The organism is Pseudomonas sp. BF-B-26 (assembly GCF_019956495.1).
In the GTDB taxonomy this organism is placed as follows: Bacteria; Pseudomonadota; Gammaproteobacteria; order Pseudomonadales; family Pseudomonadaceae; genus Aquipseudomonas.
The window spans coordinates 1-54,699 of record NZ_JAHBDP010000085.1; the positions used below are offsets into that span (position 1 = coordinate 1).

General features: G+C 59.2%; 47 protein-coding genes. 30 read left to right on the plus strand and 17 right to left on the minus strand.

The window, feature by feature from the left end:
- The first annotated feature begins 433 nt into the window (after positions 1-433).
- From KGB03_RS31115 to KGB03_RS18905, 7 genes are all read left to right on the plus strand, one after another.
- Positions 434-634, plus strand: coding sequence for a hypothetical protein (locus tag KGB03_RS31115; protein WP_263293638.1), 201 nt, complete (start codon positions 434-436; stop codon positions 632-634).
- A gap of 435 nt (positions 635-1,069) precedes the next feature.
- Entirely contained in the window at positions 1,070-3,700 is a 2,631-nt protein-coding gene (gene ppc / locus KGB03_RS18880; protein ID WP_192406342.1) for a phosphoenolpyruvate carboxylase, read from the plus strand.
- A 289-nt stretch (positions 3,701-3,989) separates the two neighbouring features.
- Positions 3,990-4,637 carry an adenylate kinase gene (gene adk, locus KGB03_RS18885; RefSeq protein WP_218536273.1) on the plus strand — a complete coding sequence of 216 codons (648 nt, stop codon included), beginning with the start codon at positions 3,990-3,992 and terminating at the stop codon, positions 4,635-4,637.
- 87 nt (positions 4,638-4,724) lie between these two features.
- On the plus strand, positions 4,725-5,399 hold the full coding sequence (gene tsaB, locus KGB03_RS18890; RefSeq protein ID WP_223528203.1) for a tRNA (adenosine(37)-N6)-threonylcarbamoyltransferase complex dimerization subunit type 1 TsaB: 675 nt from the start codon (positions 4,725-4,727) through the stop codon (positions 5,397-5,399).
- 233 nt (positions 5,400-5,632) lie between these two features.
- Positions 5,633-5,938, plus strand: coding sequence for a hypothetical protein (locus KGB03_RS18895; RefSeq protein WP_008156859.1), 306 nt, complete (start codon positions 5,633-5,635; stop codon positions 5,936-5,938).
- Positions 5,938-6,798: a DUF72 domain-containing protein gene (locus KGB03_RS18900; protein WP_223528206.1), complete on the plus strand. Its 861-nt coding sequence runs from the start codon at positions 5,938-5,940 to the stop codon at positions 6,796-6,798. Before KGB03_RS18895 ends, KGB03_RS18900 begins: the two co-directional genes overlap by 1 nt.
- Before the next feature lie 34 nt (positions 6,799-6,832).
- Positions 6,833-7,654, plus strand: a complete 822-nt coding sequence (locus KGB03_RS18905; RefSeq protein WP_134101798.1) for an isocitrate lyase/phosphoenolpyruvate mutase family protein — start codon at positions 6,833-6,835, stop codon at positions 7,652-7,654.
- A gap of 35 nt (positions 7,655-7,689) precedes the next feature.
- Here the strand turns inward: KGB03_RS18905 and KGB03_RS18910 are convergent, their stop codons facing one another.
- Positions 7,690-8,310: an energy transducer TonB gene (locus KGB03_RS18910; RefSeq protein ID WP_223528208.1), complete on the minus strand. Its 621-nt coding sequence runs from the start codon at positions 8,308-8,310 to the stop codon at positions 7,690-7,692.
- Between the two features lie 93 nt (positions 8,311-8,403).
- Between KGB03_RS18910 and KGB03_RS18915 the strand changes: the two genes are divergently transcribed.
- On the plus strand, positions 8,404-9,186 hold the full coding sequence (locus KGB03_RS18915) for a class I SAM-dependent methyltransferase (protein ID WP_256365049.1): 783 nt from the start codon (positions 8,404-8,406) through the stop codon (positions 9,184-9,186).
- Between the two features lie 124 nt (positions 9,187-9,310).
- Here the strand turns inward: KGB03_RS18915 and KGB03_RS18920 are convergent, their stop codons facing one another.
- A complete protein-coding gene (locus tag KGB03_RS18920) occupies positions 9,311-9,955 on the minus strand; it encodes a TetR/AcrR family transcriptional regulator (protein ID WP_111451029.1) in 645 nt (214 codons plus the stop codon).
- A gap of 93 nt (positions 9,956-10,048) precedes the next feature.
- On the opposite strand from KGB03_RS18920, the gene KGB03_RS18925 reads away from it, so the two are divergent.
- Positions 10,049-11,149 carry an efflux RND transporter periplasmic adaptor subunit gene (locus KGB03_RS18925; protein WP_192406348.1) on the plus strand — a complete coding sequence of 367 codons (1,101 nt, stop codon included), beginning with the start codon at positions 10,049-10,051 and terminating at the stop codon, positions 11,147-11,149.
- A gap of 6 nt (positions 11,150-11,155) precedes the next feature.
- Positions 11,156-14,227: an efflux RND transporter permease subunit gene (locus KGB03_RS18930; RefSeq protein ID WP_223528211.1), complete on the plus strand. Its 3,072-nt coding sequence runs from the start codon at positions 11,156-11,158 to the stop codon at positions 14,225-14,227.
- A gap of 132 nt (positions 14,228-14,359) precedes the next feature.
- On the opposite strand, the gene KGB03_RS18935 is transcribed toward KGB03_RS18930, so the two are convergent.
- The 4 genes from KGB03_RS18935 to plsB all read right to left on the minus strand — a co-directional run bounded on the left by KGB03_RS18935 (position 14,360) and on the right by plsB (position 18,781).
- The gene (locus KGB03_RS18935; protein WP_218536278.1) at positions 14,360-15,049 is read right to left on the minus strand and encodes a DUF4197 domain-containing protein; all 690 of its coding nucleotides are present in this window, start codon (positions 15,047-15,049) and stop codon (positions 14,360-14,362) included.
- Between the two features lie 27 nt (positions 15,050-15,076).
- A complete protein-coding gene (locus KGB03_RS18940; RefSeq protein WP_223528214.1) occupies positions 15,077-15,475 on the minus strand; it encodes a YbaY family lipoprotein in 399 nt (132 codons plus the stop codon).
- A 105-nt stretch (positions 15,476-15,580) separates the two neighbouring features.
- Positions 15,581-16,183 (minus strand): hypothetical protein, encoded by a 603-nt coding sequence (locus KGB03_RS18945; protein ID WP_223528216.1) that lies wholly within the window; start codon positions 16,181-16,183, stop codon positions 15,581-15,583.
- A gap of 114 nt (positions 16,184-16,297) precedes the next feature.
- Complete coding sequence (plsB, locus tag KGB03_RS18950) at positions 16,298-18,781, minus strand: glycerol-3-phosphate 1-O-acyltransferase PlsB (RefSeq protein WP_218536280.1); 2,484 nt, start codon at positions 18,779-18,781, stop codon at positions 16,298-16,300.
- 430 nt (positions 18,782-19,211) lie between these two features.
- Here plsB and KGB03_RS18955 point away from each other — a divergent pair, with 430 nt between their 5' ends.
- Positions 19,212-19,421 (plus strand): cold-shock protein, encoded by a 210-nt coding sequence (locus tag KGB03_RS18955; RefSeq protein ID WP_008146705.1) that lies wholly within the window; start codon positions 19,212-19,214, stop codon positions 19,419-19,421.
- Between the two features lie 135 nt (positions 19,422-19,556).
- On the opposite strand, the gene KGB03_RS18960 is transcribed toward KGB03_RS18955, so the two are convergent.
- From KGB03_RS18960 to KGB03_RS18975, 4 genes are all read right to left on the minus strand, one after another.
- Positions 19,557-19,934: a hypothetical protein gene (locus tag KGB03_RS18960; RefSeq protein WP_008146702.1), complete on the minus strand. Its 378-nt coding sequence runs from the start codon at positions 19,932-19,934 to the stop codon at positions 19,557-19,559.
- Between the two features lie 83 nt (positions 19,935-20,017).
- Positions 20,018-20,827: a putative RNA methyltransferase gene (locus KGB03_RS18965; protein WP_223528219.1), complete on the minus strand. Its 810-nt coding sequence runs from the start codon at positions 20,825-20,827 to the stop codon at positions 20,018-20,020.
- A complete protein-coding gene (dapE, locus tag KGB03_RS18970) occupies positions 20,827-21,978 on the minus strand; it encodes a succinyl-diaminopimelate desuccinylase (RefSeq protein WP_218536282.1) in 1,152 nt (383 codons plus the stop codon). Before dapE ends, KGB03_RS18965 begins: the two co-directional genes overlap by 1 nt.
- A gap of 240 nt (positions 21,979-22,218) precedes the next feature.
- Positions 22,219-24,810 carry a glycosyltransferase gene (locus tag KGB03_RS18975; RefSeq protein ID WP_192406369.1) on the minus strand — a complete coding sequence of 864 codons (2,592 nt, stop codon included), beginning with the start codon at positions 24,808-24,810 and terminating at the stop codon, positions 22,219-22,221.
- A 288-nt stretch (positions 24,811-25,098) separates the two neighbouring features.
- Here KGB03_RS18975 and tcdA point away from each other — a divergent pair, with 288 nt between their 5' ends.
- Complete coding sequence (tcdA, locus tag KGB03_RS18980) at positions 25,099-25,911, plus strand: tRNA cyclic N6-threonylcarbamoyladenosine(37) synthase TcdA (protein WP_371918014.1); 813 nt, start codon at positions 25,099-25,101, stop codon at positions 25,909-25,911.
- 105 nt (positions 25,912-26,016) lie between these two features.
- Here tcdA and KGB03_RS18985 read toward each other — a convergent pair whose 3' ends face one another.
- From KGB03_RS18985 to map, 7 genes are all read right to left on the minus strand, one after another.
- Complete coding sequence (locus KGB03_RS18985; RefSeq protein ID WP_218536283.1) at positions 26,017-26,421, minus strand: SufE family protein; 405 nt, start codon at positions 26,419-26,421, stop codon at positions 26,017-26,019.
- Positions 26,418-27,623: an aminotransferase class V-fold PLP-dependent enzyme gene (locus KGB03_RS18990; RefSeq protein WP_218536284.1), complete on the minus strand. Its 1,206-nt coding sequence runs from the start codon at positions 27,621-27,623 to the stop codon at positions 26,418-26,420. The genes KGB03_RS18985 and KGB03_RS18990 overlap by 4 nt, the downstream gene beginning before the upstream one ends.
- 141 nt (positions 27,624-27,764) lie before the next feature.
- Positions 27,765-28,799, minus strand: a complete 1,035-nt coding sequence (dapD, locus tag KGB03_RS18995) for a 2,3,4,5-tetrahydropyridine-2,6-dicarboxylate N-succinyltransferase (protein ID WP_218536285.1) — start codon at positions 28,797-28,799, stop codon at positions 27,765-27,767.
- Between the two features lie 33 nt (positions 28,800-28,832).
- Positions 28,833-29,195, minus strand: a complete 363-nt coding sequence (locus KGB03_RS19000; protein ID WP_223528221.1) for an ArsC family reductase — start codon at positions 29,193-29,195, stop codon at positions 28,833-28,835.
- A 344-nt stretch (positions 29,196-29,539) separates the two neighbouring features.
- A complete protein-coding gene (gene dapC, locus KGB03_RS19005; RefSeq protein ID WP_192406372.1) occupies positions 29,540-30,739 on the minus strand; it encodes a succinyldiaminopimelate transaminase in 1,200 nt (399 codons plus the stop codon).
- A 175-nt stretch (positions 30,740-30,914) separates the two neighbouring features.
- A complete protein-coding gene (locus tag KGB03_RS19010; RefSeq protein WP_111451015.1) occupies positions 30,915-33,617 on the minus strand; it encodes a [protein-PII] uridylyltransferase in 2,703 nt (900 codons plus the stop codon).
- A gap of 45 nt (positions 33,618-33,662) precedes the next feature.
- Positions 33,663-34,445, minus strand: a complete 783-nt coding sequence (gene map / locus KGB03_RS19015) for a type I methionyl aminopeptidase (RefSeq protein WP_008146676.1) — start codon at positions 34,443-34,445, stop codon at positions 33,663-33,665.
- A 373-nt stretch (positions 34,446-34,818) separates the two neighbouring features.
- On the opposite strand from map, the gene rpsB reads away from it, so the two are divergent.
- The 18 genes from rpsB to tilS form a co-directional block, all read left to right on the plus strand.
- Complete coding sequence (gene rpsB, locus KGB03_RS19020) at positions 34,819-35,556, plus strand: 30S ribosomal protein S2 (protein WP_003219330.1); 738 nt, start codon at positions 34,819-34,821, stop codon at positions 35,554-35,556.
- Between the two features lie 192 nt (positions 35,557-35,748).
- On the plus strand, positions 35,749-36,612 hold the full coding sequence (gene tsf, locus KGB03_RS19025; protein ID WP_111451014.1) for a translation elongation factor Ts: 864 nt from the start codon (positions 35,749-35,751) through the stop codon (positions 36,610-36,612).
- 210 nt (positions 36,613-36,822) lie between these two features.
- The gene (gene pyrH / locus KGB03_RS19030) at positions 36,823-37,566 is read left to right on the plus strand and encodes a UMP kinase (RefSeq protein WP_003440426.1); all 744 of its coding nucleotides are present in this window, start codon (positions 36,823-36,825) and stop codon (positions 37,564-37,566) included.
- Positions 37,563-38,120: a ribosome recycling factor gene (gene frr, locus KGB03_RS19035; protein ID WP_008028968.1), complete on the plus strand. Its 558-nt coding sequence runs from the start codon at positions 37,563-37,565 to the stop codon at positions 38,118-38,120. The genes pyrH and frr overlap by 4 nt, the downstream gene beginning before the upstream one ends.
- A gap of 13 nt (positions 38,121-38,133) precedes the next feature.
- Positions 38,134-38,889, plus strand: coding sequence for a polyprenyl diphosphate synthase (gene uppS / locus KGB03_RS19040; RefSeq protein WP_111451013.1), 756 nt, complete (start codon positions 38,134-38,136; stop codon positions 38,887-38,889).
- Positions 38,889-39,695 (plus strand): phosphatidate cytidylyltransferase, encoded by an 807-nt coding sequence (locus tag KGB03_RS19045; protein ID WP_218536288.1) that lies wholly within the window; start codon positions 38,889-38,891, stop codon positions 39,693-39,695. The genes uppS and KGB03_RS19045 overlap by 1 nt, the downstream gene beginning before the upstream one ends.
- Entirely contained in the window at positions 39,692-40,882 is a 1,191-nt protein-coding gene (gene ispC / locus KGB03_RS19050) for a 1-deoxy-D-xylulose-5-phosphate reductoisomerase (protein WP_192406378.1), read from the plus strand. The genes KGB03_RS19045 and ispC overlap by 4 nt, the downstream gene beginning before the upstream one ends.
- 53 nt (positions 40,883-40,935) lie before the next feature.
- Positions 40,936-42,288: an RIP metalloprotease RseP gene (gene rseP / locus KGB03_RS19055; RefSeq protein ID WP_223528224.1), complete on the plus strand. Its 1,353-nt coding sequence runs from the start codon at positions 40,936-40,938 to the stop codon at positions 42,286-42,288.
- Positions 42,289-42,362: 74 nt separating this feature from the next.
- Positions 42,363-44,741 carry an outer membrane protein assembly factor BamA gene (bamA, locus tag KGB03_RS19060; protein ID WP_192406382.1) on the plus strand — a complete coding sequence of 793 codons (2,379 nt, stop codon included), beginning with the start codon at positions 42,363-42,365 and terminating at the stop codon, positions 44,739-44,741.
- Between the two features lie 45 nt (positions 44,742-44,786).
- A complete protein-coding gene (locus KGB03_RS19065; RefSeq protein WP_008028980.1) occupies positions 44,787-45,290 on the plus strand; it encodes an OmpH family outer membrane protein in 504 nt (167 codons plus the stop codon).
- Positions 45,291-45,292: 2 nt separating this feature from the next.
- Positions 45,293-46,348, plus strand: a complete 1,056-nt coding sequence (lpxD, locus tag KGB03_RS19070) for a UDP-3-O-(3-hydroxymyristoyl)glucosamine N-acyltransferase (RefSeq protein ID WP_192406384.1) — start codon at positions 45,293-45,295, stop codon at positions 46,346-46,348.
- A gap of 107 nt (positions 46,349-46,455) precedes the next feature.
- On the plus strand, positions 46,456-46,896 hold the full coding sequence (gene fabZ / locus KGB03_RS19075; protein ID WP_008154051.1) for a 3-hydroxyacyl-ACP dehydratase FabZ: 441 nt from the start codon (positions 46,456-46,458) through the stop codon (positions 46,894-46,896).
- The gene (gene lpxA, locus KGB03_RS19080; RefSeq protein WP_111451008.1) at positions 46,893-47,669 is read left to right on the plus strand and encodes an acyl-ACP--UDP-N-acetylglucosamine O-acyltransferase; all 777 of its coding nucleotides are present in this window, start codon (positions 46,893-46,895) and stop codon (positions 47,667-47,669) included. Before fabZ ends, lpxA begins: the two co-directional genes overlap by 4 nt.
- 2 nt (positions 47,670-47,671) lie before the next feature.
- Positions 47,672-48,802 (plus strand): lipid-A-disaccharide synthase, encoded by a 1,131-nt coding sequence (gene lpxB / locus KGB03_RS19085; RefSeq protein WP_111451007.1) that lies wholly within the window; start codon positions 47,672-47,674, stop codon positions 48,800-48,802.
- Positions 48,803-48,813: 11 nt separating this feature from the next.
- On the plus strand, positions 48,814-49,440 hold the full coding sequence (gene rnhB, locus KGB03_RS19090; protein WP_008154045.1) for a ribonuclease HII: 627 nt from the start codon (positions 48,814-48,816) through the stop codon (positions 49,438-49,440).
- A 76-nt stretch (positions 49,441-49,516) separates the two neighbouring features.
- Complete coding sequence (gene dnaE / locus KGB03_RS19095) at positions 49,517-53,038, plus strand: DNA polymerase III subunit alpha (protein ID WP_218536291.1); 3,522 nt, start codon at positions 49,517-49,519, stop codon at positions 53,036-53,038.
- Between the two features lie 139 nt (positions 53,039-53,177).
- Positions 53,178-54,125, plus strand: a complete 948-nt coding sequence (locus KGB03_RS19100; RefSeq protein ID WP_218536292.1) for an acetyl-CoA carboxylase carboxyltransferase subunit alpha — start codon at positions 53,178-53,180, stop codon at positions 54,123-54,125.
- Positions 54,126-54,258: 133 nt separating this feature from the next.
- The coding region (tilS, locus tag KGB03_RS19105; RefSeq protein ID WP_223528227.1) for a tRNA lysidine(34) synthetase TilS at positions 54,259-54,699 on the plus strand (441 nt) is incomplete at its 3' end.

Below are 54,699 nucleotides of genomic sequence, written 5' to 3' on the forward strand. Positions count from 1 at the left end.
AAAAGCATACGAGGTCCCAAAATCGCCAAGTCCAAGGAATGGCTGGAGGGCAGGGCTGCAAATGCTCATGTGTCGACGGCTCGCGTGCTTAAGGCCCATAAAAAGAAAACACCTTGAAAGGGCTGGCTTTTACAGCGAGTCACTTTGGAAAAGCCCCAAAGTAACCAAAGGGCTCTTGCCCCTTTCGTTCGGTGCCTCGCCTAGGCTCGGCATGCCCTCGCTCCGGTCCTGCTCCGTGGGCCCGCCGCCATCGGCCATCCATGGCCGGGGGCGGCTAACCCGGCATCCATGCCGGGTTGCCCACTGCGCAGAACCTCCACTCGGCCTCCCGAGGGGGCGAGTACCGCAAAAGCAACGCGAGGCGGCCTACCGGCCGGCCTGTCTCTTCAAGCGTACGCATTCCCCTTTGGGAGCGAGCCTGCTCGCGAAAGACGTGAACGATAACGCGTGCTGTCTGAATGAACGAGGTGTCCGGACGTTTTTCGCGAGCAGGCTCGCTCCCACAGATACCGCGCTAGGCTTTGGCTTTGGCTTTGGCTTTGGCTTTGGCTTTGGCTTTGGCTTTGGCTTTGGCTTTGGCTTTGGCTTTGGCTTTGGCTTTGGCTTTGGCTTTGGCTTTGGCTTTGGCTTTTGATCTAGATCTGCCTGCCCCTTTCCCAGAGGCCGAACGCAGGCGTTGCGTAGGGGGCACCGCGGCAAGGATGCCGCGGTAGCCGCCCCCGGCCATGGATGGCCGATGGCGGCGGGCCCCCGGAGCAATGCCGGAGTGAGGGCATGCCGAGCCTAGGCGAGGCACCGAATGGCGGGGCAAAAGCGCTTTGGTTACTTTCGCGCTTTTCGAAAGTGACTCGCTGTAAAAGCGAAACCGTAATCAGCCATCACCGCAGAAACGGATATGTACCCACCAACCCAATCCCAACCTCAACCCCAATCCCAATCCCAATCCCAAACTTTCTCAGGCGAACAGCATTCCCATCCTCGTCCGCTTGTAAGAACCGCTTCACAGCGGCACTCTCTAACCCAAGAGCATGGACCTCAAGTCACCCGGATTTTCGCTGGAGAACTGCTGATGACCGATATTGATGCACGCTTGCGCGAGGATGTTCACCTGTTGGGTGAACTGTTGGGCAACACCATTCGTGAACAGTACGGGGACGGTTTTCTCGACAAGATCGAGCAGATCCGCAAAGGCGCCAAGGCCGACCGTCGCGGTTCGATGGACGCTGAACTGAGCGCCAGCCTCAACCAATTGAGCGAAGCAGAGTTGCTGCCGGTGGCGCGGGCGTTCAACCAGTTTCTCAACCTGGCCAATATCGCCGAGCAATATCAGCTGATACACCGTCGCGAAGAGTCACAGCCTGCGCCGTTCGAAGCGAGGGTGCTGCCGGAATTGCTCGCCCGCCTGAGTGCTGAAGGCCATGGTGCCGAATCCCTGGCCCGGCAACTGGGACGGCTGGAGATTGAGTTGGTCCTCACCGCGCACCCGACCGAAGTCGCGCGCCGCACGCTGATCCAGAAATACGACGCCATTGCCGCGCAACTGGCCGCCCAGGACCATCGCGACCTGACCACCGCCGAGCGCGAGCAGATCCAGACGAAGTTGCAGCGCCTGATCGCCGAAGCCTGGCACACCGAAGAAATCCGCCGCACCCGCCCAACCCCCGTGGATGAAGCCAAGTGGGGCTTTGCGGTGATCGAGCATTCGCTGTGGCAGGCGATCCCCAACTATTTGCGCAAGGCCGATAAAGCCCTGCATGACGCCACGGGCCTGCACCTCCCACTGGAGGCAGCGCCGATTCGCTTTGCCTCGTGGATGGGCGGCGACCGGGACGGCAACCCCAACGTGACCGCCGCCGTGACCCGTGAAGTCTTGCTGCTGGCGCGGTGGATGGCCGCGGACTTGTACTTGCGCGATGTCGATCACCTGGCGGCCGAGTTGTCGATGCAACAGGCCAGCGATGACTTGAAGGCCAAGGCCGGGGACAGCGCCGAACCTTACCGTGCGGTGCTTAAACAGCTGCGTGAACGCCTGCGCGCGACGCGTAACTGGGCTCACGCCTCCTTGACGCAGACCACCCCGGCACCCGCCGATGTGTTGCAAAACAACCGCGAGCTGCTTGATCCGTTGGAGCTGTGCTTCCACTCGCTGCATGAGTGCGGCATGGGCGTGATCGCTGATGGGCCGCTGCTCGATTGCCTGCGCCGGGCGGTGACGTTCGGGCTGTTCCTGGTACGGCTCGATGTGCGTCAGGACTCGACGCGACATACCGCGGCCATGACCGAGATCACCGATTACCTGGGCCTTGGGCGCTACGAGGACTGGAGCGAGGAAGAGCGCATCGCTTTCCTGATGCGCGAACTGAACAACCGCCGGCCGTTGTTGCCGGCGTACTTCAAGCCATCGGCCGACACCGCTGAGGTGCTGGCGACCTGCCGGGAAATCGCTGCAGCACCGAGCGCATCGCTCGGTTCGTATGTGATCTCCATGGCCGGCGCCGCTTCCGACGTGTTGGCCGTGCAGCTGCTGCTCAAAGAGTCCGGCGTGTTGCGGCCGATGCGCGTGGTGCCGCTGTTCGAGACGCTTGCCGACCTCGACAACGCCGGCCCGGTGATCGAAAAACTGCTGCTGTTGCCCGGTTATCGCTCGCGCCTGCAAGGGCCGCAGGAAGTGATGATCGGCTACTCGGATTCGGCCAAGGACGCCGGCACGACGGCGGCTGCCTGGGCGCAGTATCGGGCGCAGGAGCGCTTGGTCGACATCTGCCGCGAGCAACAAGTGGAACTGCTGTTGTTCCACGGTCGCGGTGGCACCGTGGGGCGCGGCGGCGGCCCGGCACACGCGGCGATTCTGTCGCAGCCACCGGGTTCGGTGGCAGGGCGTTTCCGTACCACCGAGCAGGGGGAAATGATTCGTTTCAAATTCGGCCTGCCGGACATTGCCGAGCAGAACCTCAATCTGTACCTGGCGGCGGTACTGGAAGCGACCTTGCTGCCACCGCCGCCACCAGAGCCTGCCTGGCGCAATCTGATGGACGAATTGGCCGCTGACGGTGTCAGCGCTTACCGCGCCGTGGTGCGGGAAAATCCGCAGTTCGTTGAGTATTTCCGCCAGTCCACTCCAGAGCAGGAACTGGGACGCTTGCCGCTGGGCAGTCGCCCGGCCAAGCGCCGCGCCGGCGGGATTGAAAGCCTGCGGGCGATCCCGTGGATCTTCGGTTGGACCCAGACGCGTCTGATGTTGCCGGCGTGGCTCGGCTGGGAAGCGGCGTTGAGCAAGGCGCTGGAGCGTGGCGAAGGCGAGCTGCTGGGGCAGATGCGCGAGCAGTGGCCGTTCTTCCGCACGCGCATCGATATGCTGGAAATGGTGTTGGCCAAGGCCGATGCCGATATCGCCCGGTCCTACGATGAGCGTTTGGTCGAGCCGGATCTGCTCCCTTTGGGTGCGCATTTACGCGACCTATTGTCGCAGGCCTGCTCGGTGGTCCTGGGGCTGACCGGTCAGTCGCAGCTACTGGCACATAGCCCAGCCACGCTTGAATTCATCCGCTTGCGCAACACTTACCTCGACCCTCTTCATCTATTGCAAGCTGAGTTGTTGGCGCGTTCGCGACAACAGGAAGTGGCGCAGGGCAGCCCGGTAGAACAAGCGCTGCTGGTGTCTGTGGCGGGGATTGCCGCCGGTTTGCGTAATACCGGCTAAGGTTTTCGTCGTGGGTCAAGGCACTCGACGCGAGTGTCGAGTTGCCTGTGGGCGAGGGGTTGAAAAGTGCTGCCAGGCGACAGTTAGTGATGGGGTTGCGACTAGGGTTACCCCGACGAAAGGCCACATCAGGCGCGGGTTTCTCCGACTTTCGGCGGCTTGTGTGGTCCGGGCCTGCTGTGTATCTTGATCAGCCTTTGACCGTTTGGGCGGTCACGACCCTTTTTTTGAGATTGGCCCCACGAGGCGAATCTGACGTTATCTATATAAAAAATTGAGGAGCACATCGATGCGCGTCATTCTGCTGGGAGCTCCCGGGGCCGGTAAAGGTACTCAGGCTAAGTTCATCACCGAAAAATTCGGCATTCCGCAAATCTCCACTGGCGACATGCTGCGTGCTGCGGTCAAGGCCGGCACCGAGCTGGGCCTGATCGCCAAGAGCGTCATGGACAGCGGTGGTCTGGTCTCCGATGACCTGATCATCAACCTGGTCAAGGAACGCATCAGCCAGTCTGATTGCGCCAACGGTTTCCTGTTCGACGGTTTCCCGCGCACCATTCCTCAGGCTGAAGCCCTGGTGAAAGCCGGCGTCGAGCTGGACCACGTGTTGGAAATCGACGTTAAAGACGAAGACATCGTTCAGCGAATCGCTGGCCGTCGTGTTCACGAGGCCAGCGGCCGCGTGTACCACATCGTCTACAACCCGCCAAAAATTGCCGGTAAAGACGACATCACCGGCGACGAGCTGGTGCAGCGCAAAGACGACACTGAAGAAACCGTGCGTCATCGCCTGTCGGTCTACCACGCCCAGACCGAGCCTCTGGTGAAGTTTTACCAGGAGCTGTCCGTCGCTCAAGGCAAACCGAAGTACAGCCACGTCGAAGGTGTTGGCTCGGTTGAAGCGATCACCGGCAAAGTGCTTGAAGCACTGCGCTAAAAAAACGCTTCATCTTCTACGGCCCGCTTGCGGGCCGTAGTTGTTTATACTGGCGCACTTTTTCTGACCTCTCTTACGGAAACATCGATGAGCACCTTGCTGGCCCTGGACACCGCGACTGAAGCTTGCTCCGTTGCCTTGCTGCATGACGGCAAAGTCACGAGCCATTACGAGGTGATCCCGCGCCTGCATGCGCAGAAGCTGCTGCCGATGATTCAGCAGTTGCTGGCGAATGCCGGGACCACCCTGCAAGCGGTCGATGCAATTGCTTTCGGACGGGGTCCGGGGGCGTTCACCGGCGTGCGGATCGCCATCGGCGTGGTGCAGGGGCTGGCGTTTGCGCTGGATCGCCCGGTGTTGCCGGTGTCGAACCTGGCCGTGCTGGCGCAGCGGGCCTATCGCGAACATGGCGTGAGCCAGGTCGCGGCCGCCATTGATGCGCGCATGGACGAAGTGTATTGGGGTTGCTACCGCGAAACGGCGGGGGAGATGCGGTTGGTCGGCAATGAAGCGGTGCTGCCGCCGGAAGTGGCCGCGTTGCCGGCTGACGCCAGTGGTGAGTGGTTTGGCGCTGGCACTGGCTGGGGTTATGCCGAGCGCATCGCCGTCAGCCTGACCGGGCAGGATGCGGGCATGTTGCCTCACGCTGAAGATCTGCTGACCCTGGCACGTTTTGCCTGGGTGCGGGGTGAGGCGATTGTGGCTGATGAGGCTCAGCCGGTGTACTTGCGCGATAAAGTGGCGACGCCCAAAGCACGTTAAATCTTGATACCGAGTTGCCCCCTTCGCGAGCAAGCCCGCTCCCACATGGTCTCCGCTGACCCCTGTGGGAGCGGGCTTGCTCGCGAAGGCAATTTACGAAACGCAGCCAATCGTCGTTTTATATCCCCAGCTTTTAAACCTTTTCCATTTTCTGTGTTCTAGTTATCACTCGGCGGTTTGCGAAGCGGGCCATGTGCCACTAAGCTGCCATCATTGATACCGGACATGTACTCATGCGTATAGACGGCGTTCCCTCTCAGTCCTACCCCATCAAGCGCAAGCCTCGCAAAGGCCCTGTGGCGGATGACGACTATGTCGATATCGACGGCGAGCTGGAAATTCCATCCGAAGAGCAAATGGCCGCCCGCGCAGCCAAAGCCTCTGCGCAACGCTTGAGTAATCTCCCCGCCCGTCAACAAGACATGCTTTATCACCGCGCCATGAGCAGCAGTGTCGCGAAGGCCCTGGCCAGCTACCTGAGCACCGCCGGTTTTGTCGATTGGGATTCGGATGTGCTGGGCCTCGATCTGTACATCTGATGCAGTTGCCTTACTACCTGGGCTGTCCGTCCTGGAGTGAAAACGCCTGGCGCGACTACCTGTATCCGCAAGACGCAAAACCCTCCGAATTTCTGAGTCTCTATTCCCAAGTGTTTAACGCCGTGGAAGGCAATACGACCTTCTACGCGAGCCCGGCTGCGACCACCGTGCAGCGTTGGGCCGAGACCATGCCCGAACACTTTCGCTTCACTGCCAAGTTCCCCGGCGACATCAGCCACAGCGGTGACCTGCGCGAACAATTGACCGCTGCCGACACCTTCCTGCAATTGCTCAGCCCCCTGGGTGAACGGGTTTCACCGCTGTGGCTGCAACTGTCCAAAAGTTTTACGCCGCAGCGACTGTCGGAGCTTGCCGGTTTTATTGATGCGGTGGACCGGCCTCTGGCGGTTGAAGTGCGGCATGACGAGTTCTTCGCCAAGGGCGATGCCGAGAGAATGCTCAATCGCCTGCTACTGGATCGCGGTGTCGAGCGTATCTGCCTCGATCCCCGCGCGCTGTTCAGCTGCACATCGACCGATCCTTCTGTCCTTCACGCCCAATCGAAAAAGCCCAGGGTGCCGCCTCGTCCGGCCGCCTTCACGCAATGCCCGCAGGTGCGCTTCATCGGCCATCCGCAGCTTGAGGCCAACGACCCGTTCCTGGTGCCATGGGTCGAGAAAATCGCCGTGTGGATCGAGGAGGGCCGTACGCCCTATATCTTCCTGCACACCGCCGATAACCTGCTGGCCGCCAAACTGGCGCAACGTTTTCACGCAAAACTGATGCTGCGTTTGCCTGGCCTGCCGCCGCTGTCTGAGCTATACAGAGAGCCCGCTGCCGAGCAACTTGGTCTGCTCTGAAGCGGATTCCCTGCCCTTTTCAGGAGCCTGCCAAATGGATGCGCAAACCCTTCGAGCCCAAGCGTTCAAAGCACTGCACGAACGCGCGGGGGCTTTTGTCATTCCCAATCCGTGGGACGCCGGCTCGGCGAAAATGCTCGCCAGCCTTGGTTTCGAAGCGCTGGCGACCACCAGTGCCGGATACGCCTTTTCCAACGCCCGCCCCGATGGCGCACTGACGCTGGATGACACCCTGGCAAACGTTCGGGCGATTGTTGCGGCAACTGATCTGCCCGTCGCCGTCGATCTGGAAAACGGCTTCGCTGACGATCCAGCCGAATGCGCGCAGAGTATTTTGCGTGCGGCAGAGGCCGGTGCGGTCGGCGGCTCTATCGAAGATGCCACCGGCCGTGAAGAAGCGCCGATCTACTGCTTCGAGCACGCCGTCGCGCGCATCGAGGCTGCCGTGGCAGCCGCTCGCAGCTTGCCGTTTCCCTTTATGTTGACCGCTCGCGCGGAGAACTTTCTGCACGGCAATCCTGATCTCGCCGATACCATTCGCCGCTTGCAGGCGTTTGCCGAGGCGGGTGCCGACGTGCTTTATGCGCCAGGGCTGCGCAGCGCTGAAGACGTGTTGGCGGTGGTCCGTGCCGTGGCGCCGAAACCGGTCAATGTGTTGATGTCCGGCGGACTGAAATTGACGGTCGAGCAGTTGAGCGAAATGGGCGTCAAACGCATCAGCGTCGGTTCGGCGCTGGCCTTGGCCGCCTATGGCGAGTTTTTCCGCGCTGCCGAAGAGATCAAGACGTCGGGCACCTTCGGATTCACGTCGCGTTCCATGCCGTACGCCCAGGCCAATCAATTGTTCAAAGGCTGACGATGCGATTTCGGTTGTGGGTGTGTCGCTGAGGTTTAAGCGGCGATGCGCAGGTTTTGCAGGACGATCGGGCGAGCCCAGCCATTATCGAAGTCGAGTTGTTTCTGTTGCTCCACCAGTTCTTCGGGCGAGAACGGGGGGAATGGCTTGTCCAGCAGATCGAGTTCGAATTCGGCGATTGGCAGGTGCAGCGGACGCGGTTGTGGCGCTGGAGCTGCTTGCGGTACAGGCTGACCTGCGGTGAGCACGATCGGGCGGACCCAGCGGCTTTCGAAGTCCTGTTGCTTCTGTTGAGCGACGATTTCCTGTGCCGGGAACGGTGGGAAAGGTTTGTCGGCCAGCTCCATTTCGAACTCGGCAATCGGCAGGAACAGTGGCTCGGGCGGGCGGACCTCGGTTTCTTTCACGTCGCATTCGCGCTGGGAAATGATGTGCGCCAGCAGTTCGCTGCCAATGGTGGGTTCGACCGGGCTGTCGAGATCGACCGGTGGAAAGTTGAGAGAAGCCGGTACGACATCGCCCGACTGATCGGCCAGGGCCTGGGCAAAGAAATCCTGCCACAGGTGACTGACGCCGCTCAGTGCTTGGGAGTTTCGTAGACCAAAATCGCCGTGTCGCGAAATGTAGCCTATCGATGTGCGTTGAATGTCTGACATTTCTCTCGGTCGACGCTCAGCTCTGGCAAAATGCTCGATAGTTTTGTTATCGGCCGTTTTTGCCGATCATTAATTTTTTGAGCGTGTTTTCTCATGATTGAGCAACCTGCGGCCTGCCGCATCCACGTCGAGGCCCTGGCCGCGACTTTTCAGCCACAGGCCGAGCAATGGGCCGAGCGCCTGGGTTTGCCGATGCAGGTGGATGACGGTGAGTTTGCCTTGCAGGTCGGCGACCAGGGTTTGCAGCTGCAGCAACTGGGCCCAGACGCACCGGGGCCGGTGCGGGTGGACTTTGTCGAGGGCGGTGCGGCCCATCGTCGCTTGTACGGCGGCGGCAGCGGTCAGATGATCGCCAAGGCTGTCGGGGTAGCCCAAGGCGTGCGTCCGCGCGTGCTGGATGCCACGGCGGGGCTGGGCAAAGATGCGTTCGTGCTGGCGAGCCTGGGCTGCGAGATGAGCCTGATCGAGCGTCAGCCGCTGATTGGCGCGTTGCTTGAAGATGGCCTGGCACGCGGCGCGGAAGACTTTGAGGTGGCGCCGATCGTGGCGCGGATGCGCTTGCTCAAGGGCAATTCGATCGAGGTGATGCGCAATTGGGAAGGCGAGCCGCCGCAGGTGATCTACCTCGACCCGATGTTCCCCCATCGTGAGAAAACGGCTTTGGTGAAGAAGGAAATGCGCCTGTTCCGGCCGCTGGTAGGCGATGACCCGGATGCGCCTGCACTGCTCGCAGCGGCGTTGGCGTTGGCCAGCCACCGGGTGGTGGTCAAGCGCCCGCGCAAGGCGCCCTGCATCGAAGGACCGAAGCCGAGTCATGCGCTGGACGGTAAATCCAGCCGGTATGACATTTATCCGAAGAAAGCGCTGAAGCCTTAAGACCGCGTCGCGCCCTTCGCGAGCAAGCCCGCTCCCACATTTGACCGAGTCTTCTCAAGGGAACGCAGTCAAATGTGGGAGCGGGCTTGCTCGCGAAGGCGTCCGCCCAAACACTGCAAAATGATCAGGCTGACTCTGGTCGATACGCCCGCATAAACAACTCCACCACTTCCTGCACATGGCTCTCGGCCGCATCCCCGGTCAGCGGCTCGCCGCAGCCATAAAGCAGCCTGAAATTCCCCGCCCCCTTGAGCAGGCAGAAGAAATGCTCGGCCGCATTGCGCGGTTTGTCGATGCTCAAGGCGCCGCTGTGATCAACCTTGGTCAGCAACCGCTCCATGCCCTGCAGCATGCGCTCAGGCCCGGCCTCGAAGAAGATCAGCGAGAGTTTCGGGTCCTGACTGCCCAGCGTCATCATCAGCCGGTGCAGGTTGACCGATTCGTCGCTGTTGATCAGCAGATGAAAACCGCGCGCGATGTTCAACAGCACCGTCTCTATGGCAATGCCGTCCGGCAATTCGAAAAACAGCGTCGGCAATTGCTCTTCGCACTTGGCCATCACGGCGGCGGAGAACAGCGTCTCCTTGTCGTTGAAATGGCTGTAGACCGTCAACTTCGACACACCGGCCTCGGCCGCGACGGCGTCCATGCTGGTACTCGCATAACCCTTGCTCAAAAACAGAATTTTCGCCGCCTCGAGGATCGCCTGGCGCTTGGCCAGATCCTTGGGACGGCCAGGGCCGTTGGGTACTGAAAGATTGTTAGGCATATGCGCTTTTAATACTGGACTGGTGAGTTTGCTATTAATAACATACCGCCCAGTATAATTATTCCAAGCACCATTAGCGAAAGGTCCTTCACCATGTTCCGCTATGCCTTGCCCCTCGCGTTGCCAGTCAGTCTGGCGTTTTTATTGTCTGCGTGCGGTCACGAAGAGGCGCCCCAAGTCACCGTTCGCCCGGCCATGGTCGTGCAGCCAGAGCCTTCGGCTCAGGCGATAGAAAGTTTTCCCGGTGAAGTCCGCGCACGGTATGAGCCGGACCTGGCGTTTCGCATTGGCGGTAAAGTCAGTCGACGACTGGTCGAAGAGGGGCAGCGGGTCAAGGCCGACCAACCTTTGGCGGAGCTCGATCCTCAGGACGTGCGCCTGCAACTGGAAGCCACCCGTGCCCAGGTCGCTGCTGCCGAGGCCAACCTGAACCTGGTCCGCGCCGAACGTGATCGCTACAAGACCCTGATGGACCGTCAGATGGTCAGCCGTTCGCAGTACGACAATGCCGAAAACCTTTACCGATCCGGTGAAGCACGCCTCAAGCAAATCAAAGCCGAATTCAACGTCTCGACCAATCAGGCCAGTTACGCCGTGCTGCGTGCGCCGCAGGATGGGGTGGTGGCTAAACGCGCGGTTGAAGTCGGGCAAGTGGTGGCGGCGGGGCAAACCGTATTTACCCTCGCCACCGATGGCGAACGCGAAGTGTTGATCAGCTTGCCGGAGCAGAGCTTTGGCCGCTTCAAGGTTGGTCAGCCAGTGTCGGTGGAACTCTGGACCCAACCCGACCAACGTTTCGCCGGGCGCATCCGTGAGCTGTCGCCCGCTGCCGATCCAAAATCGCGCACCTTTGCCGCCCGTATCTCCTTCACCGCCGGCAAGGTTCCCGCTGAACTCGGCCAGAGTGCCCGGGTGTTCGTTCAGACCTCCGATGTGGTGCCGCTGTCGGTGCCGCTTTCCGCGCTGACCGCAGAAAACGGCGCGACCTACGTCTGGGTCGTCAATGCCAACAACACCCTGAAGAAAACCCCGGTGCGGGTCGGTGCCTTCGGCGAGAAAACCGTACCGGTTCTCGAAGGACTGAACGCCAGCGATTGGGTGGTGGCCGCTGGCGTCCATGTGCTGCTTGAAGGGCAGCAGGTGCGTCCGGTGGATCGCTCCAACCGTGTGGTCAATCTGGCGGGCAAGGAGTAATCCCCGATGGGTTTCAATCTTTCCGAATGGGCGCTGCGTAATCGCCAGATCGTACTGTTCCTGATGCTCTTGCTGGCCATTGTCGGCGCACTGTCCTACACCAAGCTCGGCCAAAGTGAAGACCCGCCGTTCACCTTCAAGGCCATGGTGATTCGGACCAACTGGCCGGGGGCCACGGCGCAGGAAGTGTCGCGTCAGGTCACCGAGCGTATTGAAAAGAAACTGATGGAAACCGGCGAGTACGAACGCATCGTTTCGTTCTCCCGTCCGGGCGAATCCCAAGTGACGTTCGTTGCCCGTGATTCCATGCACTCGGTGGAAATCCCGGACCTCTGGTACCAGGTTCGCAAGAAGATCAGCGACATTCGTCAAACCCTGCCACCGGGCATCCAGGGGCCATTTTTCAATGATGAGTTCGGCACGACGTTTGGCAATATCTACGCCCTGACCGGCGAAGGTTTTGATTACGCGGTGCTCAAGGACTACGCCGACCGCGTGCAGATTCAGCTGCAACGGGTCAAGGATGTGGGCAAGGTCGATTTGCTCGGGTTACAGGACGAGAAGATCTGGATCGAACTCTCCAACGTCAAACTCGCCACCCTCGGCCTGCCTTTGTCGGCGGTGCAGCAGGCCCTTGAAGAGCAGAACGCGGTGTCCACCGCCGGGTTCTTCGAGACCTCCAGCGAGCGATTGCAGCTACGCGTCTCGGGGAATTTTCAGACGGTCGAAGAGATCAAGAACTTCCCGATCCGCGTCGGTGATCGCACCTTCCGGATCGCCGATGTGGCGGATGTGCGTCGCGGTTTCAACGATCCGCCAGCGCCGAGCATGCGCTTCATGGCGGAAAACGCCATCGGTCTGGCCGTGGCCATGAAGGACGGTGGCGACATTCTGGTGCTGGGCAAGGCACTGGAAATCGAGTTTGACCGGATCCAGAAAAACCTTCCTGCCGGTATGCAGTTGCGCAAGGTCTCCGATCAGCCCGCCGCGGTGAAAAGCAGTGTCGGTGAATTTGTTCAGGTGCTGGTGGAAGCGCTGGCAATCGTCCTGCTGGTGAGTTTCTTCTCCCTCGGCGTGCGCACCGGCATGGTGGTCGCGCTGGCGATTCCTTTGGTATTGGCGATGACATTCGCCTGCATGTATTACCTGGGAATCGGCCTGCACAAGATTTCCCTCGGTGCATTGGTACTGGCGCTGGGTTTGTTGGTGGACGACGCAATCATCGCCGTGGAAATGATGGCGATCAAAATGGAGCAAGGCTTCGACCGGATCAAGGCGGCCAGTTTCGCCTGGACCAGCACCGCATTCCCGATGCTCACCGGTACGCTGATCACCGCTGCCGGCTTCCTGCCGATTGCCACTGCGCAATCGGGTACCGGCGAATACACTCGCTCGATCTTCCAGGTGGTGACCATCGCGTTGCTGGCCTCGTGGGTGGCCGCTGTGGTGTTTGTGCCTTATCTGGGGGAGAAACTCTTGCCGGATCTGGCGAAGATTCATGCCGCCAAACATGGCACCGGCGGCGGCCAGCCCGACCCTTACGGCACGCCGTTCTATCAGCGCGTCAGACGCCTGGTGGAGTGGTGCGTACGGCGGCGCAAGACGGTCATTGTCCTGACGGTCGTGTTGTTTATCGGTTCTGTCATCCTGTTTCGCTTCGTGCCGCAACAGTTCTTCCCGGCATCGGGTCGTCTGGAATTGATGGTCGATCTGAAACTGGCCGAAGGCGCCTCGTTGAGCAACACCCGCGATGAGGTCAAACGCCTCGAAGCACTGCTCAAGGATCACGCCGGTATCGACAACTATGTCGCGTACGTCGGCACCGGTTCGCCACGTTTTTACCTGCCGCTGGATCAACAACTTCCTGCCGCGAGCTTCGCGCAGTTTGTCGTCCTGGCCAAAACCATCGAAGAGCGCGAAACCCTGCGCACCTGGCTGATCGAAGCCCTCAAGGAACAATTCCCGGCCCTGCGTGCGCGGGTGACACGTCTGGAGAACGGGCCACCGGTGGGTTATCCGATGCAGTTCCGGGTCACCGGTGAGCACATCGAGGAAGTCCGCGCGCTGGCCCGTAAAGTCGCGGCCAAGGTTCGCGAGAACCCGCACGTGGTCAACGTCCATCTGGATTGGGAAGAACCGAGCAAAGTCGTGTATCTGAACGTCGATCAGGACCGCGCCCGGGCGCTTGGCGTGAGCACTGCGAACCTGTCGAAGTTCCTGCAAAGTTCTCTGACCGGTTCGAGTGTCAGCCAGTACCGTGAAGACAACGAGTTGATCGAGATTCTGTTGCGCGGCACGTTGCACGAACGCACTGAACTGTCATTGCTGCCAAGCCTGGCGGTGCCAACTGACAATGGCCGCAGTGTTGCACTGTCGCAAATTGCGACCCTGGAATACGGCTTCGAAGAAGGCATCATCTGGCACCGCAACCGCTTGCCGAACGTAACGGTCCGCGCTGACATCTACGGCAAGGAACAACCGGCGACGCTGGTGCAGCAGATCATGCCGACCCTCGATCCGATTCGCGCCGAACTGCCGGACGGGTATTTGCTGGAGGTTGGTGGCACGGTAGAAGACTCGGCTCGCGGGCAGAATTCGGTGAAGGCCGGTGTGCCGCTTTTCATCGTGGTGGTGCTGACGTTACTGATGCTGCAACTGCGCAGTTTCTCACGCACGGTGATGGTGTTTCTGACGGCGCCTTTGGGGTTGATCGGTGTGACCTTGTTCCTGATGGTGTTCCGTCAGCCATTTGGTTTCGTCGCCATGCTCGGCACCATCGCGCTGTCCGGGATGATCATGCGTAACTCGGTGATTCTGGTGGACCAGATCGAGCAGGATATCGCTTCCGGGCTCAAGCCTTGGCAGGCGATTATTGAAGCCACGGTGCGGCGCTTCCGGCCGATTGTATTGACTGCACTCGCGGCGGTGCTGGCGATGATTCCGCTGTCGCGCAGCGTGTTTTTCGGGCCGATGGCGGTGGCGATCATGGGCGGGTTGATTGTCGCGACGGCGCTGACGTTGCTGTTTCTGCCGGCGCTGTATGCGGCGTGGTTCCGAATCAAAAAGGACCCAGCCTGACCTCTGTAGGAGCAAAGCTTGCTCGCGATGCAGGCGCCTCGGTCCAAATGGCAGACCGAGGTGCAGCCATCGCGAGCAAGCTTTGCTCCTACAGTTTTTGAAGAGCGTGGGAACGATTAGCAGGAGAGAGTACTAGAGGGTACCAAACACCTTCTTCGCCAAACTGGTGGCTGCCGCCGCAGGATTCTGGCGAATGGTTTCTTCCTGTTTACCAATCATTTCGAACAACCCGTTCAACGCCTGCTCGGTCACGTAGCTTTCGATGTTGGCGCTCTTCGCATCCACTACACCCATCGTCGCGGCTTGCCCGGCGAACGAGTTGTACTGTTTGGCCAGGCCCACCTGGTCGGTGGCTTGCTTGACGATTGGCAGGAACTTGACGCGGATCTGTTCGCGGCTGGTTTTGCTCAGGTACTGAGTGGCCGAGTCCTTGCCGCCGCTGAGAATACCCTTGGCGTCCTCCACGCTCATCTTCTTCACCGCGTCCACCAGGATCGGCTGGGCTTGCGTCACGGCGGTTTCAGCCGCTTTGTTCATGCTGGTTTCCAGCTGGTCGACCTGGTCGCCCATGCCGAACTGCTTCATCTTGCTGGCGACTTTGCCCAGTTTGCCCGGCAATTCGATTTTCACATCCGGGTTGTTGCTGAAGCCGCCCGGCGTGCCCAGTTGTTTCACAGCCAGTTGCGCACCTTGAGTCAGGGCATCCTTGAGGCCTCCGGTGGCGTCTTGTTGTGACAGGTCGTTGAGCGACAGCGCCAGGGCGCTGGCGGAGATCATCAAGCCTGCGCACAGGCTGGCGAAGCGAAGGGTAGGGCGGAACATGGCGGCTTCCTTGTTCAAAATAGAGAATTAGCGGGCGGCGTCGACGCGGATTTTCAGTGGCTGCGGATCGCTGCCATCCAGTTGCACGGCGTGATGTTCGGTGGTGATAAACATCAGTTCGCCGTTCACTTCTATCCGTGCGCTGACCGAATAACGATGGCCCGGTTTGACCTGCGCTGGATCGTAACTCAGATGAAAGGGTAGCGGCACCTGGCCTTTGACCGGGCCTTTCTGTTCGTCGAGGATCACGGCGGGTGCGTCGGCGAGGGACACGTCCTGCAGGCTGACGCTCAATGTGGCGCTCGGCGGCAGGGCGATGCGTTGCAGGTAGAAAACTTGGCCATTGAGGCTGGTTTTAGCGGTGGGTTGTATTGATTGGCAGGCAGCGAGTAAAGCCGTAAGCCCTAGAAGCGAGAGTTTTTTCATGAGTTGAATCCCTGTCGTTGGCGCCCGAAGTAGACGAACGCCAACAGCAATTTAACGGATTTTTCCGGTGGTTTCTCCCTATGAATCTTTTGATGGGCGCTTTTTTCAGGTTCTACCAAAGGGTTTCAATACAACGGATCCTGGATATACCGTAATTGCATTGTGGTATTCATTTTCAGTGGCTGCCAGCGTATAGCGTTTACCAGGTACGACAGTGTCCGGATCGTATTCCAGGTAAAACGCCTCCGCCATTTTTTCGCTGATATGTATTTGCGTCAGTTGTGCAGCCGTATCGTCGTGCTCGTGGGCGACAACGGTTACAGCGTGTTCAGGTTGTACCGCCCGAGGCTCCTGTGCCTGGAGATAGAGGCGACCGATAGGGCTAAGGTGTAGGGTTTGCCGGTGCGGTACTCGGTGGACGATCACGAAGTAGTCCAGGTCAATCAGCAGTGGAACGCCGTTGTGGGTCATGCTGACGGTGACCAGGTATTTAACGCTGACATCGGAATAGTTGTGTGCAAAGTAAAAATTCCAGCGCCCACTGTGCAGTACGGGCTCACGGGATTGCGCCACTTTGATGGGGGTGGAAGAGTTTGCGGTATGCACGCTTATATAAGTTTCGCCTTCGCCACCGCTGGGCGGAAGATAGTCTTCAGGCAAACTAAAGGTGAGGGTGACGTATGGGGTGGTGTTTTCTAATGGGTTCATCGCGATATCCGTATCGGGATTAGTTGTAGAGGGCTTCTATTAATTCATAACTGGGTGATTATAAGAACATCCTTGTTCTTATAATCGTTGTCAGAAAGTTACCGCTAATCGCAACTAAACTTGATCCGCCGCATCTTCACTGCGATGCAACGCGACCTGACGGATCGACAAGCGAATCTCCGCCGGCAACACTCGCTTGGCCGCACCTTCGGCCAGTTCGCCGAGCAGTTCGTGATAGCTCAGCTTGCCGGCCTCGTCGCGCTTGAGCACGTCGAGGTCGAGCAGGGTCTGGATGAAGTGGCGGAACAGGCTCTTGTCGAAAAACTCCGGGGCGTTGAGGCCATGGAGGATCGACAGGCGTTGGGCCATGACCGTGCACAAGTCTTCCAGCTCTTCGGCGCTGATGCTGTTCTGACCGCTGTTGAGCAGCAGCGAGACCGTCATGTAGAAGCGTTGCAGGGTCTGGGCGATGCTCTTCGACAGCAGGGTCAGCAGCACGAAATGCCGAGAGCTCGGCGCCGGGCGCAGGTAGACGTCGTTCTCGAAACGCAGCAGACCTTGCTCGACGAAGGCTTCGAGCCATTGATCGATCACCGCATCCAATTCGTCCAGCGACCAGCGAATGAACAGCTCCGATTGCAGGTACGGATACAGCGCGCGGGTGTAGCGCAGGATCTGTTCGCGACTCATGCGCGAGGCGCTCTGGAAGAAACTCGCCAGCAGAGCGGGCAGGGCGAAGATGTGCAAAACGTTGTTGCGGTAGTAGGTCATCAGGACGGCGTTCTGCTCGTCCAGATACAGAATCTTGCCCAGGGCATCGCTCTGCTCGGACAGCAGATCCATGTCCTTCACATGCTCGATCAACGCTCGGCCGTCACCTTCCGGCAGGGTCGTGTGCGGCGAGTACGGGACCTTGCGCAACAGCGCCAGGTACAGATCGAGCACCCGTGCCATGGCGCGATCGTCCAGCGCGAGACGGCTGGTGGACAGCAGCGCCAGCGCCACGAGATTGACCGGGTTGATCGCCGCGGCTTCGTTCAGGTGCTGCGCGACTTTCTCGCCGAGGCGGTTGGTGGTTTCGTTGAGCCAGGCCGGTTTGAACTGCGGACCGAGTTCCTGTTGACGCCAGTCCGGCTGCTCGCTGTCGAGGAATTCCGCCAGTTTGATCGGCTCGCCGAAGTTCACCGCGACCTGGCCGAAACGCTGCTTGAGGGCGCCGATGACTTTGAAAATGTCGAAAATCGATTCTTTCTTCTTGGTCGCCCCACGCAGTTCGCCAAGGTAGGTCCGGCCTTCCAGCACACGCTCATAGCCGATGTAGACCGGGATGAAAACGATCGGCATCCGCGATGAACGCAGGAAGCTGCGCAGGGTGATCGCCAGCATCCCGGTTTTCGGTTGCAGCATGCGCCCAGTGCGCGAACGGCCACCCTCGACGAAGTACTCCACCGGGAAGCCTTTAGTGAACAGGGTGTGCAGGTACTCGTTGAACACCGAGGTGTAGAGCGGGTTGCCCTTGAAGGTGCGGCGCATGAAGAACGCACCGCCGCGTCGCAGCAGGCCGCCGATTCCCGGCATGTTGAGGTTGATCCCGGCGGCGATGTGCGGCGGGGTCAGGCCATTGCGGAACAGCAGATAGGACAGCAGCAGGTAGTCGATGTGGCTACGGTGGCAGGGTACGTAAATCACTTCGTAACCCGGTGCGACCTTTTGCACGCCTTCGATGTTGTTGACCTTGATACCGTCGTAGATCTTGTTCCAGAACCAGCTCAACACCACTTCCATGAAGCGGATTGCGGTGTAGGTGTAGTCGGAGGCGATCTCGTTGCCATAGCGTAGGGCCTGGGCCTTGGCTTTCTCCGGGGAGATGTTTTCACGCTCGGCTTCATCGAGGATCGCTTGCTTGACCAAGGGCTGATTGAGCAGGCCTTTGACCAGGTTGCGACGGTGGGAAATGTCCGGACCGATCACCGCCGCTTTCAGGTTGCGGAAGTGCACCCGCAGAATTCGCTGGGCCATGCGCACGGTGCGCTCGTGGCCCTTGTTGTGGTCGATCAGCTCGCGCAAATGGATCGGCGCTGAGAACTGAACGCGGGTTTTGCGCCCCAGCACAATGATGCTCAGCAACCGACGCAGACGCCCGGTGACCGCCCAACTGTCGGCGAAGAGCAGTTTCCACGGGCTCGACTCGCTGTCCGGCGACTGGCCCCAGAACACGCTGACCGGAATGATCTGCGCATCTTCGGCGGCGTTCTGGCTCAGGGCACTGACCAGGCGGGTCAGGGTCGGCGGCGCGCCGCGTTTGTCCTGGCGGCCGAGCCAATCGGGTTCTGGCGTCAGGTAAAAGAACGCGGCGGGTTCCTCAAGCGTACCTACCGAGACCGGCAACACCGGGCGCGGCAGGCCGGCCTTGCTGCATTCGGTATCGACCACGGCCAGGTCGGTCAGCGAAGGGTTTTGCAGGACGTAGAACACCGGGCGGCTGCGGTCGAGGTTGAGGGTGAACGACGACTGATTGATCGTCTCCGAGCGAACCCAGAGGTACAACAGTCGACGCAGGGTGCCAAACACAAGACGGCGGAACGGGGAGCGGGTCATACGGCTTCTGCATGAGTGGAAAAAACCGAGCAAATGCTCGGGCGGTCGTAGGGGGCGTTCTCAATGAGTTTTCACGCCGCGTTGTCGCCTTAAAGCGGGCCAGGCAAGGCGCAGGCCGCGGGGAATGGTTGTTCCCTTTCCAAGGCCTGCAACGCAGCCTGGCCCGCTTTAAGGCACAACCCGAAGGGCCGGGCCTGCTGTTGTGCAGGGCTGCGTTGCTCGAAGCTTATTTGGAATGACCAAACCACGCTTCTCGCGCCTTGCCCTGCACAACAGCAGACCCGGCGCGGCGTGAAAACTCATTGAGAACGCCCCCTAGTGTGCCGTATTCGCCGAAAATCGGCAAAAAAGCGGCTAAGTAAAGTGAGTTGAGAGTTTTGGCGGCTGTCATATACTCGGCCGTTCAAAATAAAAACAAGGGGGTACTGACATGGCAACGCGCGAAACCGGCAATGTGAAGTGGTTCAACGACGCCAAGGGCTACGGCTTCATTCAGCGCGAGGATGGAGTGGACGTGTTCGTGCACTACCGCGCGATCCGCGGCGAGGGGCATCGCTCGCTGGCGGAAGGCCAGCAGGTGGAATACGGCGTGGTGACTGGCGAGAAAGGCTTGCAGGCTGAAGACGTTGTAGGCTTGTAAACCCGCTCTTCAGATCACCCAAAACAACTGTGGGAGTGAGCCTGCTCGCGATAGCTGACTGACATTCAACATTGATGTTGACTGAAAGGGCCTCATCGCGAGCAGGCTCGCTCCCACAGGTTTTGTGTACAGCTTTTAGACTGTTTTCCAGGTGATCTCTTCTTCACCATCCGCGCTGATGCGCATCCAGCGATCGGCGGTCTCCTCACCTTCTTCCTCGACCCAGCTACCCGGTGCGCAACGCACTTCGACGTTCAGCGCGGCAAACGCTGCGCGGGCGCAGGCGATGTCGTCTTCCCACGGGGTCTGGTCGCTGTCCAGGAACAGGCTGTTCCATTTGCCCACGGCTTTCGGCAGCCAGGTGACCGACACGTTGCCGGCCTTGCACTTGTAGGTCTGGCCTTTCTGGACCCAGTCGGTGCATGGGCCCAAAGCAGTGCCGAGCCAGGCCGCGACGGCCTTGTAGTCGACGTCGGCGTCTTTCAGGTAAATCTCGATATCGGGTTGGCGCATGGATGTCCTCACTGCGGGTCTGAAAAATCCATTCGCGGATTTAGCCGGCCTAAGGCAAATGCCGAAGACCAAAAAATTAAGAATTATTGAAGTACGAAGTAATCGTAGCGCATTGAAACAGTGACCTCGAACGGCTCGACCTGTTCGATAACCGCCGCCCGGCGTTCAGCACTGGCGCGCCAGCCGTGGGGTGTCATGGCCAACAGGTCTGCACGGTCCTGACCCTTTTCCAGCGTCAGTTTGAATTCCAGGGTTTCACTGTGCTGCAGCGCCATGCCTTCCGGCACCAAAGCCAGATGCTTGTCGTCGGTGTATTCACGCACTTCGTCGTACAGACGCTCGCGCAATTCCATCAGATGGCCGCTGGTCGGCCCGACTTTCATCAAACCGCCGCCGGGGCTGAGCAGGCGTTTGGCTTCCTCCCAGTCCAGCGGGCTGAAGACGCTGGCGAGAAACTGGCAGCTGCCGGAGGCCAACGGCACCCGCGCCATGCTGGCGATCAACCAGGTCAGCTGCGGGTTGCGTTTGCAGGCGCGTTTAACGGCTTCCCGGGAGATGTCCAGCGCGTAACCGTCGGCCTTCGGCAATGCCTCGGCGATTTGCGCGGTGTAGTAACCCTCGCCACAACCGATGTCCAGCCAGCGCTGCGGGGCGTACTGAGCGGCCAGTTCTGCCAGTCGCTTGGCCACCGGCGCGTAATGGCCGGCGTTCAAGAAATCGCGGCGGGCTTCGACCATCGCCAGGTTATCCCCAGGGTCGCGGCTGTTCTTGTGCTGCACCGGCAACAGGTTCAGGTAACCCTGACGCGCACGGTCGAAACGATGCCCGGCGGGGCAGGCCACGCCGTTGTCCACCGCGTTCAGCGGTTCACTGCAGATCGGGCAGGCGAGCATCAGGCGAGCAACTTGATCAGGGTCTGGTAGTAGATTTCGGTCAGCACATCGAGGTCGGCAGCCAGTACACGCTCGTTGACCTGGTGGATCGTTGCGTTGACCGGGCCCAGTTCAACCACCTGAGTACCCATGGTCGCGATGAAGCGCCCGTCGGAGGTGCCGCCGCTGGTGGACGCTTTGGTTTCACGACCGGTGATGTCCTTGATGCTCGACGCAACGGCATCCAGCAATGCACCCGGTTCGGTGAGGAACGGCAGGCCGGACAGCGCCCAGTCGATGTGCCAGTCCAGGCCATGCTTGTCGAGAATGTCAGCGACGCGCTTTTGCAGGCCTTCCACGGTGGATTCGGTGGAGAAGCGGAAGTTGAACACCGCTACCAGATCACCCGGAATCACGTTGGTCGCGCCGGTGCCGGAGTTCACGTTGGAGATCTGGAAGCTGGTCGGCGGGAAGAAATCGTTGCCGTGGTCCCAGTGCTCGGCGGCCAGTTCGGCCAGTGCCGGGGCGGCGAGGTGGATCGGGTTTTTCGCCAGGTGCGGATACGCCACGTGGCCTTGCACGCCGCGCACGGTCAGTTTGGCACCGAGGGAGCCGCGACGGCCGTTCTTGACCACGTCGCCCACCAGGGTGGTGCTCGACGGTTCGCCGACGATGCACCAGTCCAGACGCTCCTTACGGGCGGCAAGGCGTTCGATCACAGCTTTGGTGCCGTGGTGCGCCGGGCCTTCTTCGTCGCTGGTGATCAGGAAAGCGACCTTGCCCTTGTGATCCGGGTAGTCGGCGACGAAACGCTCGGCCGCCACGGTCATGGAGGCGAGGCTGCCTTTCATGTCTGCCGCGCCACGGCCGCAGAGCATGCCGTGTTCATCGATCACCGCGTTGAACGGATCGATCTGCCAGGCGGTCACCGGGCCGGTCGGCACCACGTCGGTGTGGCCGGCGAAGCACAGTACCGGGCCGTCGTGTTTACCGTGGGTCGCCCAGAAGTTATCCACATCTTCGATGCGCATGGGTTCCAGCATAAAACCGGCATCGCCCAGGCGCTGCATCATCTGCTTCTGGCAATCGGCGTCGACCGGCGTCACGGACGGACGGCGGATCAGGTCGATGGCGAGTTGAAGGGTCGGCGAAAGGTCGGCGTGGGCCGTCATGGGAAACTCCGAAAACATGAAATATGGGCGCGGACTAAATGTGGGAGCGGGCTTGCTCGCGAATGCGGTGTGTCAGTCAGCATAAAAGTTGATTGTTACACCGCATTCGCGAGCAAGCCCGCTCCCACAGGTTTCGAGTACGGTCAGAAAGACCGTATATCACGCCAAGCCCTGCAAAATGGCGGTTATCTTAAAGCAAAACGGCGGCCATTGGCCGCCGTTTAGTGCATCTGGAACGATTTAGACCGCCGGAGCCGTCTCGCCCTCGACCGCCGGTTTCGGCAGCGAAGACAAGAACGCCATGATCAGCGCCGCCAGGTACGGCAGCGACTGCACGAGCAACATGGTCACCCAGAAGCGCATGTCGTTGCTCGGCATGCCGTTCACCACGAAAATCCCCAGCGCCGCGCTCCACAACAGCAGCATGATGAACATTTCTTCGCGAGCTTCCGAAATCGCCACCCAGAAGCCGTGGTTATCGGCGTTTTTCGGGGTGCGGAAGAACGGAATGCTGCTGGTGAAGAAACCGTACAGCACCGCTTTGGCGATGGTGTGCGACAACGCCAGACCGGCCAGTGCCGCGCAGAATGCATCCTTCAGGTTGACCCCGACCGCACGGCGGTACAGGAAGATGATCTTGCCAACCTTGAACACGAACAGCGCCAATGGCGGGATCGCGAAAATCAACAACGGTGGATCGACCCGTTGCGGCACGATGATCATCGCCGCCGACCACAACAGGGCGCCCACGGTGAAGAAGATGTTCATGCCATCCGCCACCCACGGCAACCAGCCCGCGAGGAAGTGGTAACGCTGGCCACGGGTCAGCTCGGTGTCCTTGCCGCGCAGCAAACTGGCGGTGTGACGCTTGATGATCTGAATCGCACCGTAAGCCCAGCGGAAACGCTGTTTCTTGAAGTCGATAAAGGTATCGGGCATCAGGCCTTTGCCGTAGCTGGTGTGGTAATACGCCGCTGACAAGCCTTTCTCGAACACGCGCAGACCCAACTCGGCGTCTTCACAAATGCACCAGTCAGCCCAGCCCAGTTCCTCGAGCACCGAGCGCCGGGTCATGGTCATGGTGCCGTGCTGAATGATCGCGTCACGGTCGTTACGGGTAACCATGCCGATGTGGAAGAAGCCTTTGTATTCCGCGTAGCAGAGCTTCTTGAAGGTGCTTTCGTTCTGGTCGCGGTAATCCTGCGGTGACTGCACCACGGCGATTTTCGGGTCGGCGAAGTGCGGCACCATGTGCTTGAGCCAGTTCGGGTCGACGCAGTAGTCCGAGTCGATCACCGCAATCACTTCGGCATCCTTGGCGGTGTGCGGAATCAGGTAATTCAGCGCGCCACCCTTGAAGCCGGCCAATGGCGCGACGTGGAAGAACTTGAAGCGCGGGCCGAGGGTTTCGCAATAATCGCGCACCGGTTCCCAGACCGCCGGGTCCTTGGTGTTGTTGTCGATGATCAGGACTTCGAAGTCCGGATAGTCGAGGTTGGCCAGGGCGTTGAGGGTCTGTTTGACCATCTCCGGTGGCTCGTTGTAGCAAGGTACGTGAATCGAGACTTTCGGTCGGTAGTCCGAATCGCCCACCACCGGCAGGAATTCACGCCGGCGTTTGTGGGTCCAGACCGCTTCCGCCAGCTCATGCGCCTCGGTCAGCAACACGATAAACACCCCGAGTGCGCCGAGGGCAAGCAAGAAGCCTACCGTCAGGCTGAACCAGGTGCTGTATTGCTGGCTGTAGTCGTAACCGATCCATACCAGCACCGAACCGCAGAGGAACGCGATGAAGGTCAGGAAGGTGCGGCCGCGTTGACGCAAGGCCGAGCCGTCGATCATCAGCAGGGTCAGGGACAGCAGAGCCAACACCACCGAACCGATGGCCAGCACGCGCCATTGCGGGATCGCGACGACCGGGCCTTCAAAGTTGAATTTCTGCTGGCGCGCGGCGTTGAAAACGCCCCAGTAAGCGCCCACGGAACCTTCGTCACTGGCCTTCCACGGTTGGTCAAAGGCTTCGATCACGAAGTAGTTGAAGCCCTGGCGATTGAGCTTGTTGACCAAGGTCCGCAGATAAATCGCCTGGTCTGCCGGCGACGCGTCGGCGCCACCACGCATACGGCCGTTGCTCGGCCAGCCGACTTCCGACAGCAGCAGCGGTTTTTTCGGGAACATCTTTTTCAGGTCACGGGCGCGGTCGAGTACGAACTGCCCGGACTGTTCCATCGGAACATGTTCCCAGTACGGCAGGATGTGGGCGGCGATCAGGTCGACGTGCTTGGCCAGGCTCGGGTTTTCTTCCCAGACGTGCCATTGCTCGGAGGTCGTCACCGGTACTTTCACTGCCGCGCGGACGCGATCAAGGATCACGCTCAGTTCGGCGGCGGTAATTTCCTTACGGAAGATCGCCTCGTTACCCACCACCACGCGGACCACGCTGCGGGAGGTATTGGCCAGGTCGATGGCGCGCAGGATTTCACGCTCGTTGCGCTCAAGGTCCGGGCTGATCCAGATACCCAGCGTCACGCGCAAACCGAATTCTTCGGCGAGCCTGGGAATATCACCCAGGCTGCCATCGACCGAGTAAGTACGGATGTTGTCCGTCAGCTTGCTCATGATCTCCAGATCGCGACGCATTTCATCGTCGGTCGGGTATTGCTCTTTTTGTGGGTACTGCCCTTGCTGGAACGGCGAGTACGAAAAGCCGGAGATCTGTTCAGGCCAGTTGGGGGCGGTGACCGGGCGATTGATCAGCGCCCAGAAGCCGGTAAACAAGGCTGCGATGGCGAGCACCACGACCAGGTTGAGTCCAAATTTACGCGATGACATAGCTATTTCAGGTTCCAGGGGCTGCTGAACGAAGGAACGGTCGGCGGCCGATTGCCAAGAGGCTGGGGGCGCGCATCCTACACCGGGCGTTCACTGACCGTACAGCGGACAGGGAAATGCCGGACGTTGGGCACTCCAACTCGGTTTAAGTTCTTCCGTTGGACCTTGTAGGTTAAATCTTGGTTCTGTGTAGGCTGATTAAAGAGGTAAAGACGCCCGTTCATAGCCCAAAGATGCTCTTGGCCGCTGACGGCCCTATAATGCGCGCCGGTTTTTGGGGTAATGGTCATGAGTACAGAAGATCCGCGGTTTGCAGGCATCGCCCGTTTGTATGGCATCGACGGCCTGGAGCGTTTGCGCGCGGCCCACGTGGCGATCGTCGGCGTCGGTGGCGTCGGTTCCTGGGCGGCGGAAGCCGTCGCCCGTTGTGGCGTGGGCGAGATTTCGCTGTTTGACCTGGACGACGTCTGCGTCAGCAACGCCAACCGTCAGTTGCACGCGCTGGACAGCACCGTCGGCAAACCCAAGGTTGACGTGATGGCCGAGCGCCTGCGCGGGATCAACCCGGACTGCACCGTGCACGCGGTGGCGGACTTCGTCACCCGCGAGACCATGGCCGAATACATCACGCCGAACATCGACTGCGTCATTGATTGCATCGACAGCGTGAATGCCAAGGCGGCGCTGATTGCCTGGTGCAAGCGCCGCAAGATCCAGATCATCACCACCGGCGGTGCGGGCGGGCAGATTGATCCGACGTTGATTCAGGTGTGCGATTTGAACCGGACCTTCAATGATCCGTTGGCTTCGAAAGTGCGCTCGACCTTGCGCCGGGATTACAACTTCTCACGCACCGTGACCCGCCATTACAGCGTGCCGTGCGTGTTTTCCACCGAGCAACTGCGCTACCCGAAACCGGATGGCAGCATTTGCTTGCAGAAGAGTTTTGTCGGTGATGGTGTAAAGCTCGACTGCGCCGGAGGGTTTGGTGCGGTGATGATGGTGACGGCGACGTTTGGCATGGTCGCGGCGACCAAGGCTGTGGATAAGATTGTGGCCGGGGTGCGGCGACCGGCGGATCGGGTCAAGCCTGAGGTTTAAGTTGTTGCTGATGGCGCCTTCGCGAGCAAGCCCGCTCCCACATTCGACCGAGTTCTCTCAGGGGAACACAATTAAATGTGGGAGCGGGCTTGCTCGCGAAGGCGATTAACCAGCCAACTCATTCATCCGCTGGAGCACGGCATTGAGGCCATTACTGCGTGATGGGGATAACTGTCTGCTCAGTCCAAGCTGATTAAACCAATCCGGCAAATCCACCTGCTGCAACTCAACCGCCGACAACCCGTTCACCCGCGCCAGCAACAACGCCACCAACCCGCGAATCAATCGTGCATCGCTGCTCGCGGCAAACTGCCAGTGACCGTCATCCAGCGCACCCACCAACCACACCTGGCTTTCACAGCCGTGCACCCGGTTGGCTTCGACTTTATCGACATCGCTCAAAGCGGGCAGACGGTCGCCCCATTGCATCAACAGCCGCGCCCGTTGTTCCCAACCGGCAGCATTCTGAAAAACCTCCAGCGCCGCAACCGCATCGGCAGGCACGTTCATCGCAACAACTCCAGCGCCTGATCCAGCGCTTCAAAGAACCGTTCCAAATCTTCGGAATCGTTGTACAGCGCCAACGACACCCGAATCGCCCCGGCCAATTCAAAGCTTTTCAGCAACGGCATGGCGCAGTGATGACCGGCGCGTACCGCGATCCCTTGTTCGGTCAGCAAATGCGCCAAATCAGAGTTATGCACACCCTCGACGACAAAACTGGCAAGCGCCAGTTGCGGCTTGCCCAGCAACCGAATGCCGCTGCGCGCTTCGAGGCCTTTGAGCAAATAGTCATGCAGCGCTGCTTCATGGGCGCAAACCGCGTCCTGATCGAGCCCCGCAAGATAATCCAGCGTCGCCCCCAGACCAATCACACCGGCAATCGGCGGCGTACCCGCCTCAAAACCCAGTGGCGCCGGGCGGAACCGTGCGCTGTGATAATCCGCATCCAGCACCATTTCGCCGCCGAATTGCCAGTGGCGCAGTTGCTCAAGCGCTTCATTGCGACCGAACAGCACGCCCAGTCCATCGGGGCCGTAGAGCTTGTGGCTGGAAAACACATAGAAGTCGCAACCCAGCCCCTGCACGTCGTGCCGGCCATGCACCACGCCTTGGGCGCCATCGACCACGGTCAGCGCGTCATGCGCCTTGGCCATCGTCAAGAGGGCGGGCAACGGCTGCCAGGCGCCGAGCACGTTGGACAGCTGACTGACCGCCAGCAAGCGGGTTCGCGGACCGATCAACTGCGTGGCAGCATCAAGGTCGATCAAGCCGTCGGCGTCCAGTGGCAGGATCACCAGCTTCAGGTCACGACGGTGGGCCAGTTGCTGCCATGGCAACAGGTTGGCGTGATGCTCCAGGGCGCTGATGACAACTTCATCGCCCGGATTGAAAAGATGTTCCAGGCCATAAGCCAGGAGGTTCAGCGCAGATGTTGCGCCGTGGGTAAAGATGATCTGCCCGCAATCGCCGGCATTGAGCCAATGGGCGACTTTGCTGCGGCTGGCCTCGAACGCTTGGGTGGCGTGGGCGCCGGGCAGGTGTTGCGCCCGATGCACGTTAGCCGCGCCGTTGGCGTAGTAATGCGCCAGGGCATCCAGCAGGGCTTGAGGTTTTTGCGTGGTGGCGGCGTTGTCCAGATACGTCTGGTCTTGCCGTTGCAATGCGGCGATGGCCGGAAAATCGGCGCGCCAGGGAGAGGCAATCATCATGCTATCGAGCCCTGTTAAACATGGGCGGGTGTACGCCTGAACCTGTGGGAGCGGGCTTGCTCGCGAAGGCGTCCTTGAGGTCGCCAAAAGCTTCGCGAGCAAGCCCGCTCCCACAGTTGATCGGTTGGGTTGCTGCAGCAATCAGTTGTGAGCGTGCAGCGCTTCGTTCAGTTCGATGGCCGATTTGTGGGTTTTGCATTCCACGGCACCGGTCTCCGAATTGCGACGGAACAGCAGGTCAGGTTGACCGGCCAGTTCACGGGCCTTCACGACTTTGACCAGTTTGTTGTTTTCGTCCAGCAGTGCCACTTTGGTACCCGCGGTCACGTACAGGCCCGACTCAACGGTGTTGCGATCGCCCAATGGAATGCCGATACCGGCGTTCGCGCCGATCAGGCAGCCTTCGCCAACCTTGATCACGATGTTGCCGCCGCCCGACAGGGTGCCCATGGTCGAGCAACCGCCGCCCAGGTCCGAACCCTTGCCGACGAATACGCCAGCGGAAACGCGGCCTTCGATCATGCCCGGGCCTTCGGTGCCAGCGTTGAAGTTGACGAAACCTTCGTGCATCACGGTGGTGCCTTCGCCGACGTAGGCGCCCAGACGAATACGTGCCGCGTCAGCGATACGCACGCCGGCCGGAACCACGTAGTCGGTCATTTTCGGGAACTTGTCCACCGAGAACACTTCCAGCAGCTCGCCACGCAGACGGGCTTCCAGTTGATGCTCGGCCAGTTCGGCCAGGTCGATTGCGCCCTGGCTGGTCCATGCCACGTTCGGCAGCAACGGGAATACACCCGCCAGGTTCAGGCCGTGCGGCTTGACCAGGCGATGGGACAGCAGGTGCAGCTTGAGGTAGGCCTCAGGGGTGGAGGTCAACTGAGCGTCTTCGGCCAGAATGGTCGCGACCAGCGGCTTGTGGCTCTCGGCCAGACGGGTCAGCAAGGCAGCCTGGGCAGCGTCGACACTTTTCAGGGCCTCAGCCAGTTGCGAAGCCTGAGCGGTAGTGAACGCGATGGCCTGATTGCCTTCGGTGTAGCCCAGAACCGGTGCGATGGTAGCGACGAGTTCGGCCGAAGGGTTGAGCAGCGGCTGAGCGTAAAACACTTCCAGCCATGCGCCTTGACGGTTTTGAGTGCCGACACCAAAGGCCAGGCTGAACAGGGTAGTGGACATGTTGATACCTCTAACAAAATGGAACGGGCTGCCTTACTTGAGCGCTGCCGCGTAGATATCTGGCTTGAAGCCAATCAGGGTTCGGTCACCGAGATCAAGCACCGGGCGCTTGATCATCGAGGGTTGTGCGAGCATCAGTTCGATGGCTTTCGGCTGGTCGAGATCGGTTTTGCGTTCGTCGTCGAGCTTGCGAAAGGTCGTGCCTGCACGGTTCAACACCACTTGCCAACCGTGCTCGTCGCACCATTGGGTCAGGTGTTCACGGTCGATTCCGACCGCTTTGTAATCATGGAAGTCATAACTGACAGCGTGTTCATCGAGCCAGGTGCGCGCCTTTTTCATGGTGTCGCAGGCTTTGATGCCGAAAAGGTGCAACGTTTTGCTTGAAACGGTCAAGGAATTGCCCCCTTTGCAGGTGCTGAAAATAAAAGGTGACGGATTATGCCATGACCGGACGGTTTCGCGTCGGTCGTGGTCGGGTTTGTCTGTGGGTCATGGCGATCAGCTATTGCGTGCGACATTGGAGCAACGGCCCGCCCGCAGTCTAAGCGGCTAATGTGGCATTCAATGCTGTCGATTGTCTGGGAACCGCACTTTATGCAAATCGCCTGCATGGCCTTGCCGCAGTTGCTGCGCGGCATCGTCGGGGCCGTCTATAGACGCGGTCTTGAGGTGCGTCCGTTTGCCCACAGCCAATATAAGAGTGCCCGCACTGCGTTGCACAGTGCGGGCAGGGATATTTACTTGTTTCGGATAATAAATTCGCGAATTCTCTTGGCCGCTTCTACACATTCGGCCAGCGGCGCGACCAGTGCCAATCGCACGCGTCCGGCTCCCGGATTGAAGCCATCAACTTCGCGAGACAGATAAGATCCGGGCACCACGGTCACGTGTTCTTCAACGAACAGATCACGGCAGAACGCCTCATCATCGCCTTCAACATTCGGCCACAAATAGAAACCGCCGTCCGGACGCTGCACATCCATCACCGGGCTGAGGATTTCCAGCACCGCATCGTACTTCTCGCGATACAGCGCACGGTTGGCGCGCACGTGCACTTCGTCATCCCATGCAGCAACGCTGGCCAGTTGGGTCTGAACCGGCATCGCGCAGCCGTGGTAGGTGCGGTACAGCAGGAAGCCCTTGAGGATGTCGGCGTCACCGGCAACAAAACCGGAGCGCAGACCTGGCAGGTTGGAACGCTTGGACAGGCTGTGGAACACCACGCAGCGCTTGAAGTCCTTGCGGCCCAGTTCCACGCAGGCGCTGAGCAGGCCGGCCGGCGGGGTTTGTTCGTCGAAGTACAGTTCGCTGTAGCACTCGTCGGCGGCGATCACGAAGTCGTATTCGTCGGCGAGGGCGATCAGTTTTTTCAGGGTTTCAACCGGGATCAATGCGCCGGTCGGGTTGCCTGGCGAGCACAGGAACAGGATCTGGCAGCGTTTCCAGATGTCTGGGGAAACGGCGTCGAAATCCGGGTTGAAGCCGTTTTCGTCCAGGCACGGCAGGTAATGCGGCTTGGCTCCGGCGAGGAACGCGGCGCCTTCGTAGATTTGATAGAACGGGTTAGGGCTGACCACCAGGGCATCGTCGCCACGATTGACCACAGTCTGGGTGAACGCGAACAGCGCTTCACGAGTGCCGTTGACCGGCAGCACATTGCGCGCCGGGTCGAGCCAGCCGTGCGGAACGCTGAAACGACGTTCGCACCACGCGGCGATGGCTTCACGCAGAGCCGGAATGCCGAGGGTGGTCGGGTACACGGCCATCTTATCCAGATTGCTTGCCAGGGCTTCGGCGACAAAGCTCGGCGAACGGTGTTTCGGCTCACCAATGGACAGCGCAATGGCGCGCTTGTCCGGGTTTGGCGTGACGCTGCCGAGCAGGGCGCGGAGCTTCTCGAACGGGTAGGGCTGCAACTGGTTCAGAGCGTTGTTCATGGGGGCCTCATCTAATGTGGGGGCGAGCCCGTGTGGCGAGGGGATTTATCCCCGTTCGGCTGCGAAGCAGTCGTAAACCTGCTTTAACTTTGAAATGCCGGGGCCGCTCCGCAGCCCAGCGGGGATAAATCCCCTCACCACATGGTTCGCTCCCACAGGGGGAAAATTTGTTAATTCAGATGCTGATGCGCGACAGTTTGATATCGGGTTCGTTACTGACGGTCAGCTGTTCGACGATTGCATCCTGCAAGCGGCTGCACAGCAATGGGTCGGACAACGGCTGGTTGTTCGCGTCGGTGATGAAGAACACGTCTTCCACGCGCTCGCCCAAGGTGGCGATCTTGGCGTTCTGCAGCGACAAGTCGAACTCCAGGAAGATCGTGCCGATGCGTGCCAGCAGGCCCGGGCGGTCGGGGGCGCTGAGCTCCAGCACCGTTACCGGACGCTGGGCGTCGTTGTGGATCGTCACCTGTGGCGCAAACGCGAAATGCTTGAGCTGGCGCGGTACCCGACGCTGAATGATGGTCGGGTAGTCGTCCGGGTTGCGCAGGGCCTCGGTCAGGCCTTCGCGAATCTGTTTGACCCGCGCCGGGTTATCACCGATCGAGTCGCCGTCGGTGTCGAGCACGATGTAGGTGTCGAGGGTGAACTGGCTGCTGGAGGTGATGACCCGGGCGTCGTGAATGTTCAGGTTGAGCTGGTCCATCGCGGCCACGGTCACGGCGAAGAAGTCGTGCTGATCCGGCGCATAGATAAAGATCTGCGTGCCGCCTTCGAACTCGCGCTGGGTGGTTTCCTTGATCAGCACCAACGGCCCGCCGTCGGCCGGCTGCTGGAGGATCGCGTCGCTGTGCCAGGCCACGTCGCCGGCGGTGTGGCGCAGGAAGTAGTCATCACCCAATTGCGCCCACAATTGCTCGACATCGTCAGGATCGGTGCCGCCGCGTACCAGAATGTCCAGCGCTGCGCTCTGGGTCTGGCGAATCTGCTCTTCGCGGTCCACCGGGTTTTCCAGGCCGCGACGCAAGGCACGCTTGGTCTCGGTGTAGAGCTGGCGCAGCAGGCTGGCGCGCCAGGAATTCCACAGCGTCGGGTTGGTGGCGTTGATGTCGGCGACCGTCAGCACGTACAGATAATCGAGGTGGGTTTCGTCGCCGACGATCTGCGCGAAATCGTGGATGACCTGCGGGTCGGACAAGTCCTTGCGCTGGGCGGTGGTCGACATCAGCAAGTGGTTCTGCACCAGCCAGACGATCAGGCGGCTGTCCCACACCGGCAATTGGTGGCGCTGGCAAAAGGCTTCGGCATCCACGGCGCCGATTTCCGAGTGATCACCATGCCGGCCCTTGCCGATGTCGTGGTACAGGCCAGCCAGGTAGATCAGCTCGGGTTTGGGCAGCTTGCCCATGAGCTTGCTGGCCAGCGGGAATTTTTCCGACACCTGGGTGTACTGCAACTTACGCAGATGTTTGATCAGGTTCAGGGTGTGAGCATCGACCGTATAGATGTGAAACAGGTCGTGCTGCATCTGCCCGACGATGAAGCCGAACTCCGGCAAGTAGCGCCCGAGGATGCCGTAACGGTTCATCCGTCGCAGGTTTCGGTGGATGCCGATCTTGCACTTGAACAGCTCGATAAACAGGCTGGTATTGCGGATGTCGTTGCGGAAATCATCGTCGATCAGATGACGGTTTTCTCGCAGCAGGCGAATGGTGTCGGCGCGCACGCCTTTGATTTCCGGCTGCTGAGCCATCAATACGAAGATTTCCAGCATGGCGAACGGTGTGCGGCGGAACACGTTGTCGTTGCGCGCCTCGATGTAACCGTCGTGCAGCTGGAATCGCGAGTTGATCGGCTGCGGCGGCGCTTCGTCTTCCGGTGCGAGGATGACTTCCTCGAAGTGCTGGATGATCAGGTCGCTGAGCTGGGCAATGCTCATGACCACCCGGTAATACTGCTGCATGAAGTTTTCAATGGCTTGCTTGGCGTCATCGCCTTTGAAGCCCAGCAGCCCGGCAATGGTGCGCTGGTGATCAAACAGCAAGCGGTCTTCGGAACGGCCGGCGAGCATGTGCAGGGCGTAACGAACCTTCCACAGGAATTCCTGGGAGGAGGCCAGGAGGGCGTTTTCGCTCTCGACCAGGAAACCTTCGCCGGCCAGGGCCCGCAGGTTCAGGGTGCCGTACTCGCGACGGGCCACCCACAGAATCGTCTGAATATCCCGTAGGCCGCCGGGCGAGCCTTTGACGTTGGGTTCCAGGTTGTATTCGGTGTCGTTGTACTTGTGGTGGCGGGCCTTCTGCTCGGCGCGTTTGGCCAGGAAGAAGTCCTTGCTCGGCCACATGTGCGCGGTGCTGGTCACGTCCAGCATGCGCTGGCGCAAGCGCTCGGGGCCGCAGATGGTACGGCTTTCCATCAGGTTGGTGACGACCGTCAGGTCGGCGCGGGCCTCCTGGACGCATTCGTCCACCGAGCGAACGCTCTGGCCCACTTCAAGACCGATGTCCCACAACAGCGTCAGAAAACGCTCGATGGAATCTCGGAAAACTTCGTGATCGGCACTGTCCAGCAGGATCAGCAAATCGATGTCGGAATAAGGGTGCAACTCACCGCGACCGTAGCCGCCGACCGCGACCAGCGCGATGTCGGCGTCTTCGCTCCAATCGAACTGCTCCCAGGCCTTTTGCAGGATGTTATCGACGAACCAGGCGCGATCCTCGATCAACCGGCGAATGTCGCGGCCGCTGCGAAAGCGCTCGTCGAGCACCTCGCGGGCCTGGCGAATCGCTTTCTTGAAGGCCGCGATCGGGCTTGCCTTCAGGGCCAGTTCAGCCTGGAACTGGCCACGGTCGAAGAGTTCGGGATCCACCTGCGGCATCGATTGGCTTTCCTGTCTATAAGGCTGAGGAGCTGCGCGCCCGGATCAGGCCGAAACGCGCGGGATGGTGTCGTCGGCGCGCAGGGTGAAGATCTCGTAACCGGTTTCGGTTACCAGAAGGGTGTGTTCCCACTGTGCCGACAGCTTGCGGTCCTTGGTGATTGCGGTCCAGCCGTCGCCCAATACCTTGGTGTCGGCCTTACCCTGGTTGATCATCGGCTCGATGGTGAACGTCATGCCGGCTTTCAGCTCCATGCCGGTGCCAGCGCGGCCGTAGTGCAGGATCTGCGGCTCTTCGTGAAATACCTTGCCGATGCCGTGACCGCAGAACTCGCGAACCACGGAAAAGCCGTTCTTTTCAGCGTGCTTCTGGATCACTTCACCGATGTCGCCCAGGCGGCAGCCGGGTTTGACGATTTCGATGGCCTTGTACATGCATTCCTGGGTGACCTGCGACAGGCGCTCGGCCCAGACCGGCACGGTGCCGACGTGGAACATGCGGCTGGTGTCGCCGTGGTAGCCGTCCTTGATGACGGTGACGTCGATGTTCAGCGTGTCGCCATCTTTCAGCGGCTTCTCGTTCGGGATGCCGTGGCAGACCACATGGTTGATCGAGGTGCAGATCGACTTCGGAAAGCCCTTGTAGTTGAGCGGGGCAGGGATGGCTTTCTGCTCATTGACGATATAGTCGTGGCAGATGCGGTCCAGTTCTTCAGTGGTAATGCCCGGCTTGACATGTTCGGCAATCATTTCCAGCACATCGGCGGCCAGTTTGCCGGCGATGCGCATTTTTGCGATGTCCTCTGGGGTTTTGAGGGTGACGGTCATACTGGCTCTCTCTGCGCTCGATGGCGCCTTCTAAAACGAAATGGGCGTTGCGCGATCGATCTTCGCGGCCCTTAAAAACGCGATTCTAACAGACGAGCAGCGCAAATCTGAGCCTCTGTGCATCGCTTCTCCTTATAGAATGGCGCATTCTTGGAGGATTCCAAGGGCTGGAACCAAAGCACGCGCCGGGATTTAACAATCCGGGTTCCGTTTTTTTCTGCCTTGTGATATAAAATGCGCCGCTTTCCGGGGATCCCCTGAAAAGCCTAAATCCACACACGTGTCGACACGATGACCTGGGTGCCTTCAGCTGATGCTGCTGGTTGGTCATTGGGATACGTGGAGGCCAAACCCGACTTATTAAGGAACTATCATGTCCCAAGTCAACATGCGCGATATGCTGAAGGCCGGTGTGCACTTCGGTCACCAGACCCGTTACTGGAACCCGAAAATGGGTAAGTACATTTTCGGCGCGCGTAACAAGATCCACATCATCAACCTTGAAAAAACCCTGCCAATGTTCAACGAAGCTCTGACTTTCGTAGAGCGCCTGGCCCAGGGCAAAAACAAGATTCTGTTCGTCGGCACCAAGCGTTCCGCTGGCAAGATCGTTGCTGAAGAAGCAGCACGTTGCGGTTCGCCGTACGTCGATCACCGCTGGTTGGGCGGCATGCTGACCAACTTCAAAACCATCCGTGCTTCCATCAAGCGTCTGCGTGACCTTGAAGTACAAGCCGAAGACGGTACTTTCGCCAAGCTGACCAAGAAAGAAGCGCTGATGCGCACTCGCGATCTTGAGAAGCTCGATCGTTCCCTGGGTGGTATCAAGGATATGGGCGGTCTGCCAGACGCACTGTTCGTTATCGACGTTGATCACGAGCGCATCGCGATCACCGAAGCCAACAAGCTGGGCATCCCGGTTATCGGCGTAGTCGATACCAACAGCAGCCCGGAAGGCGTTGACTACATCATCCCAGGCAACGATGACGCAATCCGCGCTATCCAGCTGTACATGGGTTCGATGGCTGACGCTGTTATCCGCGGTCGCAACCACGTTGCTGGCGGCACCGAGCAGTTCGTTGAAGAAGCTCCGGTAGCAGCAGCTGAGTAATTGACGCCCAGGCGTTGACTCAGTAAGCAAAAAGGGGGCTTGGCCCCCTTTTTGCCACCTCGAAAACCGTTTGTCGGCAGCGCAGTTACAGCCTTTGTAACCTGCTGCAGCCAGCAAGGGTGGTTCGGGAAGAATTGATCGCCCGTTCGATCGGGTGGAATGGTTGAAAACCTATCCAAGAGGAATTTTGAAATGGCAGAGATTACTGCAGCGTTGGTCAAAGAACTGCGCGAGCGTACTGGCGAAGGCATGATGGACTGCAAAAAGGCCTTGACCAAGGCTGGCGGCGACATCGAAAAAGCCATTGATGACATGCGTGCTTCGGGCGCCATCAAGGCTGCCAAGAAAGCTGGCAACGTTGCCGCTGAAGGCGCGATCGCTCTGAAGGAAGACGGTAAAACCGCCGTTCTGCTGGAAGTGAACTCGCAGACCGACTTCCTGGCTCTGCAGGACGACTTCAAGGCATTTGTTGCTGGCAGCGTTGAAAAAGCGTTCGCTGACAAACTGACTGACGTCGCTCCGCTGATCGAAGCTCAAGAAGCTGATCGCCTGGTTCTGGTCGGCAAGGTTGGCGAAAACGTCAACATCCGTCGCCTGGCTCGCGTTGAAGGTGATGTTGTTGGTGGTTACCTGCACGGCAACAAGATCGGTGTTGCGGTTGTTCTGAAAGGCGGCACCGTTGAGCTGGCCAAGGATATCGCTATGCACGTAGCGGCCACCAACCCTGAATTCCTGCTGCCATCGGAAGTTTCCGCTGAAGCGGTCGAGCGTGAGAAAGGCGTGTTCCTGACCCTCAACGCTGACAAGATCGCTGGCAAGCCAGAAAACATCGTTGAAAACATGGTCAAAGGTCGTATCAGCAAGTTCCTGGCTGAAGCGAGCCTGGTTGAGCAGGCGTTCGTCAAGAACCCTGAAATCAAGGTTGGCGAACTGGCCAAGAAAGCCGGTGCTGAAATCGTTTCTTTCACCTACTTCAAAGTAGGCGAAGGCATCGAGAAGCCGGTCGACAACTTCGCTGAAGAAGTTGCTGCCCAGCTGGCTGCCGCCAAGCAATAAGACGGTTTTTTAACTGTCGCCCTGAAGAGGCTGCCCGCTCACGCGCGCAGCCTCTTTTCAGATGGGGCACCAATTTTTAATTGGTTTCCTTTTGGAACTGGCTTACAAAGCCATGTTCCGATGGCGCTGAAGCAGTGCCAAGTTAGAGTGAACGCCAGCTGTAAACAGCTCGCAAAGAATTTTTAAAATACGCCGCAGGAGAGATTCGCAATGGCTCAGCAGGGCAGTGGTTATCAGGCTCGCTATAAACGCATTCTACTCAAGCTTAGCGGCGAGGCCCTGATGGGCTCGGAAGAGTTCGGGATCGATCCGAAAGTTCTGGATCGCATGGCGCTGGAAGTCGGTCAACTGGTCGGCATCGGTGTTCAGGTCGGTCTGGTGATCGGCGGCGGCAACCTGTTTCGTGGTGCAGCGCTGAGCGCGGCCGGCATGGATCGGGTTACCGGCGACCACATGGGCATGCTGGCCACTGTGATGAACGCCCTGGCCATGCGCGATGCGCTGGAACGTGCCAATATCTCGGCCATCGTGATGTCGGCCATTTCCATGGTTGGCGTAACCGATCACTATGATCGCCGCAAAGCCATGCGCCACTTGAACGCCAAGGACGTCGTGATTTTCGCGGCCGGTACCGGCAATCCGTTCTTCACCACGGATTCGGCAGCGTGCTTGCGTGCAATCGAAATCGATGCCGATGTCGTGCTCAAGGCGACCAAGGTCGATGGCGTCTACACCGCTGACCCATTCAAAGACCCGCATGCCGAGAAGTTCGATCATCTGACGTACGATGAAGTGCTGGATCGCAAGCTGGGCGTGATGGATCTGACCGCTATTTGCCTGTGCCGCGACCACAAGATGCCGTTGCGCGTATTTAACATGAACAAGCCCGGCGCCCTGCTGAATATCGTGCACGGCGGCGCTGAAGGGACCCTGATCGAGGAAGGCCAACAATGATCAACGAAATCAAGAAAGACGCTAAAGAGCGTATGCAGAAATCCGTCGAGTCGCTGATGCACAACTTCGGCCGTATTCGTACTGGCCAGGCGCATCCAAGCATTCTTGAAGGTGTGATGGTGCCGTATTACGGTTCCGACACTCCGATCAAGCAGGTAGCGAACATCACCGTCAAAGACGCCCGTACCCTGCAAGTTGTTGCCTTTGAGCGCAACATGCTCGGTGCTGTCGACAAGGCCATCGGTAGCGCGGGTCTGAACCTCAACCCGACCAACCTGGGTGAGTTGCTGCTGATCTCCATGCCGGCCCTGACCGAAGAAACCCGTAAGGGCTTCACCAAGCAGGCTCGCGATGTCGCTGAAGATGCCCGTGTTGCAGTGCGCAACATCCGTCGTGATGCGAACAGCCAGCTGAAGGATCTGGTCAAGGAAAAAGAAATCAGTGAAGACGAAGAACGTCGCGCCACTGGCGAAATTGATGATCTGACCAAAAAATACGTGGCTGAAATCGACGCGAATTTGGCGCAGAAAGAAAAAGACCTGATGGCCGTATAAGGGTCACGTTTTAATGGATAAGACAAAGCAGACTGCACCGGCCGCGGTGCCGCGCCATGTCGCGATCATCATGGATGGTAATAATCGCTGGGCGAAAAAACGCTTTATGCCGGGTGTCGCCGGGCATAAAGCGGGCGTGGATGCAGTGCGGGCGGTGATTGAGGTGTGTGCCGAGGCCAAGGTCGAAGTACTGACCCTGTTCGCGTTCTCCAGTGAGAACTGGCAGCGCCCGGCCGATGAAGTCAGTGCCTTGATGGATTTGTTCTTCAAGGCGCTGCGTCGCGAGGCCAAACGCCTCAACGACAACAACATCAGTTTGCGCATCATTGGCGACCGTTCGCGTTTTCATCCGGAGCTTCAGGCTGCCATGCGTGAAGCTGAGGCAATGACGGCGGGCACCAATCGCTTCATTCTGCAGATCGCTGCCAACTATGGCGGACAGTGGGATATCGCGCAGGCCGCACAGCGTCTGGCTCGGGAAGTCCAGGCCGGGCACCTGCGTCCGGAAGACATTACCCCGGAACTGTTGCAAACCTGTCTGGCGACCGGCGATTTGCCGTTGCCGGACTTGTGCATCCGTACCGGTGGCGAGCACCGCATCAGTAACTTCCTGCTGTGGCAACTGGCTTACGCCGAGTTGTACTTCTCCGACCTGTTCTGGCCGGACTTCAAACACGATGCCATGCGTACCGCGCTGGCCGATTTTGCTTCTCGGCAGCGCCGTTTCGGTAAAACGAGCGAGCAGGTCGAGGCTGGAGCCCGGGTTTAATGCTTAAACAACGAATCATCACTGCGCTGATCCTGCTGCCGATTGCCTTGTGCGGGTTTTTCCTGCTCGAGGGCACCGGTTTCGCGCTGTTCATCGGGCTGGTCGTGACTCTCGGTGCGTGGGAATGGGCTCGCCTGGCGGGCTTCACTGAGCAACCGATCCGCCTTGCCTATGCGGCTGTGGTCGCGCTGATGCTGTTTGTCATGCATATCGTGCCCGGGCTCGCGCCTTGGGTGTTGGGCGCTTCGGTGCTTTGGTGGGGCGTTGCAACCTATCTGGTGCTGACGTATCCGCGCTCCAGCGAGCTTTGGTCCAGCGCTGCCTGCAAGCTGATGATCGGTCTGCTGATCCTGCTGCCCGCCTGGCAAGGTCTGATTCAGATCAAACAGGAGCCTTTGGGCAACTGGCTGATCATGGCGGTGATGGTGCTGGTCTGGGGCGCTGATATCGGTGCTTATTTCTCGGGCCGGGCTTTTGGCAAGCGCAAGCTGGCGCCACAGGTCAGTCCCGGCAAAAGCTGGGAGGGTGTCTACGGCGGCCTCGTGGCGAGTCTGGTCATTACTGTCATTGTCGGTCTGGTTCGAGACTGGACGGTGGCGCAGCTGTTTAAAGGTCTGATAGGTGCAGCCATCATCGTATTTATCTCGGTGGTAGGCGATCTCACCGAAAGCATGTTCAAGCGTCAGTCCGGGATCAAGGACAGCAGTAATCTGCTTCCGGGGCATGGCGGCGTGCTGGACCGTATCGACAGCCTGACGGCAGCGATTCCGGTATTCGCTGTGCTCCTGTGGATGGCGGCACCGTGAGCCGCCCGCAGCAGATTACCGTCCTGGGGGCGACCGGTTCGATTGGTCTGAGCACGCTTGACGTCATCGCTCGCCATCCTGAGCGTTATCAGGTTTTCGCCTTGAGCGGTTTCACCCGTTTGAGCGAGCTGTTGGCGCTGTGCATTCGTCATACGCCGCGCTTCGCCGTGGTACCCGAGGCGGTTGCTGCCCGAGGCTTGCAGGACGACTTGCGCGCCGCAGGCCTGTCGACTCGCGTGCTGGTGGGTGAGGAAGGCCTGTGTCAGGTTGCTTCCGATCCTGAGGTCGATGCGGTCATGGCGGCTATCGTTGGCGCTGCGGGCTTGCGACCAACTCTGGCGGCGGTCGAAGCCGGCAAGAAAATTCTCCTGGCCAACAAAGAAGCATTGGTGATGTCCGGTGCGCTGTTCATGCAGGCGGTGCACAAGAGTGGTTCGGTGTTGCTGCCCATCGACAGCGAACACAATGCGATTTTCCAGTGCATGCCACAGGATTTCGCTCGTGGACTGGGTGCCGTCGGGGTGCGTCGGATTTTACTCACGGCCTCTGGTGGTCCGTTCCGACAGACACCTATGGCTGAACTGGTGCATGTTTCCCCTGAGCAAGCGTGCGCCCATCCGAACTGGTCCATGGGGCGCAAGATTTCGGTGGATTCGGCCAGCATGATGAACAAGGGGCTGGAGCTGATCGAAGCCTGCTGGCTGTTTAATGCCAAGCCGTCCCAGGTCGAAGTGGTGATTCATCCTCAAAGCGTGATTCATTCACTGGTCGATTACATCGACGGTTCTGTATTGGCCCAGTTAGGTAACCCTGACATGCGCACGCCGATCGCCAACGCGCTGGCTTGGCCTGAGCGAATCGACTCGGGTGTTGCGCCGCTGGACCTGTTTGCAATTGCGCGGTTGGACTTCCAGGCGCCTGATGAAGAGCGATTCCCGTGTCTGCGCCTTGCGCGTCAGGCGGCCGAATCCGGCAACAGCGCGCCGGCCATGCTCAATGCAGCGAATGAAGTGGCGGTCGCGGCCTTTCTCGACGGGCGGGTTCGCTACCCGGAAATCGCGAGTATCATCGAAGAAGTATTGAATCTCGAGCCCGTGGTTGCGGTTGATGATCTCGAGGCAGTGTTCACGGCCGACGCGAAAGCGCGAGTACTGGCCGAACAATGGTTGAGTCGTCACGGGCGGTAAGTGCTGCAATACGTTGACCCATGCGGCACTGGACAGGATTGCGGAGAAAGTAGATGAGCGCGCTCTATATGATTGTCGGCACCCTGGTGGCTTTGGGCGTGCTGGTCACCTTTCACGAATTCGGCCATTTTTGGGTCGCACGTCGCTGTGGGGTCAAAGTGCTGCGTTTCTCCGTGGGCTTCGGTATGCCGTTGCTGCGCTGGCACGACAAGAAGGGCACTGAGTTCGTCGTCGCCGCGATCCCGCTGGGCGGTTACGTGAAAATGCTCGATGAGCGCGAAGGCGAAGTGCCGGCTGATCAGCTCGATCAAACCTTCAATCGCAAATCCGTCCGCCAGCGTATCGCTATCGTATCGGCGGGTCCGATTGCCAACTTTTTATTGGCGATGATTTTTTTCTGGGGGCTCGCCATGCTCGGCAGCGAGCAAGTGCGCCCGGTCATTGGTGCGGTCGAATCCGGCAGTATCGCTGCCAAGGCTGGTTTGAGCGCGGGCCAGGAAATCATTGCCATCGATGGCGAACCAACTTCCGGTTGGGCTGCGGTGAACCTGCAGTTGGTCCGTCGTCTTGGGGAGAGCGGTTCCCTGCAGTTGCTGGTCCGTGATCAGGGTTCCACAGTGGATTCGCCCCGTGAACTGATGCTGGATAAATGGCTCAAGGGTGCCGATGAGCCGGATCCGATTCGTTCGCTGGGCTTGCGCCCTTGGCGTCCGGCGCTGCCACCGGTCCTGGCCGAACTTGATCCGAAAGGCCCGGCACAGGCTGCTGGCCTGAAGACCGGTGACCGACTGTTGGTTCTGGACGGCAAGTCGCTTGATGACTGGCAGCAGGTGGTGGACACGGTCCGTATGCACCCTGATACCAAAATCATGCTGCGCGTCGAGCGTGATGGTGCTCAAATCGACGTCCCTGTGACGCTGGCCGCTCGCGGCGAGAAGAAGGCACCCAGTGGTTATCTGGGGGCAGGGGTGAAGGCAGTTGATTGGCCGCCAGAGATGATTCGCGAAGTTAGTTATGGTCCTGTGGCAGCAATTGGGGAGGGTGCTCGACGCACCTGGACCATGAGCGTACTGACCCTCGATTCGCTCAAGAAAATGTTGTTCGGTGAGCTCTCGGTAAAAAACTTGAGTGGACCGATAACCATTGCTAAAGTGGCGGGCGCTTCTGCCCAGTCGGGTGTCGCTGATTTCCTGAATTTCCTTGCTTATCTGAGTATTAGCTTGGGGGTTCTGAATTTGTTGCCCATTCCTGTACTGGATGGGGGACATTTGTTGTTTTATCTGATCGAGTGGGCGCGTGGTCGCCCCTTGTCGGATCGGGTGCAGGGTTGGGGGATACAGATCGGTATCAGTTTGGTGATCGGGGTGATGTTGCTTGCTCTTGTCAATGATCTGGGTCGACTGTAACGCTTCGCTGAATTGCGAATCTGCCGCATTTTGCGGCAGTTTGTTTATTGCCAGTTGGAATAAGAAAGGACTTCATGAAACGTCTGCTGCTAACTGCGGTTCTCACCGTATTGATGATCGCCGAAGTTCACGCCGAGTCCTTCACTATCTCTGATATTCGCGTCAATGGCCTCCAGCGGGTCTCCGCGGGTAGCGTCTTTGGTGCTTTGCCGTTGAACGTCGGTGAACAGGCGGATGATCGTCGCCTGGTGGAATCCACTCGTGCGTTGTTCAAAACCGGTTTCTTTCAAGATATCCAGCTGGGCCGCGAAGGCAACGTCCTGGTCATCACTGTAGTCGAGCGCCCGTCGGTCGCCAGTATCGAGATCGAGGGTAACAAGGCGATCTCCACTGAAGACCTGATGAAAGGCCTCAAACAATCCGGTCTGGCCGAAGGCGAGATCTTCCAGCGCGCCACCCTCGAAGGTGTGCGTAACGAGCTGCAGCGTCAATACGTCGCTCAGGGTCGCTACTCGGCCACCGTCGACACCGAAGTGGTGCCGCAGCCGCGCAACCGCGTTGCGTTGAAGGTCAACATCAACGAAGGCACCGTTGCTGCTATCCAGCACATCAACGTGGTGGGTAACACCGTCTTCCCTGAAGAAGACCTGACCGACCTGTTTGAACTCAAGACCACCAACTGGCTGTCGTTCTTCAAGAACGATGACAAGTACGCTCGTGAAAAACTTTCCGGTGACCTGGAGCGTCTGCGCTCCTACTACCTGGACCGTGGTTATATCAACATGGATATCGCTTCGACCCAGGTGTCCATCACCCCGGACAAGAAGCACGTCTATATCACCGTCAACGTCAATGAAGGCGAGAAGTACACCGTCCGTGACGTCAAGCTGAGCGGTGACCTGAAAGTCCCTGAGGACCAGGTCAAGTCTCTGCTGCTGGTCCAGAAAGGCCAGGTGTTCTCGCGCAAACTGATGACCACCACGTCCGAACTGATCACCCGCCGTCTGGGTAACGAGGGTTACACCTTCGCCAACGTCAATGGCGTGCCTCAGCCTCACGATGAAGACCACACCGTCGATATCACGTTCGCCGTCGATCCGGGCAAGCGTGCTTACGTAAACCGCATCAACTTCCGTGGCAACACCAAGTCCGAAGACGAAGTGCTGCGCCGTGAAATGCGTCAGATGGAAGGTGGCTGGGCTTCGACTTACCTGATCGACCAGTCCAAGACTCGTCTAGAACGTCTGGGCTTCTTCAAGGAAGTCAACGTCGAAACACCGGCCGTGCCGGGCGTCGACGACCAGGTAGACGTGAACTACAGCGTTGAAGAACAGGCTTCCGGTTCGATTACCGCCAGCGTTGGTTTTGCCCAGAGCGCCGGTCTGATCCTCGGTGGTTCGATCACCCAGAACAACTTCCTGGGTACGGGTAACAAGGTCAGCATCGGCTTGACCCGCAGTCAGTACCAGAGCCGCTATAACTTCGGTTATGTCGACCCGTACTGGACTGCTGATGGCGTGAGCCTGGGTTACAACGCGTTTTATCGCACCACCGACTATAAAGACCTCGATGTCAACGTAGCCAGCTACGCCGTCGACAGTCTGGGTGCAGGCGTCAGCGTTGGTTACCCGATCAGCGAGACTTCGCGCCTGACCTTCGGTCTGTCTGCACAGGAAGACAAGATCAAGACTGGTCAGTACACCGTTGACGAGATTTTCGCCTTCGTTAACAAAGAAGGCGATCAGTACCTCAACTTCAAGGCATCGGCTGGTTGGTCAGAGTCCACCTTGAACAAAGGTGTACTGGCAACCCGTGGTCACTCCCAGAGCTTGACCGCGGAAGCCACGACGCCGGGCAGCGACTTGTCGTTCTTCAAGCTCGATTACCGCGGTCAATTGTTCCAGCCGCTGTCTGAAAATTACACCATGCGCCTCCACACCGAGCTGGGTTATGGCGATGGTTATGGTTCGACCGATGGCTTGCCGTTCTATGAAAACTACTATGCTGGTGGTTTCAACTCGGTACGTGGCTTCAAGGACAGCACTCTGGGGCCTCGTAGTACTCCGAGCCGTGGCGTGAACCCTGGGACCACAGCCGACCCGGATCAGGATCCACTACCGTTTGGTGGTAACGTCCTGATTCAGGGTGGTGTAGAAGTTCTGTTCCCTCTGCCTTTCGTGAAAGATCAGCGTTCCTTGCGCACTTCAGTATTCTGGGACGTGGGTAATGTGTTCGATTCGACTTGCAAGCAGAGCACTAACGCCAATGGTTCGCAGTCCAACACTCAGTGTAACGATGTCAGCCTGAGCAATATGGCCAGTTCGGTAGGTGTCGGTGTGACATGGGTTACCGCCCTGGGTCCGTTGAGCTTCGCCTTGGCGATGCCAGTCAAAAAACCGGACAGCAATGCCGAGACTCAAGTGTTCCAATTCTCCCTCGGCCAGACGTTCTAAGCGTCTGACCCAAGATAACGACAATGGATTTTGTAGGAGTGCATCGTGCGTAAGTTGACTCAATTGGTTCTCCTGGCGACCGTACTGGTTGCAGGTCCGGCTTTTGCCGACATGAAAATCGCCGTGCTGAACTATCAGATGGCTCTGCTGGAATCGGATGCGGCCAAGAAGTACGCCGTTGATGCCGAGAAGAAGTTCGGCCCACAGCTGACCAAGCTCAAGACTCTGGAAAGCAGTGCCAAAGGTATCCAGGACCGTCTGATGGCTGGCGGCGACAAGATGCAGCAAGGTGAGCGTGAACGCCTGGAGCTCGAGTTCAAGCAAAAGGCCCGCGACTTCCAGTTCCAGTCCAAGGAACTGAACGAAGCCAAAGCCGTTGCCGACCGTGAAATGCTGAAGCAGCTCAAGCCGAAACTGGACAGCGCTGTGGAAGAAGTCATCAAGAAAGGTGCTTTTGACCTGGTCTTCGAGCGTGGCGCAGTGATTGATGTCAAACCTCAGTACGACATCACTCGCCAGGTTATCGAGCGCATGAATCAGCTGAAGTAACCATGACAGCGACTATAAAGCTCGGCCAATTGGCCGAGTTCCTCGGCGCCACACTGCGTGGCGACCCGGAGAAAGAAATTACTGGGCTAGCCACTTTGCAAGAGGCTGGCCCAGCTCAGTTGAGCTTTCTCGCAAACCCCCAATACCGTAAATACCTGGCGGACAGCCGGGCCGCAGCGTTGTTGCTGAAGGCCGCTGATGCTGAAGGTTTTGCAGGTAATGCGCTGGTCGTGCCTGATCCGTATCTGGCCTACGCGCGGATTTCCCATCTGTTCGATCCCAAGCCAAAGGCCGCTGTCGGTATTCATCCGACAGCCGTTGTGGCAGCGGATGCAGTGGTCGATCCGGCGGCGAGCATTGGCGCCTTTGCGGTGATCGAAAGCTGCGCGCGTATTGCTGCGGGTGTGACTATTGGCGCGCACTGCTTCATCGGTGCTCGCTGCGAGATTGGCGAGGGCGGTTGGTTGGCCCCGCGAGTCACGCTGTATCACGACGTGCGCATCGGTAAGCGGGTGGTGATTCAATCCGGCGCGGTGCTCGGTGGCGAGGGGTTCGGTTTTGCCAACGAGAAAGGTGTCTGGCAGAAGATCGCCCAGATCGGTGGTGTGCTGGTCGGTGACGACGTGGAGATTGGCGTGAATACAGCTATCGATCGCGGTGCACTGGCCGATACCGTTCTGGGTAATGGTGTGAAGCTCGACAACCAGATTCAGATCGCCCACAACGTGCAGGTCGGTGATCACACCGCCATGGCAGCGTGTGTGGGAATCTCCGGCAGCACCAAAATCGGCAAGCATTGCATGCTCGCCGGTGGCGTAGGGCTGGTGGGGCATATCGAAATTTGCGACAACGTTTTCATCACCGGGATGACCATGGTGACCCATTCGATTACCGAAAAGGGTTCCTATTCTTCCGGTACAGCCATGCAACCGGCAGCCGAGTGGCGCAAAAGCGCGGCACGCATCCGTCAGCTCGATGACATCGCGCGGCGGTTGCGACAGCTGGAAAAGCGAGTAGGGGAAGTGACCCCTGACGGTAATGCTTCATCAGATGGCTGATACCATTTCCATATCAAGTGTGCACAGCCGCTAGACTGCCTCCTTGATTTGCTAGAGGGGTGCGCGTCAGTCGCGCCTCCCAATCTTTACATAGGCTTCCCCCCGAAATGATGGACATCAACGAGATTCGCGAATACCTGCCTCACCGTTACCCGTTCCTGCTGGTGGACCGGGTCGTGGATCTGGATGTGGAAGGCAAGCGCATTCGCGCCTACAAGAATGTCAGCATCAACGAACCGTTCTTCAATGGTCACTTCCCCGCGCATCCAATCATGCCGGGCGTATTGATCATCGAAGCGATGGCTCAGGCTGCCGGTATCCTTGGCTTCAAAATGCTTGACGTGAAGCCAGCCGACGGCACGCTCTACTACTTTGTTGGCTCCGACAAGCTGCGTTTTCGCCAGCCCGTCACCCCAGGCGATCAGTTGATCCTCGAAGCCCGCTTCATCAGTTGCAAGCGTCAGATCTGGAAGTTCGAGTGCCAGGCTTCGGTCGATGGCAAGCCAGTCTGCTCTGCTGAAATCATCTGCGCGGAACGCAAACTATGAGTTTGATTGACCCTCGCGCAATCATCGATCCGACGGCTATCCTGGCCGACGGCGTCGAGGTCGGCCCTTGGTCGATCATCGGTGCAGGTGTGGAAATCGGCGAGGGGACAGTGATCGGGCCGCATGTGATTCTCAAAGGCCCGACCCGAATCGGAAAGCACAACCGCATCTACCAGTTCTCTTCGGTAGGTGAGGACACGCCCGATCTGAAATACAAGGGTGAAGAAACTCGCCTGGTCATCGGTGACCACAACGTAATCCGTGAAGGCGTGACGATTCACCGTGGGACCGTTCAGGACCGTTCTGAAACAACCCTGGGTGATCACAATCTGATCATGGCTTATGCCCACATCGGCCACGACAGCGTCATCGGCAACCACTGCATCCTGGTCAACAACACCGCGTTGGCGGGCCATGTGCACGTTGAAGACTGGGCGATCCTGTCCGGTTTTACCCTGGTTCACCAGTATTGCCACATCGGCGCCCACAGCTTTTCCGGTATGGGCACCGCCATCGGCAAGGATGTCCCGGCCTACGTCACGGTGTTCGGCAACCCGGCAGAAGCCCGCAGCATGAACTTCGAAGGCATGCGCCGTCGCGGTTTCAGCGAAGATGCGATTCACGCGCTACGGCGTGCCTACAAGGTGGTTTATCGCCAGGGCCTGACGGTCGAACAGGCACTCGCCGAACTGGCCGAGCCTTCGGATCAGTTCCCGGAAGTCGCGGTATTCCGTGATTCCATCCAGTCTTCGAACCGCGGCATCACTCGTTAATCATGGCTAATCTGCGTATTGCGCTGGTGGCGGGTGAGGCTTCCGGCGACATTCTTGGCGCGGGTCTCATGCGCGCACTCAAGGCACAGCATCCGGCAGTCGAGTTCATCGGTGTCGGTGGTCCGCTGATGCAGGCCGAAGGCCTGACTTCGTATTTCCCGATGGAACGTCTTTCGGTCATGGGCCTGGTGGAAGTGCTGGGCCGCTTGCGCGAGTTGCTGGCACGCCGCAAGAAACTGGTTGCCGACCTGATCGCCGAGAAGCCGGACGTGTTCATCGGTATCGATGCCCCGGACTTCAACCTCAATATCGAACTCAAGCTGCGTCAGGCCGGGATCAAGACCGTGCATTACGTGAGCCCGTCGGTTTGGGCGTGGCGGCAGAAACGGGTGCTGAAGATTCGCGAAGGCTGCGATCTGATGCTGACGCTGTTCCCGTTCGAAGCGAAATTCTATGAAGAGAAGGGCGTGCCGGTGCGGTTTGTCGGGCACTCCCTGGCCGATGCGATTCCGCTTGAGGCTGATCGCGCCGCAGCGCGTGCCGAACTTGGCTTGCCGGATGGGCCGCTGGTTGCCCTGATGCCGGGCAGCCGTGGCGGTGAGGTTGGGCGTCTTGGTGCGCTGTTCCTCGATACCGCCCAGCGCTTGCGGGCCCTGCGTCCGGGCGTACGCTTCGTCATGCCATGCGCGAGCCCGCAGCGCCGGGCCCAGCTTGAAGAGCTGCTGGCCGGTCGCGATCTGCCGCTGACATTGCTTGATGGCAAATCCCATCTGGCCCTGGCGGCCTGCGACGCGGTACTGATTGCCTCCGGAACGGCGACGCTTGAAGCGTTGTTGTACAAACGACCGATGGTGGTCGCGTACCGCTTGGCACCGCTGACGTTCTGGATTCTCAAGCGCATGGTGAAAAGTCCCTACATCTCCTTGCCGAACCTGCTGGCCCAGCGCCTGTTGGTGCCCGAGTTGTTGCAGGACGATGCGACGGTTGAAGCCTTGGCCCAGACGCTGTCGCCACTGATCGAAGGCGGTGAAGAACAGACTCGCGGCTTCGACGAAATCCACCGGACCCTTCGTCTGGATGCCTCCAACCAGGCTGCAGATGCAGTGCTGAACCTGATCGGCCAAGTACAATGAGTAAAACAAGCATGCAAATGGGGCTGGATTTCACCTTGGTCGCTGAAGTTGAAGAATTGGTTGCCGGTGTTGACGAAGTCGGTCGCGGCCCACTCTGTGGCGCCGTGGTAACGGCTGCCGTGATCCTTGATCCGAGCCGTCCGATCCTGGGTCTGAACGACTCGAAGAAGCTCACCGAAGCCCGCCGCGAAAAACTCTATGACGAAATCTGCGAAAAGGCCCTGAGCTGGTGCATCGCCCGGGCTGAAGTCGAAGAAATCGACGAGCTGAACATCTTGCACGCCACCATGCTGGCCATGCAGCGCGCCATCGAAGGTCTGCACATTCAGCCGAAACTGGCGATGATCGACGGCAACCGCTGCCCGAAACTGTCCATGCGCGCCGAAGCGGTGGTGCAGGGCGACGGCAAGGTACCGGCCATCGCTGCAGCGTCGATTCTGGCCAAGGTCAGCCGCGACCGCGAGATGGCAGCGTTCGAATTGATTTACCCGGGTTACGGCATTGGCGGCCACAAAGGCTACCCGACGCCCGTTCACCTGGAGGCGCTGGCCCGCTTGGGGCCAACGCCGATTCACCGCCGCTCGTTCGCCCCGGTTCGCCTGGCGTACGAGGCGCGGGAAAACCTGATCGAGAGTTAGTCGCAAGGCTGATGTTTTTGCCAAGGCCCGGTACAATCCGGGCCTTGTTGTCTTCACGTTTCTAGACAGGATCACTATGCCGGCTTCATTCGTTCATCTACGCCTGCACACTGAGTATTCCCTGGTCGACGGTCTTGTGCGGATCAAACCGCTGGTCAAGACCCTGGTCGGCATGAACATGCCTGCCGTAGCGGTCACCGACCAGAACAACATGTGTTCCCTGGTCAAATTCTACAAAGCCGCCATGGGCGCCGGGATCAAGCCGATCTGTGGCGCCGACCTGTGGCTGTCGAACAAGGATCCGGATAACGCTCTGAGCCGGATCAGCCTGCTGGCGATGAACGCCGTGGGTTATCGCAACCTCACCGAACTGATCTCTCGCGGCTTCATCGACGGCCAGCGCAATGGCTCGGTCATCATCGAGCGTGAGTGGGTGGCCGAAGCCAGCGAAGGCTTGATCATGCTGTCGGCGGCCAAAGAAGGCGAGATCGGCCTGGCGATGCTCAGTGGCAACCCGGCCGAAGCGGAAAACCTGGCACGTGAATGGATGGCCGTGTTCCCGGATCGCTTCTACCTGGAAATCCAGCGCACCAACCGCCCCAACGACGAAGAACAGTTGCACGGTGCCGTGGCCCTGGCGGAAAAAATCGGTGCGCCGCTGGTCGCGACCAACGACGTGCGCTTCATCAAGCAGGAAGACTTCGCCGCCCACGAAACCCGCGTTTGCATCGGTGAAGGCCGCGCCCTCGACGATCCGCGGCGTTCGAAAAATTACAGCGATCAGCAATACCTCAAAAGCGCCGAGGAAATGGCCGAGCTGTTCAGCGACATTCCCGAAGCGCTGGAAAACACCGTCGAGATTGCCAAGCGCTGCAACATCGAAGTGAAGCTGGGCACTCACTTCCTGCCCAACTTCCCGATCCCCGATGGCATGACCATCGACGAGTATTTCCGCAAGGTTTCCTTCGATGGCCTGGAAGATCGCCTCAGCGTTCTGCTGCCCAGGGACACCACCGAAGACTACGAAACCAAGCGTCAGGTCTACGTCGACCGGCTGAATTTCGAGCTGGATATCATCATCCAGATGGGTTTCCCCGGTTACTTCCTGATCGTTATGGACTTTATCCAGTGGGCCAAGAGCAACGGCGTGCCGGTGGGGCCGGGCCGTGGATCGGGTGCCGGGTCGCTGGTGGCCTATGTGCAGAAGATCACCGACCTTGACCCGCTGGAATATGACCTGCTGTTCGAACGTTTCCTTAACCCGGAACGGGTATCCATGCCCGACTTCGACGTCGACTTCTGCATGGACGGTCGTGACCGTGTAATCGACTACGTGGCCGAAAAATACGGCCGCAATGCGGTAAGCCAGATCATCACTTTCGGTTCCATGGCGGCCAAGGCTGTGGTCCGTGACGTGGCGCGGGTGCAGGGCAAGTCTTACGGTCTGGCGGATCGTCTGTCGAAGATGATCCCGTTCGAAGTCGGCATGACCCTGGAAAAGGCCTACGAACAGGAAGAAATCCTGCGTGACTTCATCAAGGTTGATGAAGAGGCCGCCGAAATCTGGGAAATGGCCCGCAAGCTTGAAGGCGTTGTGCGTAACGTCGGCAAACACGCCGGTGGTGTGGTTATTGCCCCGACCAAACTGACTGACTTCTCGCCGATTTATTGCGATGAGGCCGGTGATGGCCTGGTCACCCAGTTCGACAAGGACGACGTTGAAGCTGCTGGCCTGGTGAAGTTCGACTTCCTCGGTCTGCGGACCCTGACGGTCATCGACTGGGCGCTGAAAACCATCAACCGTGATCGCGCCAAGGTTGATGAGCCGCCGCTGGATATCGCGTTCATCCCGCTGGATGACAAGCCGACTTACCAGTTGCTGCAAAAAGCCGAAACCACCGCGGTGTTCCAGCTCGAGTCGCGCGGCATGAAAGAGCTGATCAAAAAGCTCAAGCCCGACTGCCTGGAAGACTTGATCGCACTGGTGGCCCTGTTCCGTCCGGGCCCATTGCAATCGGGCATGGTGGACGACTTTATCAACCGTAAGCACGGTCGCGCCGAACTCGCGTACCCGCACTCGGACTACCAGTACGAAGGCCTCAAGCCGGTTCTGGCACCGACTTACGGCATCATCCTGTATCAGGAACAGGTGATGCAGATTGCTCAGGTCATGGCCGGTTACACCCTCGGCGGCGCGGACATGCTGCGTCGAGCCATGGGTAAGAAAAAACCCGAAGAAATGGCCAAGCAGCGCGGCGGTTTCATTGACGGTTGCAAGACCAACAATATCGACGCCGACCTGGCCGGTAACATTTTTGACCTGGTAGAGAAATTCGCCGGTTACGGCTTCAACAAATCCCACTCCGCCGCTTATGGCCTGGTGTCATACCAGACCGCTTGGCTGAAAACGCACTACCCGGCGCCATTCATGGCCGCGGTACTGTCGGCGGATATGCACAACACCGACAAGGTCGTGACCTTGATCGAAGAAATTCGCACCATGAAGCTGCGTCTCGACGCGCCGGATGTGAATACTTCGGAGTTCAAGTTCACGGTGAATGACGAAGGCCGGATTATTTACGGCCTCGGCGCGATCAAAGGTGTGGGCGAAGGTCCGGTGGAAGCCATCACCGAGGCGCGTCAGGAAGGTCCGTTCAAGGATCTGTTCGATTTCTGCGCCCGTGTCGACCTCAAACGTATCAACAAGCGCACCCTGGACGGTTTGATCCGCAGCGGTGCGCTGGATCGTCTGGGCCCTTACTTCCATGACGAGCAGAAAGCCTATCAGGCCAATATCGACCGCAACCGAGCGGTCTTGCTGAATGCCATGGAAGGGGCGATCAAGGCGGCCGAACAAACCGCGCGTACCCACGACAGTGGTCATGTCGACCTGTTTGGCGGTTTGTTCGTCGAAGAAGATGCCGACGTCTATGCCAATCACCGCAAAGCCAAGGAACTGACCCTCAAGGAACGCCTGAAAGGGGAGAAAGACACCCTGGGCCTGTACCTGACCGGTCACCCGATCGATGAATACGAAGGTGAGATCCGCCGTTTCGCCCGTCAGCGCATCATTGACCTGAAACCGGCCCGTGATACCCAGACCGTTGCGGGCATGATCATCGCCCTGCGAGTCATGAAGAACAAAAAGGGCGACAAGATGGGTTTTATCACCCTCGACGACCGCTCGGGCCGGATCGAAGCGTCGCTGTTCGCTGAAGCATTCCATTCGGCGCAGTCGCTGTTGCAGACCGACGCGATGGTGGTGGTCGAAGGCGAAGTCAGTAACGACGATTTCTCCGGTGGCTTGCGGCTGCGGGTCAAGCGGGTGATGAGCATGGAAGATGCACGCACCAACCTGGCCGAAAGCCTGCGCTTGAAGCTGCAGACCCAGGATTTGAAAGGCGATCAGCTACGCTGGCTCGGTGAGTTGTTCAAGCGTCACCGTGGCGCGTGCCCTATCACCATGGAATACACCAGTCCCGATGCGAAGGCCTTGCTGCAGTTCGGCGAGACCTGGCGGATCGACCCGGCGGATGCCTTGATTCAAGCCCTGCGTGACCAGTTCGGGCGAGACAACGTCTTCCTCCAATACCGTTGACGGTCAGGTGCTATAGAAGCGCCTGATCTCGACCTGAATTTTTAATCTCGACCTGAACGCGCCTCTCCCTTAAGGTAGGGCGCGAATAGACAACCGGCCGGCCCAAGCTCTCTTGGATGTCGACCCAAGACGGACGCCTATGAACCCGAATTTTCTAGATTTCGAACAGCCGATCGCCGACCTGCAAGCCAAGATCGAAGAGTTGCGCTTGGTCGGTAATGACAATTCGCTGAATATCGGCGATGAGATCTCCCGCCTGCAGGACAAAAGCAGCACGCTGACCGAAGACATCTTCGGCAAGCTGACCAGCTGGCAGATCGCGCGTCTGGCGCGTCACCCGAAACGTCCGTACACCCTGGACTACATCGAACACATCTTCACCGAGTTCGACGAGCTGCACGGCGACCGTCACTTCTCCGACGACGCTGCGATCGTGGGCGGCATTGCCCGTCTGGACGACCAGCCGGTAATGATCATCGGTCACCAGAAAGGCCGTGAAGTGCGCGAGAAAGTTCGCCGCAACTTCGGCATGCCGCGTCCGGAAGGCTACCGCAAGGCGTGCCGCCTGATGGAAATGGCCGAACGTTTCAAAATGCCGATCCTGACCTTCATCGACACCCCGGGCGCCTACCCTGGTATCGACGCTGAAGAGCGCAACCAGAGTGAAGCGATTGCCTGGAACCTGCGCGTCATGGCGCGCCTGAAAACCCCAATCATCGCCACCGTGATCGGTGAAGGTGGTTCCGGTGGTGCTTTGGCGATCGGCGTTTGCGATCAACTGAACATGCTGCAGTACTCGACTTACGCGGTGATTTCGCCGGAAGGTTGCGCCTCGATTCTGTGGAAGACCGCCGAAAAAGCGCCGGACGCAGCTGAAGCCATGGGCATCACTGCCGAGCGCCTGAAACACCTGGGTATTGTGGATAAAGTGATCAGCGAGCCTTTGGGTGGCGCACACCGTAATCCGGCTGCTGCAGCTGCATCGATCCGTGCCGAGCTGAGCTCGCAGCTGGCGATGTTGAAGAAGTTCGATAACGAAGCGCTGTTGGCTCGTCGTTACGAGCGTCTGATGAGCTACGGTCTCTGATCTGACCTCGCTTTACCTATGTGGGAGCGAGCCTGCTCGCGATGGCGGTTTAACATTCAACTAATCTGTTGGCTGTTATGCCGCTATCGCGAGCAGGCTCGCTCCCACATTTGTTTTGTGTAAAGGGAACGCTATGAGTCGGCCAATGATTGATTTGCCTGCCAGGCTTTTGCTGAATCTGAAACCGTGGCGCAACGCTACGGCCTGGCGCATCGCCTTCTCCGGTGGTCTCGACTCCACCGTTCTGCTGCACCTTCTCATACACCTCGCGAAAACCGAATCCTTGCCGGCGCTAAGCGCCATCCATGTTCATCACGGCCTTCAGGCTGTGGCTGATGCGTGGCCGGATCATTGTCAGTCGGTCTGTGATGCGCTGGGTGTGCCGCTGCAGGTTGTTCGTGTGCAGGTTCAATCCGGCGCCAGCCTTGAGCGTGCCGCCCGGGATGCGCGATATGCCGCGTTCATCGAGGCGACTCAGGCCAATGAGGTGTTGATGACCGCCCAGCACCGCGACGATCAGGCGGAAACGTTGTTGTTTCGGCTGTTGCGTGGGGCAGGGGTGAGGGGATTGTCG

What these genes read in the sequence shown, in the direction of transcription:
- ppc (WP_192406342.1), top strand. Translation starts at nt 1,070, where the DNA reads ATGACCGATATTGATGCACGCTTGCGCGAGGATGTTCACCTGTTGGGT.
- adk (WP_218536273.1), top strand. Translation starts at nt 3,990, where the DNA reads ATGCGCGTCATTCTGCTGGGAGCTCCCGGGGCCGGTAAAGGTACTCAG.
- tsaB (WP_223528203.1), top strand. Translation starts at nt 4,725, where the DNA reads ATGAGCACCTTGCTGGCCCTGGACACCGCGACTGAAGCTTGCTCCGTT.
- KGB03_RS18895 (WP_008156859.1), top strand. Translation starts at nt 5,633, where the DNA reads ATGCGTATAGACGGCGTTCCCTCTCAGTCCTACCCCATCAAGCGCAAG.
- KGB03_RS18900 (WP_223528206.1), top strand. Translation starts at nt 5,938, where the DNA reads ATGCAGTTGCCTTACTACCTGGGCTGTCCGTCCTGGAGTGAAAACGCC.
- KGB03_RS18905 (WP_134101798.1), top strand. Translation starts at nt 6,833, where the DNA reads ATGGATGCGCAAACCCTTCGAGCCCAAGCGTTCAAAGCACTGCACGAA.
- KGB03_RS18910 (WP_223528208.1), bottom strand. Translation starts at nt 8,310, where the DNA reads ATGTCAGACATTCAACGCACATCGATAGGCTACATTTCGCGACACGGC.
- KGB03_RS18915 (WP_256365049.1), top strand. Translation starts at nt 8,404, where the DNA reads ATGATTGAGCAACCTGCGGCCTGCCGCATCCACGTCGAGGCCCTGGCC.
- KGB03_RS18920 (WP_111451029.1), bottom strand. Translation starts at nt 9,955, where the DNA reads ATGCCTAACAATCTTTCAGTACCCAACGGCCCTGGCCGTCCCAAGGAT.
- KGB03_RS18925 (WP_192406348.1), top strand. Translation starts at nt 10,049, where the DNA reads ATGTTCCGCTATGCCTTGCCCCTCGCGTTGCCAGTCAGTCTGGCGTTT.
- KGB03_RS18930 (WP_223528211.1), top strand. Translation starts at nt 11,156, where the DNA reads ATGGGTTTCAATCTTTCCGAATGGGCGCTGCGTAATCGCCAGATCGTA.
- KGB03_RS18935 (WP_218536278.1), bottom strand. Translation starts at nt 15,049, where the DNA reads ATGTTCCGCCCTACCCTTCGCTTCGCCAGCCTGTGCGCAGGCTTGATG.
- KGB03_RS18940 (WP_223528214.1), bottom strand. Translation starts at nt 15,475, where the DNA reads ATGAAAAAACTCTCGCTTCTAGGGCTTACGGCTTTACTCGCTGCCTGC.
- KGB03_RS18945 (WP_223528216.1), bottom strand. Translation starts at nt 16,183, where the DNA reads ATGAACCCATTAGAAAACACCACCCCATACGTCACCCTCACCTTTAGT.
- plsB (WP_218536280.1), bottom strand. Translation starts at nt 18,781, where the DNA reads ATGACCCGCTCCCCGTTCCGCCGTCTTGTGTTTGGCACCCTGCGTCGA.
- KGB03_RS18955 (WP_008146705.1), top strand. Translation starts at nt 19,212, where the DNA reads ATGGCAACGCGCGAAACCGGCAATGTGAAGTGGTTCAACGACGCCAAG.
- KGB03_RS18960 (WP_008146702.1), bottom strand. Translation starts at nt 19,934, where the DNA reads ATGCGCCAACCCGATATCGAGATTTACCTGAAAGACGCCGACGTCGAC.
- KGB03_RS18965 (WP_223528219.1), bottom strand. Translation starts at nt 20,827, where the DNA reads ATGCTCGCCTGCCCGATCTGCAGTGAACCGCTGAACGCGGTGGACAAC.
- dapE (WP_218536282.1), bottom strand. Translation starts at nt 21,978, where the DNA reads ATGACGGCCCACGCCGACCTTTCGCCGACCCTTCAACTCGCCATCGAC.
- KGB03_RS18975 (WP_192406369.1), bottom strand. Translation starts at nt 24,810, where the DNA reads ATGTCATCGCGTAAATTTGGACTCAACCTGGTCGTGGTGCTCGCCATC.
- tcdA (WP_371918014.1), top strand. Translation starts at nt 25,099, where the DNA reads ATGAGTACAGAAGATCCGCGGTTTGCAGGCATCGCCCGTTTGTATGGC.
- KGB03_RS18985 (WP_218536283.1), bottom strand. Translation starts at nt 26,421, where the DNA reads ATGAACGTGCCTGCCGATGCGGTTGCGGCGCTGGAGGTTTTTCAGAAT.
- KGB03_RS18990 (WP_218536284.1), bottom strand. Translation starts at nt 27,623, where the DNA reads ATGATGATTGCCTCTCCCTGGCGCGCCGATTTTCCGGCCATCGCCGCA.
- dapD (WP_218536285.1), bottom strand. Translation starts at nt 28,799, where the DNA reads ATGTCCACTACCCTGTTCAGCCTGGCCTTTGGTGTCGGCACTCAAAAC.
- dapC (WP_192406372.1), bottom strand. Translation starts at nt 30,739, where the DNA reads ATGAACAACGCTCTGAACCAGTTGCAGCCCTACCCGTTCGAGAAGCTC.
- KGB03_RS19010 (WP_111451015.1), bottom strand. Translation starts at nt 33,617, where the DNA reads ATGCCGCAGGTGGATCCCGAACTCTTCGACCGTGGCCAGTTCCAGGCT.
- map (WP_008146676.1), bottom strand. Translation starts at nt 34,445, where the DNA reads ATGACCGTCACCCTCAAAACCCCAGAGGACATCGCAAAAATGCGCATC.
- rpsB (WP_003219330.1), top strand. Translation starts at nt 34,819, where the DNA reads ATGTCCCAAGTCAACATGCGCGATATGCTGAAGGCCGGTGTGCACTTC.
- tsf (WP_111451014.1), top strand. Translation starts at nt 35,749, where the DNA reads ATGGCAGAGATTACTGCAGCGTTGGTCAAAGAACTGCGCGAGCGTACT.
- pyrH (WP_003440426.1), top strand. Translation starts at nt 36,823, where the DNA reads ATGGCTCAGCAGGGCAGTGGTTATCAGGCTCGCTATAAACGCATTCTA.
- frr (WP_008028968.1), top strand. Translation starts at nt 37,563, where the DNA reads ATGATCAACGAAATCAAGAAAGACGCTAAAGAGCGTATGCAGAAATCC.
- uppS (WP_111451013.1), top strand. Translation starts at nt 38,134, where the DNA reads ATGGATAAGACAAAGCAGACTGCACCGGCCGCGGTGCCGCGCCATGTC.
- KGB03_RS19045 (WP_218536288.1), top strand. Translation starts at nt 38,889, where the DNA reads ATGCTTAAACAACGAATCATCACTGCGCTGATCCTGCTGCCGATTGCC.
- rseP (WP_223528224.1), top strand. Translation starts at nt 40,936, where the DNA reads ATGAGCGCGCTCTATATGATTGTCGGCACCCTGGTGGCTTTGGGCGTG.
- bamA (WP_192406382.1), top strand. Translation starts at nt 42,363, where the DNA reads ATGAAACGTCTGCTGCTAACTGCGGTTCTCACCGTATTGATGATCGCC.
- lpxD (WP_192406384.1), top strand. Translation starts at nt 45,293, where the DNA reads ATGACAGCGACTATAAAGCTCGGCCAATTGGCCGAGTTCCTCGGCGCC.
- fabZ (WP_008154051.1), top strand. Translation starts at nt 46,456, where the DNA reads ATGATGGACATCAACGAGATTCGCGAATACCTGCCTCACCGTTACCCG.
- lpxA (WP_111451008.1), top strand. Translation starts at nt 46,893, where the DNA reads ATGAGTTTGATTGACCCTCGCGCAATCATCGATCCGACGGCTATCCTG.
- lpxB (WP_111451007.1), top strand. Translation starts at nt 47,672, where the DNA reads ATGGCTAATCTGCGTATTGCGCTGGTGGCGGGTGAGGCTTCCGGCGAC.
- rnhB (WP_008154045.1), top strand. Translation starts at nt 48,814, where the DNA reads ATGCAAATGGGGCTGGATTTCACCTTGGTCGCTGAAGTTGAAGAATTG.
- dnaE (WP_218536291.1), top strand. Translation starts at nt 49,517, where the DNA reads ATGCCGGCTTCATTCGTTCATCTACGCCTGCACACTGAGTATTCCCTG.
- KGB03_RS19100 (WP_218536292.1), top strand. Translation starts at nt 53,178, where the DNA reads ATGAACCCGAATTTTCTAGATTTCGAACAGCCGATCGCCGACCTGCAA.